Origin of the sequence: Limnohabitans sp. TEGF004, assembly GCF_027924965.1 — a bacterium.
Classification (GTDB): Bacteria; Pseudomonadota; Gammaproteobacteria; order Burkholderiales; family Burkholderiaceae_C; genus Limnohabitans.
Genome location: NZ_AP027056.1, coordinates 2,257,173 through 2,312,272, shown reverse-complemented (window position 1 = coordinate 2,312,272; position 55,100 = coordinate 2,257,173). Strand labels below are relative to the sequence as shown.

The 55,100-nt window shown below is 56.1% G+C and carries 63 protein-coding genes and 1 tRNA gene (2 of these 64 cut by a window edge); 53 read left to right on the top strand and 11 right to left on the bottom strand.

Annotation, left to right across the window (positions count from 1 at the left end):
- Nucleotides 1-418 carry the 5' end (the start) of a penicillin-binding protein 1A gene (locus LINBF2_RS11375; protein ID WP_236657730.1) on the bottom strand. It extends 1,892 nt beyond the left edge of the window, so 418 of the gene's 2,310 nt are visible here — the first part of the coding sequence; the start codon lies at nt 416-418; its stop codon lies off the left edge, out of view.
- Nucleotides 419-606: 188 nt separating this feature from the next.
- On the opposite strand from LINBF2_RS11375, the gene pilM reads away from it, so the two are divergent.
- From pilM to pdxA, 39 genes are all read left to right on the top strand, one after another.
- Nucleotides 607-1,806, top strand: coding sequence for a pilus assembly protein PilM (gene pilM, locus LINBF2_RS11370; protein ID WP_281888979.1), 1,200 nt, complete (start codon nt 607-609; stop codon nt 1,804-1,806).
- Nucleotides 1,806-2,795, top strand: coding sequence for a pilus assembly protein PilP (locus LINBF2_RS11365; protein ID WP_281888977.1), 990 nt, complete (start codon nt 1,806-1,808; stop codon nt 2,793-2,795). Before pilM ends, LINBF2_RS11365 begins: the two co-directional genes overlap by 1 nt.
- Entirely contained in the window at nt 2,792-4,351 is a 1,560-nt protein-coding gene (pilQ, locus tag LINBF2_RS11360) for a type IV pilus secretin PilQ (protein ID WP_348773707.1), read from the top strand. The genes LINBF2_RS11365 and pilQ overlap by 4 nt, the downstream gene beginning before the upstream one ends.
- 8 nt (nt 4,352-4,359) lie before the next feature.
- Nucleotides 4,360-4,935, top strand: coding sequence for a shikimate kinase (locus LINBF2_RS11355; RefSeq protein ID WP_281888976.1), 576 nt, complete (start codon nt 4,360-4,362; stop codon nt 4,933-4,935).
- Nucleotides 4,936-4,938: 3 nt separating this feature from the next.
- Nucleotides 4,939-6,039: a 3-dehydroquinate synthase gene (gene aroB / locus LINBF2_RS11350; RefSeq protein WP_104797024.1), complete on the top strand. Its 1,101-nt coding sequence runs from the start codon at nt 4,939-4,941 to the stop codon at nt 6,037-6,039.
- On the top strand, nt 6,036-7,169 hold the full coding sequence (locus tag LINBF2_RS11345; RefSeq protein ID WP_104797023.1) for a deoxyguanosinetriphosphate triphosphohydrolase: 1,134 nt from the start codon (nt 6,036-6,038) through the stop codon (nt 7,167-7,169). The genes aroB and LINBF2_RS11345 overlap by 4 nt, the downstream gene beginning before the upstream one ends.
- Nucleotides 7,170-7,190: 21 nt before the next feature.
- Entirely contained in the window at nt 7,191-8,408 is a 1,218-nt protein-coding gene (locus tag LINBF2_RS11340; protein WP_281888974.1) for an MFS transporter, read from the top strand.
- Entirely contained in the window at nt 8,401-8,976 is a 576-nt protein-coding gene (locus LINBF2_RS11335; RefSeq protein ID WP_281888972.1) for a DUF1415 domain-containing protein, read from the top strand. The genes LINBF2_RS11340 and LINBF2_RS11335 overlap by 8 nt, the downstream gene beginning before the upstream one ends.
- A gap of 3 nt (nt 8,977-8,979) precedes the next feature.
- Nucleotides 8,980-9,840: an SAM-dependent methyltransferase gene (locus tag LINBF2_RS11330; RefSeq protein WP_281888971.1), complete on the top strand. Its 861-nt coding sequence runs from the start codon at nt 8,980-8,982 to the stop codon at nt 9,838-9,840.
- A 34-nt stretch (nt 9,841-9,874) separates the two neighbouring features.
- The gene (locus LINBF2_RS11325; RefSeq protein WP_281888970.1) at nt 9,875-10,582 is read left to right on the top strand and encodes a transposase; all 708 of its coding nucleotides are present in this window, start codon (nt 9,875-9,877) and stop codon (nt 10,580-10,582) included.
- A 114-nt stretch (nt 10,583-10,696) separates the two neighbouring features.
- Entirely contained in the window at nt 10,697-15,412 is a 4,716-nt protein-coding gene (locus LINBF2_RS11320; RefSeq protein ID WP_281888968.1) for a glutamate synthase-related protein, read from the top strand.
- 29 nt (nt 15,413-15,441) lie between these two features.
- Nucleotides 15,442-16,923 carry a glutamate synthase subunit beta gene (locus LINBF2_RS11315; protein WP_281888967.1) on the top strand — a complete coding sequence of 494 codons (1,482 nt, stop codon included), beginning with the start codon at nt 15,442-15,444 and terminating at the stop codon, nt 16,921-16,923.
- 85 nt (nt 16,924-17,008) lie between these two features.
- Nucleotides 17,009-17,842, top strand: coding sequence for an ABC transporter ATP-binding protein (locus LINBF2_RS11310; protein ID WP_281888966.1), 834 nt, complete (start codon nt 17,009-17,011; stop codon nt 17,840-17,842).
- Nucleotides 17,839-18,615, top strand: a complete 777-nt coding sequence (gene mlaE, locus LINBF2_RS11305) for a lipid asymmetry maintenance ABC transporter permease subunit MlaE (protein WP_104797016.1) — start codon at nt 17,839-17,841, stop codon at nt 18,613-18,615. The genes LINBF2_RS11310 and mlaE overlap by 4 nt, the downstream gene beginning before the upstream one ends.
- A gap of 15 nt (nt 18,616-18,630) precedes the next feature.
- Nucleotides 18,631-19,110: an outer membrane lipid asymmetry maintenance protein MlaD gene (gene mlaD, locus LINBF2_RS11300; protein WP_281888964.1), complete on the top strand. Its 480-nt coding sequence runs from the start codon at nt 18,631-18,633 to the stop codon at nt 19,108-19,110.
- Complete coding sequence (locus tag LINBF2_RS11295; protein WP_281888962.1) at nt 19,107-19,865, top strand: VacJ family lipoprotein; 759 nt, start codon at nt 19,107-19,109, stop codon at nt 19,863-19,865. The genes mlaD and LINBF2_RS11295 overlap by 4 nt, the downstream gene beginning before the upstream one ends.
- Nucleotides 19,866-19,909: 44 nt before the next feature.
- The gene (locus tag LINBF2_RS11290; protein ID WP_281888960.1) at nt 19,910-20,551 is read left to right on the top strand and encodes an ABC transporter substrate-binding protein; all 642 of its coding nucleotides are present in this window, start codon (nt 19,910-19,912) and stop codon (nt 20,549-20,551) included.
- A 3-nt stretch (nt 20,552-20,554) separates the two neighbouring features.
- Nucleotides 20,555-20,842 carry an STAS domain-containing protein gene (locus LINBF2_RS11285; protein ID WP_281888958.1) on the top strand — a complete coding sequence of 96 codons (288 nt, stop codon included), beginning with the start codon at nt 20,555-20,557 and terminating at the stop codon, nt 20,840-20,842.
- 87 nt (nt 20,843-20,929) lie between these two features.
- Nucleotides 20,930-21,853 (top strand): ABC transporter ATP-binding protein, encoded by a 924-nt coding sequence (locus LINBF2_RS11280; protein ID WP_104797011.1) that lies wholly within the window; start codon nt 20,930-20,932, stop codon nt 21,851-21,853.
- Nucleotides 21,853-22,632, top strand: a complete 780-nt coding sequence (locus LINBF2_RS11275) for an ABC transporter permease (RefSeq protein ID WP_104797167.1) — start codon at nt 21,853-21,855, stop codon at nt 22,630-22,632. Before LINBF2_RS11280 ends, LINBF2_RS11275 begins: the two co-directional genes overlap by 1 nt.
- Nucleotides 22,633-22,642: 10 nt before the next feature.
- Entirely contained in the window at nt 22,643-22,888 is a 246-nt protein-coding gene (locus tag LINBF2_RS11270; RefSeq protein ID WP_104797010.1) for a BolA family protein, read from the top strand.
- 8 nt (nt 22,889-22,896) lie between these two features.
- Nucleotides 22,897-24,174: a UDP-N-acetylglucosamine 1-carboxyvinyltransferase gene (murA, locus tag LINBF2_RS11265; RefSeq protein ID WP_281888954.1), complete on the top strand. Its 1,278-nt coding sequence runs from the start codon at nt 22,897-22,899 to the stop codon at nt 24,172-24,174.
- A gap of 5 nt (nt 24,175-24,179) precedes the next feature.
- A complete protein-coding gene (hisG, locus tag LINBF2_RS11260) occupies nt 24,180-24,818 on the top strand; it encodes an ATP phosphoribosyltransferase (RefSeq protein WP_104797166.1) in 639 nt (212 codons plus the stop codon).
- Nucleotides 24,819-24,843: 25 nt separating this feature from the next.
- Nucleotides 24,844-26,157 carry a histidinol dehydrogenase gene (gene hisD, locus LINBF2_RS11255; protein WP_281888952.1) on the top strand — a complete coding sequence of 438 codons (1,314 nt, stop codon included), beginning with the start codon at nt 24,844-24,846 and terminating at the stop codon, nt 26,155-26,157.
- A gap of 6 nt (nt 26,158-26,163) precedes the next feature.
- On the top strand, nt 26,164-27,294 hold the full coding sequence (gene hisC / locus LINBF2_RS11250) for a histidinol-phosphate transaminase (RefSeq protein WP_281888950.1): 1,131 nt from the start codon (nt 26,164-26,166) through the stop codon (nt 27,292-27,294).
- Complete coding sequence (hisB, locus tag LINBF2_RS11245) at nt 27,291-27,896, top strand: imidazoleglycerol-phosphate dehydratase HisB (RefSeq protein ID WP_104797007.1); 606 nt, start codon at nt 27,291-27,293, stop codon at nt 27,894-27,896. The genes hisC and hisB overlap by 4 nt, the downstream gene beginning before the upstream one ends.
- Entirely contained in the window at nt 27,893-28,543 is a 651-nt protein-coding gene (hisH, locus tag LINBF2_RS11240; protein WP_281888947.1) for an imidazole glycerol phosphate synthase subunit HisH, read from the top strand. Before hisB ends, hisH begins: the two co-directional genes overlap by 4 nt.
- 14 nt (nt 28,544-28,557) lie before the next feature.
- Entirely contained in the window at nt 28,558-29,298 is a 741-nt protein-coding gene (hisA, locus tag LINBF2_RS11235) for a 1-(5-phosphoribosyl)-5-[(5-phosphoribosylamino)methylideneamino]imidazole-4-carboxamide isomerase (protein ID WP_281888945.1), read from the top strand.
- Nucleotides 29,291-30,166, top strand: coding sequence for a D-hexose-6-phosphate mutarotase (locus LINBF2_RS11230; RefSeq protein ID WP_281888943.1), 876 nt, complete (start codon nt 29,291-29,293; stop codon nt 30,164-30,166). Before hisA ends, LINBF2_RS11230 begins: the two co-directional genes overlap by 8 nt.
- A gap of 18 nt (nt 30,167-30,184) precedes the next feature.
- A complete protein-coding gene (gene hisF, locus LINBF2_RS11225; protein WP_104797003.1) occupies nt 30,185-30,985 on the top strand; it encodes an imidazole glycerol phosphate synthase subunit HisF in 801 nt (266 codons plus the stop codon).
- Nucleotides 30,986-31,000: 15 nt separating this feature from the next.
- Nucleotides 31,001-31,396, top strand: coding sequence for a phosphoribosyl-AMP cyclohydrolase (gene hisI / locus LINBF2_RS11220; RefSeq protein ID WP_281888941.1), 396 nt, complete (start codon nt 31,001-31,003; stop codon nt 31,394-31,396).
- Nucleotides 31,397-31,401: 5 nt separating this feature from the next.
- Nucleotides 31,402-31,770 carry a phosphoribosyl-ATP diphosphatase gene (locus LINBF2_RS11215; RefSeq protein WP_281888939.1) on the top strand — a complete coding sequence of 123 codons (369 nt, stop codon included), beginning with the start codon at nt 31,402-31,404 and terminating at the stop codon, nt 31,768-31,770.
- 7 nt (nt 31,771-31,777) lie between these two features.
- Nucleotides 31,778-32,134, top strand: a complete 357-nt coding sequence (locus LINBF2_RS11210) for a histidine triad nucleotide-binding protein (protein WP_281888937.1) — start codon at nt 31,778-31,780, stop codon at nt 32,132-32,134.
- Between the two features lie 33 nt (nt 32,135-32,167).
- On the top strand, nt 32,168-32,398 hold the full coding sequence (gene tatA / locus LINBF2_RS11205) for a Sec-independent protein translocase subunit TatA (RefSeq protein WP_104797001.1): 231 nt from the start codon (nt 32,168-32,170) through the stop codon (nt 32,396-32,398).
- A 19-nt stretch (nt 32,399-32,417) separates the two neighbouring features.
- Nucleotides 32,418-32,891 carry a Sec-independent protein translocase protein TatB gene (tatB, locus tag LINBF2_RS11200; RefSeq protein ID WP_104797000.1) on the top strand — a complete coding sequence of 158 codons (474 nt, stop codon included), beginning with the start codon at nt 32,418-32,420 and terminating at the stop codon, nt 32,889-32,891.
- Nucleotides 32,884-33,654 (top strand): twin-arginine translocase subunit TatC, encoded by a 771-nt coding sequence (tatC, locus tag LINBF2_RS11195; RefSeq protein ID WP_281888934.1) that lies wholly within the window; start codon nt 32,884-32,886, stop codon nt 33,652-33,654. Before tatB ends, tatC begins: the two co-directional genes overlap by 8 nt.
- 16 nt (nt 33,655-33,670) lie before the next feature.
- Nucleotides 33,671-34,822, top strand: coding sequence for a trypsin-like peptidase domain-containing protein (locus LINBF2_RS11190; RefSeq protein ID WP_281888932.1), 1,152 nt, complete (start codon nt 33,671-33,673; stop codon nt 34,820-34,822).
- A 10-nt stretch (nt 34,823-34,832) separates the two neighbouring features.
- Nucleotides 34,833-35,600, top strand: coding sequence for a Nif3-like dinuclear metal center hexameric protein (locus LINBF2_RS11185; RefSeq protein ID WP_281888930.1), 768 nt, complete (start codon nt 34,833-34,835; stop codon nt 35,598-35,600).
- On the top strand, nt 35,597-36,652 hold the full coding sequence (gene pdxA / locus LINBF2_RS11180; RefSeq protein ID WP_281888928.1) for a 4-hydroxythreonine-4-phosphate dehydrogenase PdxA: 1,056 nt from the start codon (nt 35,597-35,599) through the stop codon (nt 36,650-36,652). Before LINBF2_RS11185 ends, pdxA begins: the two co-directional genes overlap by 4 nt.
- Nucleotides 36,653-36,658: 6 nt before the next feature.
- Here pdxA and mscL read toward each other — a convergent pair whose 3' ends face one another.
- On the bottom strand, nt 36,659-37,072 hold the full coding sequence (gene mscL, locus LINBF2_RS11175; protein WP_281888926.1) for a large conductance mechanosensitive channel protein MscL: 414 nt from the start codon (nt 37,070-37,072) through the stop codon (nt 36,659-36,661).
- Nucleotides 37,073-37,217: 145 nt separating this feature from the next.
- Here mscL and petA point away from each other — a divergent pair, with 145 nt between their 5' ends.
- The 6 genes from petA to LINBF2_RS11145 all read left to right on the top strand — a co-directional run bounded on the left by petA (nt 37,218) and on the right by LINBF2_RS11145 (nt 41,317).
- On the top strand, nt 37,218-37,817 hold the full coding sequence (gene petA, locus LINBF2_RS11170; RefSeq protein ID WP_281888924.1) for a ubiquinol-cytochrome c reductase iron-sulfur subunit: 600 nt from the start codon (nt 37,218-37,220) through the stop codon (nt 37,815-37,817).
- Nucleotides 37,818-37,828: 11 nt separating this feature from the next.
- A complete protein-coding gene (locus LINBF2_RS11165; RefSeq protein WP_104796994.1) occupies nt 37,829-39,238 on the top strand; it encodes a cytochrome bc complex cytochrome b subunit in 1,410 nt (469 codons plus the stop codon).
- 20 nt (nt 39,239-39,258) lie between these two features.
- Nucleotides 39,259-40,017: a cytochrome c1 gene (locus LINBF2_RS11160; protein WP_104796993.1), complete on the top strand. Its 759-nt coding sequence runs from the start codon at nt 39,259-39,261 to the stop codon at nt 40,015-40,017.
- Nucleotides 40,018-40,113: 96 nt separating this feature from the next.
- Nucleotides 40,114-40,725, top strand: coding sequence for a glutathione S-transferase N-terminal domain-containing protein (locus LINBF2_RS11155; RefSeq protein ID WP_104796992.1), 612 nt, complete (start codon nt 40,114-40,116; stop codon nt 40,723-40,725).
- Between the two features lie 8 nt (nt 40,726-40,733).
- The gene (locus tag LINBF2_RS11150; RefSeq protein WP_281891331.1) at nt 40,734-41,210 is read left to right on the top strand and encodes a ClpXP protease specificity-enhancing factor; all 477 of its coding nucleotides are present in this window, start codon (nt 40,734-40,736) and stop codon (nt 41,208-41,210) included.
- A 31-nt stretch (nt 41,211-41,241) separates the two neighbouring features.
- Nucleotides 41,242-41,317, top strand: a tRNA-Thr gene (locus tag LINBF2_RS11145).
- A gap of 60 nt (nt 41,318-41,377) precedes the next feature.
- On the opposite strand, the gene LINBF2_RS11140 is transcribed toward LINBF2_RS11145, so the two are convergent.
- Complete coding sequence (locus LINBF2_RS11140) at nt 41,378-41,764, bottom strand: hypothetical protein (RefSeq protein ID WP_315262216.1); 387 nt, start codon at nt 41,762-41,764, stop codon at nt 41,378-41,380.
- A gap of 111 nt (nt 41,765-41,875) precedes the next feature.
- Here LINBF2_RS11140 and secA point away from each other — a divergent pair, with 111 nt between their 5' ends.
- Genes secA through LINBF2_RS11120 form a run of 4 tightly spaced genes read left to right on the top strand, consistent with a single transcriptional unit; the run spans nt 41,876 to nt 47,234 of the window.
- On the top strand, nt 41,876-44,620 hold the full coding sequence (gene secA, locus LINBF2_RS11135; protein WP_281888920.1) for a preprotein translocase subunit SecA: 2,745 nt from the start codon (nt 41,876-41,878) through the stop codon (nt 44,618-44,620).
- Between the two features lie 2 nt (nt 44,621-44,622).
- Complete coding sequence (gene argJ, locus LINBF2_RS11130) at nt 44,623-45,864, top strand: bifunctional glutamate N-acetyltransferase/amino-acid acetyltransferase ArgJ (protein ID WP_281888918.1); 1,242 nt, start codon at nt 44,623-44,625, stop codon at nt 45,862-45,864.
- Nucleotides 45,864-46,745, top strand: a complete 882-nt coding sequence (locus LINBF2_RS11125; protein ID WP_281888916.1) for an ATP-binding protein — start codon at nt 45,864-45,866, stop codon at nt 46,743-46,745. The genes argJ and LINBF2_RS11125 overlap by 1 nt, the downstream gene beginning before the upstream one ends.
- 18 nt (nt 46,746-46,763) lie before the next feature.
- Nucleotides 46,764-47,234 carry an NUDIX domain-containing protein gene (locus LINBF2_RS11120; protein WP_281888914.1) on the top strand — a complete coding sequence of 157 codons (471 nt, stop codon included), beginning with the start codon at nt 46,764-46,766 and terminating at the stop codon, nt 47,232-47,234.
- A gap of 53 nt (nt 47,235-47,287) precedes the next feature.
- Here LINBF2_RS11120 and LINBF2_RS11115 read toward each other — a convergent pair whose 3' ends face one another.
- The 6 genes from LINBF2_RS11115 to LINBF2_RS11090 form a co-directional block, all read right to left on the bottom strand.
- The gene (locus tag LINBF2_RS11115) at nt 47,288-47,488 is read right to left on the bottom strand and encodes a DNA gyrase inhibitor YacG (protein WP_281888913.1); all 201 of its coding nucleotides are present in this window, start codon (nt 47,486-47,488) and stop codon (nt 47,288-47,290) included.
- A gap of 3 nt (nt 47,489-47,491) precedes the next feature.
- On the bottom strand, nt 47,492-48,244 hold the full coding sequence (gene zapD / locus LINBF2_RS11110) for a cell division protein ZapD (RefSeq protein WP_281891330.1): 753 nt from the start codon (nt 48,242-48,244) through the stop codon (nt 47,492-47,494).
- Nucleotides 48,245-48,316: 72 nt separating this feature from the next.
- On the bottom strand, nt 48,317-48,937 hold the full coding sequence (gene coaE, locus LINBF2_RS11105; RefSeq protein ID WP_281888911.1) for a dephospho-CoA kinase: 621 nt from the start codon (nt 48,935-48,937) through the stop codon (nt 48,317-48,319).
- Nucleotides 48,938-48,959: 22 nt separating this feature from the next.
- A complete protein-coding gene (locus LINBF2_RS11100; protein WP_281888909.1) occupies nt 48,960-49,760 on the bottom strand; it encodes an A24 family peptidase in 801 nt (266 codons plus the stop codon).
- On the bottom strand, nt 49,757-50,971 hold the full coding sequence (locus LINBF2_RS11095; protein ID WP_281888907.1) for a type II secretion system F family protein: 1,215 nt from the start codon (nt 50,969-50,971) through the stop codon (nt 49,757-49,759). The genes LINBF2_RS11100 and LINBF2_RS11095 overlap by 4 nt, the downstream gene beginning before the upstream one ends.
- Nucleotides 50,964-52,160 carry an ATPase, T2SS/T4P/T4SS family gene (locus LINBF2_RS11090; RefSeq protein WP_281888905.1) on the bottom strand — a complete coding sequence of 399 codons (1,197 nt, stop codon included), beginning with the start codon at nt 52,158-52,160 and terminating at the stop codon, nt 50,964-50,966. The genes LINBF2_RS11095 and LINBF2_RS11090 overlap by 8 nt, the downstream gene beginning before the upstream one ends.
- A 199-nt stretch (nt 52,161-52,359) precedes the next feature.
- Between LINBF2_RS11090 and LINBF2_RS11085 the strand changes: the two genes are divergently transcribed.
- The 3 genes from LINBF2_RS11085 to LINBF2_RS11075 all read left to right on the top strand — a co-directional run bounded on the left by LINBF2_RS11085 (nt 52,360) and on the right by LINBF2_RS11075 (nt 53,470).
- A complete protein-coding gene (locus LINBF2_RS11085; RefSeq protein WP_104796980.1) occupies nt 52,360-52,632 on the top strand; it encodes an HU family DNA-binding protein in 273 nt (90 codons plus the stop codon).
- Between the two features lie 107 nt (nt 52,633-52,739).
- Nucleotides 52,740-53,120, top strand: a complete 381-nt coding sequence (locus tag LINBF2_RS11080; protein WP_104796979.1) for an H-NS histone family protein — start codon at nt 52,740-52,742, stop codon at nt 53,118-53,120.
- A 23-nt stretch (nt 53,121-53,143) separates the two neighbouring features.
- Nucleotides 53,144-53,470, top strand: a complete 327-nt coding sequence (locus LINBF2_RS11075) for a hypothetical protein (protein ID WP_104796978.1) — start codon at nt 53,144-53,146, stop codon at nt 53,468-53,470.
- Between the two features lie 19 nt (nt 53,471-53,489).
- On the opposite strand, the gene LINBF2_RS11070 is transcribed toward LINBF2_RS11075, so the two are convergent.
- Together LINBF2_RS11070 and LINBF2_RS11065 are read right to left on the bottom strand one after the other, a co-directional pair.
- Nucleotides 53,490-53,891, bottom strand: a complete 402-nt coding sequence (locus LINBF2_RS11070; protein ID WP_104796977.1) for a hypothetical protein — start codon at nt 53,889-53,891, stop codon at nt 53,490-53,492.
- Nucleotides 53,892-53,912: 21 nt separating this feature from the next.
- Nucleotides 53,913-54,842, bottom strand: coding sequence for a polyprenyl synthetase family protein (locus LINBF2_RS11065; protein ID WP_281891329.1), 930 nt, complete (start codon nt 54,840-54,842; stop codon nt 53,913-53,915).
- A 193-nt stretch (nt 54,843-55,035) separates the two neighbouring features.
- Here LINBF2_RS11065 and rplU point away from each other — a divergent pair, with 193 nt between their 5' ends.
- Nucleotides 55,036-55,100 carry the 5' end (the start) of a 50S ribosomal protein L21 gene (rplU, locus tag LINBF2_RS11060; RefSeq protein WP_104796975.1) on the top strand. Its footprint extends 247 nt past the window's final position, so the window shows 65 of its 312 coding nt (coding positions 1-65); the start codon lies at nt 55,036-55,038; the stop codon falls past the right edge of the window.

Sequence of the window (55,100 nt, the reverse complement as noted above, 5' to 3'; positions counted from 1 at the left end):
GGGTGAATGTTTTTTCTGACGACAGGTACACATTGCGTGCCACCTGCATGGTGATCGTTGAAGCGCCTTGGCTCTTGGCGCGACCCAAGTTAGCCAAGGCTGCACGCATCAGACCGATGTAGTCCACACCGTTGTGTTGGTAAAAGCGCGCGTCTTCAATGGCCAGCACCGCGTCTTTCATCACCTTGGGGATGTCTTTGAATGGGGTGAGGTTGCGGCGCTCTTCACCGAACTCGCCAATCTGTGTGCCCTCGACCGAATACACGCGCATCGAGAGCTTGGGGCGGTAATCGGCCAAGTCCGAGATGTCGGGCAATTGGGGGTAAGCCATGGCCAGCGCGACGGCGACCAAAAGGCCCACCACCAGCATGCCAGCAGCGGCAATCCCTATGGCCCACAGCAAAAGCCGGCTCGCCATGGAACGGGGGGCTGCAGGTGCAGCAGCGTGTTCTTTCGAACCTTCGGGGGTGTGGTTTGTCGCCATAAGTGGGGAGGATTATAAAAACACGCTTCCATCACAAAAGTCTCGAGTCAAACACCTCCGCAGCCACTTGTCAACGCGTTGAAATGCCAAGCACCCCGACCCTTTGCAAAAGGAAGTGTTTCATGCGTTGGACCTCATGGCTTTCCCTTTCACGCCCGCGCCGCCTCTGCGTGGTGGGGCTCGATGTGGGCCCTGATGCCTGCAGTTTGGTGGTGCTCAGCGGCTCACCCAGCCAACCCGATACCGTTTGTTGTGCTGAGCGTTTGGCGTTGCCCGAGGGGCTGGTGGCGCATGGCGAGGTGATGCAGTCGGTGGAGCTGGGCCTGTGGTTGCGCGCTTATTTGGAAGCAGGCGATTACCAACCCGAGCTGGCCTATCTTGGTTTGGACAGCGCTTGTGTGTCTAACCACCTTGTGACCTTGGCTGCGAGTTTGTCGCCTGAAGATGTGGCATTTCAGTTGCAGGCCGAGGTGCAATCGCTGCTGCCCGATTACGCATCCGAGGTGTGCATGGATTACAGCTTGGACACCGAGTCGGCACCTGCGGGTGAGCTGCTTTATTTGGTACAAGCTGCGCCGCGCTTGCGTGTTGAGGCCTTGCAGCGGGTCGCCCAGCTTGCCGGTTTGAACGCCGCTGTGGTTGAACCCCGTCAAGATGCTGTGCGTCGCACGGCGCTGAGTCACACTTTGGCCGCTTTGCCTCAGGCCAGTGCCGCCTTGGCGTTGCAGTGCGATGAAGCTTTTGGTTTGGCCTTGCGTGGTTGGATCGAGGAAGGTGCGAATTTTCTGCCCCACCGTGAGAACACGCAGCATGTGTTGCGCCGTGCATGGTTGCTGGGCGTCGCTGTGTGCGCCATGGGCGGCGCATTTTTGGCCTTGGGATTTGGCACGGTGATGGCTTCTGCCGCCGAAAGCAAACAGCCGCACGCCGGCGATGTGGTGGCGTCAGCACGCGCCTTTGACGAGGTGCAAAAAGCGCATGCACACACCAAAGCCTTGCATGAGCGCCGCGCAGAACAAAGCCGCTGGCTGAAGGCACGCCAAGATTTGCAGTCGCAAAGCTTGCAATGGAGCCGTGTGCTCAGCCAAGCCGCACAGGGCGTGTGGGTGGCCAGCGTCAAACAGCAAGGCACGCGCTGGACCATGCAAGGCGAGGCGTTGTCATCCAAGCACGCGCAGCAGTTGGTGCAACAACTCAAGGCCCTTGATATTTGGGCGCAAGCGCCAGAGCTGCCGCAATTGCAAGTGATGCCCGCCGTGTCCACCACCGGCTTGCCGGTGTGGCAATTTCGCATCGAAGCCGATTTGAAGGTGGGGGTGTGATGAAAGGTTTGACTTTCGCTCTGCCGCAGTTGGACTTGCGCCGTCCTTGGCTTTGGCCGCGCGCTTATCAATATGCTTTCTTCGTTAGCGCGGGCGTTTGTGGTGCGATGTTGCTCAGCCCGTGGTGGCTACACAGCTGGCAAGCGTGGGATGACGCCAGCGAGGCCAAGGCTAAATGGGTGGCAGAACAAGAATCAACGCAAGCTTTGCGCGCACAGACTGCACAGCTATTGCAAACTTCCAGTCAGCCGCAAGCCACATTTGCAGATGCGGCTGCGCTGACCCGGTTGGCAGAGCAACAGGGGTTGCAGCTGTCTCAACTCAGGATGGACAAACTACAACACAACCCTGCGCTGGGTGCACTGCACATGCAGACCTTGCCTGTGCATGTGAAGGTGCAAGGCTCTTGGGACAGTTGGCTCAATTGGTTGGCGCAGTGGTCCACCGCTGCCCCAGGCGTGACGGTGTCGTCGCTGGAGCTCAAGGCCGATCCACGTGGGGGCGTTTCTGCGCAAGTGTTGGCGTTGGCGCCGCAACCCACGGTGACTGATGCAGCATTCGAGTTGGCCAGTGTCAATTCAGAAGGGGCTGCGCCAGTTGACCCCTTCAGTGCGCAAGCTTGGGGCCGAACGCAACGCGCCCATGCCGAGCAACATCCCAGCTATGCCCGTTTGGTGGCGCCTGAGCTTTTGCGTGCGCGCGATGTGTTGGAAGCCTATCCGCGCGAACGCTTGCAGTACGTGGGGCAAATCGCTTCCGCGGATGAGATGGAGGCCTTGGTCAAAGTGCTGCCGCCAGTCGGAGACAAAAACAATATGCTTATGGTGAGTGTGCATCGCGTGCGTGCGGGCAGATATCTGGGACAAGACTTTGGGCGGGTGTTGGCGGTGGCGCCTGACCATTTGCTGATTCAAGAATTGGCGCTGAGCTCTTCGGGCGAATGGCACATCCGTGATGTGCGTTTGCCCTTGCATGAGGCTGCGCCATGAGCTGCAAGTTTTTTCGCGGTGAGTTGATGCGTCGCCGATGGGCGTACGCCGTGCGTTGTGCGTTCGTGTACAGCGGCATACTTTTTCTCTCAACGTTCGCGCTGCCACTGCAAAGTCAAGAAGCTAAACCTACCTACATCGGTGCACCGATGTCGATGAATTTTCAAAACATCGAGGTGCGCACCGCGCTGCAAATCGTGGCCGATTTCACGGGTCTCAACATCATCACGTCTGACAGCGTCACGGGCGCATTGACCTTGAAGCTGCATAAAGTGCCTTGGGACCAAGTGCTGGATATCATGGCCCAAGCCAAGGGCTTGAGTGTGCGCCGGCAAGGCAATGTCATTTGGGTGGCGCCACGCACGGAAGTGGCGGCGCGCGAAAAGCTCGAATATGAAAGCAAGCTCGCTGCGCAAAACCTAGAACCCATGCAAACGCGTGGCTTCGCACTCAATTACGCCAAAGCCGTGGATGTGCTCACGCAGATTCAAGGGGGCACGGTGTTGCCTGCGATGTCTACCGTTGGTGGCGGGTATGGCGCAGGCTATGGCGGTTTCGGTAGTGCAGGCCTGGGTTATGCGCCGCCCATTAACTCAGCCCCTTTCAGCCTGTCGTCGATGGGCGGCGGCTCACGCATCCTAAGCACACGCGGCAGCGCCATGGCCGAGTCGCGTACCAACCAACTCTTCGTCACCGACATTGCCGAGCGCCTTGACCAAGTGGCGCTAATGATTGCCAAGATCGACATCCCTTTGCGCCAAGTGATGATCGAAGCGCGCATCGTCCAAGCCAGTGACACCTTTGGCCAGACGTTGGGTGTGCGCTTGGGTGGGATGGGGCAGGGTGGTGCACAAAACGTGTGGGGGCCGACCAATACCAACGTCATCGCCAATGCCAACCCCACCGCGCAGCAAGGCACCAGCTTCAACATTGCCGACAAAGCGCTCGACACCTCCGGCAGCTTCGTTAACTTGCCCGCCGCCAGTCTCAATGGCTTTGCTTCAGCCAGTTTTGCAGTATCTATCTTCAACTCGGCCAAGAACCGTTTTCTCAACCTTGAACTTTCAGCGCTCGAAGCCGACGGCAAAGGCAAGGTTGTGTCTAGCCCGCGCGTGGTCACCGCAGACCAAGCCAAAGCCGTGATTGAGCAAGGCACAGAGTTGCCTTATCAAGTGGCCGCCGCCAGCGGAGCCTCCACCTTGGCGTTTCGCAAAGCCAACCTTAAGTTGGAGGTCACGCCACAAATCACGCCCGAGGGCGGCATCGTGTTAGACCTTGATATTTCCAAAGACAACGTGGGCCAAATCACCCCTGCGGGGTTTGCCATCGACACCAAGCACGTCAAGACCCAAGTGCTGGTGGAAAACGGCGGCACAGTCATGATTGGCGGCATTTACGAGACCAGCGAGCAAGAGGACGAGTACAAAGTCCCGTTCTTCGGCGACATCCCCGTGCTGGGGTATTTGTTCAAAAACCGCCGCACCGCCCAAGCCAAGCAAGAGTTGCTGGTCTTCATAACCCCTAAAATGCTTGATCACAGTGCCGTTGCACGTTAAGAAAGCATATGTTGTTGGTTTTGGTGGGTCTGCCGGGTTCCGGCAAAACGACTGTTGGGCGTCAACTCGCTCGGCGACTACACCTCCCCTTTGTTGATTCGGATCACGCGATTGAGCACCGCTTGGGTTGCTCGGTCCGCGAATATTTCGAACGCGAAGGGGAAGACCGCTTTCGCGACCTCGAATCTGAAGTGCTCGCCGATTTGTGCCACAACCACCACGGCGTGTTGTCCACTGGTGGCGGCTCGGTGTTGCGTCCCATCAACCGCGAACGTCTGCGCCAACACGGCCACGTGTTTTATTTGCGCTCCAGCCCCGAAGAAGTGTTTCGCCGTTTGCGCAATGACCAAAACCGCCCCTTGTTGCAAGTGGCCGATCCGCAAGCGCGCTTGCGCGAGCTGCTCGAAGTGCGTGACCCGCTGTACCGCGAAACCGCCCATTACGTCATCGAAACAGGTCGCCCCAATGTGGCAGGCTTGGTCAACATGATCGTGTCCCAGCTCGAACTTGCGGGCCACATCAAACCCGTCTCGCCCCCCGCGCCTGCCGACCGCCCACGCGTGTCGCCCCCACACAGAATTTGATTCATGTCGAACACACCACACCTCGAACGCGTTGCCATTGACTTGGGCGATCGCAGCTATCAAATTTTGATTGGCGAGCAGTTGCTCAACGCTGCCAGCACATGGGCCAACTTACCCAAAGCCTCGGCTGCTCTCATCGTCACCAACGACACCGTGGGCCCCATCTATGCCGAGCGTTTGCAAGCCGCTCTTGCACCGCTCTACAAACACGTGCACACCGTGGCCTTGCCCGATGGCGAGAGCCACAAAGATTGGCAAACGCTGAATCTGATTTTTGACGAGCTGCTGGGCAAAGGCGCCGACCGCAAAACCGTGTTGTTCGCCTTGGGCGGCGGCGTGGTGGGCGACATGACCGGTTTTGCCGCCGCTTGCTACATGCGGGGCGTGCCCTTTGTGCAAGTGCCCACCACCTTGCTGGCACAGGTCGACTCCTCGGTGGGCGGCAAAACGGCGATCAACCATCCCATCGGCAAAAACATGATTGGTGCGTTCTACCAACCGCAACGTGTGGTGTGCGACCTCGACACCTTGCAAACCTTGCCCCAGCGCGAGATGAGCGCGGGCTTGGCCGAAGTCATCAAATATGGCCCCATTGCCGACATGCAGTTTCTCGATTGGATCGATGCGAATCTCGACGCGCTCTTGGCGCGTGACCCGAAGGCTTTGGCACATGCTGTGAAGCGCAGCTGCGAAATCAAAGCCTGGGTGGTTGGCCAAGACGAACGCGAGGGCGGCATCCGCGCCATCCTCAACTTTGGCCACACATTCGGCCACGCTATCGAGGCGGGCTTGGGCTTTGGCGAATGGCTGCACGGCGAAGCTGTGGGCTGCGGCATGGTCATGGCCTCGCACCTGTCGCAACGTTTGGGTTTGGTGGACGAGGCGTTTGTGTCGCGCTTCACCGCCCTCATCGAACGTGCAGGCTTGCCCATCGTCGGCCCCAAACTTGGCGCGGACGTTTACCTGCACCACATGCGTGTGGACAAAAAAGCAGAAGCAGGCGAAATCAAATTCGTGCTCATCGACAAGCCCGGCACAGCCATTGTGCGCGGTGCGCCTGACGCTTTGGTGGCGCAAGTCATTGATGACTCCTGTTCCCAATGACGCAGCTAGCACCCTACGCCTGCCTGCCTGAACAGTCGCGTGGTCGCCGCCACGCAGAACCCTCACTTCCCGCCCACGCCTCCAGCGTGCGCAACCCGCATCAGCGCGACCGCGACCGCATCGTGCACTCCACCGCGTTTCGCCGCTTGGTTTACAAGACGCAAGTCTTCTTGAACCACGAAGGCGATTTGTTTCGCACGCGCATGACGCACTCGTTGGAAGTGGCGCAGCTCGGCCGCTCTATTGCGCGCGCGTTGAGTCTGAACGAAGACTTGGTGGAAGCCATTGCCTTGGCACACGACCTTGGCCACACGCCCTTCGGTCACGCCGGTCAAGACGCGCTGAACGAATGCATGGCCCCTTATGGCGGCTTCGAGCACAACCTGCAAAGCTTGCGCGTGGTGGATGAACTTGAAGAGCGTTACCCCGCGTTCAACGGCCTCAACCTGAGCTTTGAAACGCGCGAAGGCATCTTGAAGCACTGCGCGCGTCGCAACGCCGAACTCATCAACGCGCATGAGCCCAACGGCATCGCCGCCCGTTTTTTGAACGGCACACAGCCCAGCCTTGAAGCGCAACTGTGCAATTTGGCCGATGCCATTGCCTACAACGCGCACGACATTGACGACGGCGTACGTTCTGGCTTGCTCACGCTCGAACAACTGCAAGACGTGTCGTTGTTTGCTCGCTATCACGCGCAAACTTTGGCTGAGTATCCACAGCTTCAAGGCCGCCGCGTGTTGTACGAAACCATTCGCCGCATGTTGAGCGATCAGGTGTACGACGTGATCAACGCCACGCGCACAGCGCTGCAACAGCACGCGCCCACCAGTGCAAACGAAGCGCGCCAGTGCCCAGCCATCGTGCAGTTCAGTGCAGCGATGTACGAAGAGTCAAAAGCGCTCAAGTCGTTTTTGTTCCGCAATTTGTACCGTCACCCGCAGGTCATGCAAACCACAGACGGTGCGCGCGCCATGGTGCAAGAACTGTTCGCCGTCTACTTGGCCAAGCCCCAAGAAATGCCCGCCGCCTACGCCCAGCGCAGCGATGTGCCGCGTGCCGTGGCCGATTACTTGTCGGGTATGACTGATCGTTTCGCCACGCGTGAGCACGCACGCTTGACGGCATAAACCTAGCTGCATCTACGCCACATGAGCAAGCACCGCTTTGGCATCCACCCCTCGTGGGTCATTGTGTTTGCAGGCGTGTGCGCTGCGTTGCATGTGGGCAAGCTGCCGCCTGCGTTGCCGGTGCTGCAAGACGCACTGAATATCACTTTGGTGCAAGCCGGTTTCTTGCTGTCTGCGGTGCAAGTGGCCAGCATGACGCTCGGCCTTGCTGTTGGGCTCAGTGCTGATAGTTTGGGCCTGCGCCGCAGCATGTTGGTCGGCTTGGCACTGTTGTCAGTCGCCAGCATCAGTGGTGGCTTTGTGGCCGATGCCAGTGGCTTGTTGTTCTTACGCGCATTAGAAGGCTTGGGCTTTTTGCTGGTCGTCATGCCTGCGCCCGCGCTCATTCGCCGCACGGTGGATGCATCGCAGCTCAGCGGCCGCATGGGCTGGTGGGGTACGTACATGCCCACGGGCAGTGCGCTGGCGCTGCTGTTGGGTCCTTGGGTTATTGCGGGTTTGAACTGGTCCGCGTGGTGGTGGCTGCTGGGTGCAGTGGCCGCGTTGGCTTGGGTGGCCGTTTGGTTGTGCGTGCCCGATGTGCAGCAGCCAGCACCCACACACAACGCTGCCAATGACGCATGGCCCAAGCGATTGGCGCTCACCCTTCAAAGCCCCGGCCCTTGGTTGGTCGCACTCACGTTTGCGGTGTATTCATCGCAGTGGCTGGCCGTGGTGGGCTTTTTGCCCACGGTCTATGCCGAGTTAGGTTTAACGGCGGGCACGGCGGGCGTGTTGTCGGCTTGCGTGGCGTTGGCCAATGTGAGCGGCAACATCATGTCGGGCCGTTTGCTGCAACGCGGTTGGCCTGCGCAGCGTTTGCTCTCTATCGGTTTTGCTTGCATGACCTTGGGCGCTGTTGGCGCATATGCCGTGTGGCAGGGCGAAGGCTTGCCCACCTCGTTGCGCTTTGCGTGCGTGGTGATGTTCTCGGCCGTGGGCGGTTTGATTCCCGGCACTCTGTTTTCGTGCGCCTTGCGTTTGGCTCCCAGCGAAGGCACGGTCTCCACCACCGTGGGCTACATGCAACAGCTATCAGCGCTGGGCCAGTTTGCAGGCCCGCCCATGGTGGCTTGGGTGGCAGCCAGCGCAGGTGGCTGGCAGTGGACGTGGACCGTCACTGCCACGCTCAGTTTGGCGGGTGCGGTTTTGGCGCACTTCATTGGCCGTGCGTTGCACAAGAAAGAAAAACATGACTGACACATTTAATGCAGACCAAGAACGCATCGTCATCGAAGACACGCAAAAGTGGCTGTTAGAAGCCGTGGTGGGCTTGAACCTTTGCCCCTTCGCCAAAGCGGTGGTCGTCAAAGACATGGTGCGCTACCGTGTGTGCGCATCTGCCGAGCCCGCCGATGTGCTTGCCATGCTGCGCGAAGAATTGCAGCACTTGGCCGAGTCCGATCCAGACAAGCTAGACACCACGCTCCTGATAGCGCCCAACGCCTTGCCCGACTTTTTGGACTTCAACGATTTCTTGGCCGACTGCGACGAAGTGCTGATGGACCTAGAGCTAGACGGCGTGCTGCAAGTGGCTGACTTCCATCCGCTCTACCAATTTGGCGGCACGGAGGTGGAGGACATTGAGAACTTCACCAACCGCACGCCATACCCTACGCTGCACTTGTTGCGCGAAGCCAGCATTGACAAAGCTGTGGAGGCCTATCCCGATGCGTCGCTCATCTTTGAGCGCAACATTGAGGTGTTGAATAAGTTGGGGCATGAAGGCTGGAGCAAGCTGGGCATCGCTTCTCGACTGCACAATTAAGCTATGTCCAAACACAAACAAGCCGCAGCACCCAAATCTCTAGACCTCGACCTGCGCCCTGGCCAGTCCATCGAATTGCTCAAAGAGCTGCACATCCTCACCCGCGACGGCAAGCTGAACCAAGATTCACGCCGCAAGCTCAAGCAGGTGTATCACCTGTTTCAGTTCATCGAAAAGCTTTTGAAAGAACTGCCCGCCAGCGAGCAAGGCCACACCTTGGCCGACCACGGCGCGGGCAAGTCGTATTTAGGTTTCATCATTTACGACTTGTTTTTCAAAGCCTTGGGGCAGGGCAGTATTTACGGCATCGAGACGCGTAGCGAGTTGGTCGAATCGTCCAAAGCACTCGCGCAACGCTTGGGCTTTGAGCGCATGAAGTTTCTTAACCTCAGCGTGGCCGAGTCCGCACACAGCGATGCTTTGCCCGACCAAATTGATGTAGTCACCGCGCTGCATGCCTGCGACACGGCCACCGACGACGCGATTGCGTTTGGCTTGCAAAAGAAAGCTAAATACATGGTGCTCGTGCCGTGCTGCCAAGCTGAGTTGGCCCGCGCGCTCAACAAAAACAAAGCGCTCAACTTGCAGCGCACACCGCTGGCTGAGCTGTGGCGTCACCCGTTGCACACGCGTGAGATGGGCAGCCAGCTCACCAACGTGCTGCGCTGTCTGTACCTAGAAGCGATGGGCTACCAAGTGACCGTGACCGAGCTGGTGGGCTGGGAGCACAGCATGAAAAACGAACTCATCTTGGCCAAGTACACGGGGCAGAAAAAGCGTAGCTCGGCTGAACGGTTGGCAGCTTTGCTGGAAGAGTTTGGCTTGCAAGAGTTGGCTGAGACGCGATTCAAAGTTGGTGCTTAATTAATCGGGGTCAGGTTCGAATTACCATCAGCAGATGGCTCGCCTCCCTCGTCTCACCGTCACCGGCTACCCGCACCATGTCATCCTGCGGGGCAATAACCGACAAGACATTTTTCGCAGCACCGCTGATTACCAGCGCATGCTCGATTTGTTGTTCGAGCACAGTCGCGCGCACAAGGTCGACATTCACGCCTATGTCCTGATGGGCAACCACCTGCATTTGCTGCTCACGCCGCAAGAAGACCAGGGCCTGCCCAAAATGATGCAAGCCTTGGGCCGCAGCTATGTGCAGGTGTTCAACAAAGTGCACACCCGCACCGGCACATTGTGGGAAGGGCGCTACCGCTCCACGCTCATTCAGACTGATCGTTACTTGCTGGCCTGCATGGCCTACATCGACCTCAACCCCGTGCGCGCGCACATGGTGGCGCGGCCTGAGGATTACGTGTGGTCTAGCTACGGGCACTACGCAGGGCATCGCATCGACAGGCTCATCACGCCTCATGCGCTGGTTTGGGGCTTGGGCAACACGCCGTTCGCGCGTGAGGCGGCATACGCCGAATTGGTGCACGCAGGCATCAGCGCGGACCAGCAGGGTGCATTGACCGACGCCACGCTCAGTGGTTGGGCGCTGGGGGATGAGCGTTTTGTGGCCGATTTGCAGACGCAAACTGAAAGGCGTTTGGTCAAAACCAAGGCAGGACGACCATCCAGCAAGGTGAATAAACCTGTCCCCAATTAAATAATTACCAAAATTGAGATTCAATTAATTGGGTTCTGACCCCAATTAATTTTCTTGGCATAGATGCTGCAATGCAGTATTCTTCACGTCCCGCTGAATTTTTGAGGAATGCGCATGTCTACGGCTGCCGATAAAGCACAACTGCAATCTCAGGGTTTGTACGACCCATCTAACGAACACGACGCCTGTGGCGTGGGCTTTGTTGCTCACATCAAGGGTCAAAAGAGCCACGCCATCGTGGGTCAAGCGCTCAAAATTTTGGAAAACCTCGACCACCGTGGTGCTGTGGGTGCTGATGCACTCATGGGCGACGGCGCAGGTATCTTGATTCAACTGCCCGATGCTTTGTATCGCGAAGAGATGGCCAAGCAGGGCGTGACCTTGCCCCCGCTCGGCGAGTACGGCGTGGGTATGGTGTTCTTGCCTAAAGAAAGCGCGTCGCGCTTGGCTTGCGAGCAAGAGCTCGACCGTGCTGTCAAAGCCGAAGGTCAAGTGCTGTTGGGCTGGCGCGATGTGCCGGTCAACCTCGACATGCCCATGTCTCCACGCGTGCGTGAAAAAGAGCCGGTCATTCGCCAAATCTTCATCGGTCGCGGCAATGACGTGATCGTGCAAGACGCCCTCGAGCGCAAGCTGTACGTCATCCGTAAAACAGCCAGCGCCGCGATTCAGCACTTGAACTTGAAGCACAGCAAAGAGTATTACGTGCCTAGCATGTCTAGCCGCACCATCATTTACAAAGGCTTGTTGCTGGCCGACCAAGTCGGTACTTATTACCGCGACTTGACCGACGAGCGCTGCGTGTCTGCCCTCGGTTTGGTGCACCAACGCTTCTCAACCAACACTTTCCCTGAATGGCCATTGGCTCACCCTTACCGCTATGTGGCGCACAACGGCGAGATCAACACCGTCAAAGGCAACTACAACTGGATGAAGGCCCGCGAAGGCGTGATGTCTTCCCCCGTGTTGGGCGATGACTTGCAAAAGCTCTACCCCATCAGCTTCGCTGACCAATCCGACACCGCCACCTTTGACAACTGCCTCGAATTGATGACGATGGCTGGCTACCCCATCAGCCAAGCCGTGATGATGATGATTCCCGAGCCATGGGAAAACCACACGACCATGGACGAGCGCCGCAAGGCCTTCTACGAATACCACGCAGCAATGTTGGAGCCATGGGACGGCCCAGCTTCTATCGTGTTCACTGACGGTCGCCAAATCGGCGCGACGCTGGACCGTAACGGTTTGCGTCCTTCACGCTATTGCATCACCGACGACGACATGGTCATCATGGGTTCTGAGTCTGGCGTGTTGCCAGTGCCTGAGAGCAAGATTGTTCGCAAGTGGCGTCTGCAGCCCGGTAAGATGTTCTTGATCGACCTCGAACAGGGTCGCATGATCGACGACGAAGAACTCAAAGCTGGCCTGACCAACACCAAGCCCTACAAGCAATGGATTGAAAACGTACGCATCAAGCTCGATGACGTCAAAGGCCACGAAGGCGAAGCCGCCCAAGCCAGCGATGTGTCATTGCTCGACCGTCAACAAGCCTTTGGCTACAGCCAAGAAGACATCAAGTTCTTGATGGCGCCTATGGCCATCAACGGCGAAGAGGGCATTGGCTCGATGGGTAACGACAGCCCATTGGCTGTGTTGTCTAGCAAAAACAAACCGCTGTATAACTACTTCAAGCAGTTGTTCGCGCAAGTGACCAACCCACCGATCGACCCGATCCGTGAAGCCATCGTCATGTCCTTGGTGTCGTTTGTGGGCCCTAAGCCCAACTTGCTCGACATCAACCAAGTCAACCCGCCCATGCGTTTGGAAGTCAGCCAGCCCGTGCTGGACTTCGCCGACATGGCCAAGTTGCGTGACATCGAACAGTACACACACGGCAAGTTCAAGAGCGCCACGCTCGACATGACTTACCCATTGGCTTGGGGCCACGACGGCGTCGAAGCCAAGTTGGCGTCGTTGTGCGCTGAAGCTGTGGACGCGATCAAAGGCGGTCACAACATCCTCATCATCAGCGACCGCGCTGTGAGCGCCACTCAGGTGGCAATTCCTGCTGTGTTGGCCTTGTCTGCGATTCACCAACACTTGGTGCGCGAAGGCTTGCGTACCACGGCTGGTTTGGTGGTGGAAACTGGCAGCGCCCGCGAAGTGCATCACTTCGCCGTGTTGGCAGGCTACGGCGCAGAAGCCGTGCATCCCTACCTCGCGCTCGAAACATTGGCCAATCTGCACAAAGATTTGCCAGCTGATTTGTCGACCGACAAAGCCATTTACAACTACATCAAAGCCATCGGCAAAGGCCTGTCGAAGATCATGTCCAAGATGGGCGTGTCGACCTACATGTCTTACTGCGGCGCTCAGTTGTTTGAAGCCATCGGTATCAACACCGAAACTGTGCAAAAGTATTTCACCGGCACACCTAGCCGCGTGGAAGGTATCGGCATTTTCGAAATGGCCGAAGAAGGCATTCGCATGCACCATGATGCGTTTGGCGAAAAACCTGTGTTGGCCAATATGCTCGACGCTGGTGGCGAATACGCTTGGCGCGCCCGTGGCGAAGAGCACATGTGGACGCCTGATGCGATTGCCAAGTTGCAGCACAGCACACGCTCGAACAACTTCAGCACGTACAAAGAGTACGCACAAATCGTCAACGACCAAAACAAGCGTCACCTGACCTTGCGCGGTTTGTTCGATTTCAAGATTGACCCATCCAAAGCCATCTCGGTGGACGAGGTTGAGCCAGCCACTGAAATCGTCAAGCGTTTCGCCACAGGCGCGATGTCGCTCGGTTCTATCTCTACCGAAGCACACGCAACTTTGGCCGTGGCGATGAACCGCATTGGCGGCAAGTCCAACACGGGTGAGGGCGGTGAAGACCCAGCGCGTTACCGCAACGAACTCAAAGGCATCCCAATCAAACAAGGCGACACACTCAAAACCATCATCGGCAACGATGTGGTCGAAGTGGACATGCCTTTGCTGGCGGGTGATAGCCTGCGTTCACGCATCAAGCAAGTGGCTTCTGGCCGATTTGGTGTGACCGCTGAATACCTGTCTTCATCTGACCAAATTCAGATCAAGATGGCCCAAGGCGCGAAGCCTGGTGAAGGTGGTCAGTTGCCAGGCGCGAAAGTGTCTGAGTACATCGGTAAGCTGCGTTACAGCGTGCCAGGCGTGGGCTTGATTTCGCCTCCGCCACACCACGACATCTATTCGATCGAAGACTTGGCTCAGCTGATCCATGACTTGAAGAACGTTGCACCTCACGCTGACATCAGCGTGAAGTTGGTGGCTGAAATCGGCGTGGGCACGATTGCCGCAGGCGTTGCCAAGTGCAAGGCCGATCACGTGGTGATCGCTGGCCACGATGGCGGCACAGGCGCATCGCCTTGGTCTTCCATCAAACATTGCGGTTCACCTTGGGAAATCGGTTTGGCCGAAACCCAACAAACTTTGGTGTTGAACGGTTTGCGTGGCCGCGTGCGCGTGCAAGCCGATGGCCAAATGAAAACTGGCCGCGACGTGGCTGTGGGTGCTTTGCTCGGCGCTGACGAGTTTGGCTTTGCCACCGCACCGCTGGTGGTTGAGGGCTGCATCATGATGCGCAAGTGCCACTTGAACACGTGCCCTGTTGGCGTGGCCACACAAGACCCAGAGTTGCGCAAGAAGTTCACAGGCAAGCCTGAGCACGTCGTCAACTACTTCTTCTTCATCGCTGAAGAAGTGCGCCAAATCATGGCGCAACTCGGTATCAAGAAGTTTGACGACATGATTGGCCGCGCCGACTTGCTCGACATGCGCGCTGGCATCGAACACTGGAAAGCCTCTGGTCTCGACTTCGCTCGCTTGTTGGCTGTGCCTCAAGTGGGCCCAGAGATCCCTCGCTACCACGTGGACAAGCAAGACCACGGCTTGGAAAAAGCATTGGACCAAAAACTCATCGAGAAATCCAAGCCTGCCATTGAGCGCGGCGAGAAGGTGCAGTTCATGGAAGTGGCCCGCAACGTCAACCGTTCAGTCGGTGCGATGTTGTCAGGCGCTGTGACCAAGGTGCACCCAGAAGGTTTGCCAGATGACAGCATCCGCATCCAACTCGAAGGCACGGGCGGTCAATCGTTCGGCGCGTTCTTGTGCAACGGCATCACGCTGTACCTCATTGGTGACGCCAACGACTACACCGGCAAAGGCCTCTCAGGCGGTCGCGTGGTGGTTCGTCCTAGCATCGATTTCCGTGGCGACGCGGTCAACAACATCATCGTGGGTAACACCGTGATGATTGGCGCGACACGCGGTGAAGCGTTCTTCTCTGGCGTGGCTGGTGAGCGTTTTGCTGTGCGTTTGTCTGGCGCGACTGCCGTTGTCGAAGGCACAGGCGACCACGGTTGCGAATACATGACAGGCGGCACAGTCGCGGTGTTGGGTAAAACCGGCCGCAACTTCGCTGCGGGCATGAGCGGCGGTGTGGCGTACGTGTACGACGAAGACGGCCAGTTCGACAAGAAGTGCAACACCGCCATGGTCTCCATGGAAAAAGTGTTGACCGCTGCGCAGCAGGAAGAAACCTTGCCACGCGCCATTTGGCACCGTGACCAAACCGACGAAGCACAACTCAAGAAGTTGCTCGAAGACCACCACCGTTGGACGGGTTCCAAGCGCGCCCGCGAATTGCTGGACAACTGGGACACCGCACGTGCCAAGTTTGTCAAAGTGTTCCCCAACGAATACAAGCGTGCCTTGGGCGAGTTGAACGCAGCCAAGACTGCTAAGGCTCCAGCCGCATCGGCCAAAAAAGCCGTCGCTGCCAAGTAACGCAAAGCACAAGCAAAAGGATTTGAATCATGGGAAAAGTCACTGGCTTTATGGAAATTGAGCGCATCGAAGAGGGCTACAAGCCCGTCAAAGAGCGCTTGAAGAACTACGACGAATTTGTGATTGGTTTGGACGACAAACAAGCCAAAGACCAAGCTGCCCGTTGCATGGACTGCGGCACACCGTTTTGTAACAACGGCTGCCCTGTCAACAACATCATTCCGGACTTCAACGAGTTGGTGTACCAAAGCGATTGGAAAAACGCGATTGACGTGCTGCACAGCACCAATAACTTCCCCGAGTTCACCGGCCGCATCTGCCCCGCACCTTGCGAAGCTGCTTGCGTGGTGAACCTCAATGGCGACGCGGTGGGCATCAAGTCCATCGAGCACGCCATCATCGACAAAGCTTGGAATGAAGGCTGGGTGGTCGCTAAGCCCGCCAAGCATAAGACGGGCAAAAAGGTTGCCGTCGTGGGCTCAGGCCCTGCCGGCATGGCTGCTGCACAGCAGTTGGCTCGCGTCGGTCACGACGTGACCTTGTTCGAAAAGAACGACCGCATTGGTGGCTTGCTTCGCTACGGCATTCCAGACTTCAAGATGGAAAAGTCGCACATCGACCGCCGAGCCAAGCAGCTAGCAGCTGAAGGCGTGACCATCCGTACCAACGTGATGGTGGGCGAGTTGCCAAAGGGTTCTAAGGTCACCAACTGGGCCACAGAAACCATCAGCCCCGCACAACTGCAAAAAGACTTTGACGCTGTGTTGTTGACCGGTGGCTCTGAGCAGTCTCGCGACTTGCCAGCACCTGGCCGCGACTTGGCTGGCATTCACTTCGCGATGGAGTTCTTGCCACAGCAAAACAAGGTCAACGGCGGCGACAAGGTCAAAGACCAATTGCGCGCTGACGGCAAGCATGTGGTGGTCATCGGCGGTGGCGACACCGGCTCTGACTGCGTGGGCACCAGCACACGCCACGGCGCTGCCGGTGTGGTTCAGTTCGAAGTGATGCCTATGCCACCCGAGCATGAGAACAAACCGATGGTGTGGCCTTACTGGCCACTGAAGCTGCGCACCAGCTCTAGCCACGACGAGAGCTCTGAGAAGGGTTTGCTCAAGCGTGAATTCGCTATCTCTACCAAAGAGTTTGTCGGCGAAAACGGCAAAGTCACGGGCGTCAAGACCGTTCGCGTTGAATGGAAAGACGGCAAGATGGTCGAAGTGGCGGGCACTGAAGAAATCATCAAAGCCGACCTCGTGTTGCTGGCGATGGGTTTCGTGAACCCTGTAGCAACCATTTTGGACGGCTTCGGCGTTGAGAAAGACGCACGCGGCAATGCCAAAGCAACGACCGAGTTCACTGGCGGCTATGCCACTAACGTATCCAAAGTGTTTGCTGCGGGCGACATCCGCCGTGGTCAGTCTTTGGTCGTGTGGGCGATCCGCGAAGGCCGTCAGGCTGCGCGTTCGGTGGACGAGTTCTTGATGGGCGCAAGCGATCTGCCTCGCTAACTTCTCATCTTTACAAGCCTGTAATGGCTTGCATTTAGAATGACAAGGGCTGGTCTGTTTCATGAACAGGCCAGCTTTTTCTTCTATGAATACCACTTCCCCCTTAAATACAAACCCTGATGCGTTGGTGGCGCTGCGCGACATTCGCTTTGGCTACGGCGAGCGCCTCATCTTGGATGGCATCACGCTGACCGTGCCACGCGGCAAAGTCACGGCACTCATGGGTGCGTCGGGTGGTGGCAAAACCACGGTGCTGCGTTTGATCGGTGGCCAATACCGCGCGCAGTCGGGCAGTCTCACGTTTGATGGTCAAGAAGTGGCCCCACTCAACCCCACCGATTTGTACGCCGTGCGTCGTCGAATGGGCATGCTGTTTCAGTTTGGTGCTTTGTTCACCGACTTGAGTGTGTTTGACAACGTGGCTTTCCCGCTGCGCGAACACACCGACTTGAGCGAGCCCATGATTCGCGATATCGTGCTGATGAAGCTCGAAGCCGTAGGCTTGCGCGGCGCACGTGATTTGATGCCCAGCGAAGTCTCAGGTGGTATGGCCCGCCGTGTGGCCTTGGCGCGTGCCATGGCACTCGATCCAGAACTCATCATGTACGACGAACCCTTCGCTGGCTTGGACCCGATTTCTCTCGGTACTGCTGCGCGTTTGATTCGCCAGCTCAACGATACCTTGGGCCTCACCAGCGTCATCGTGTCGCACGATTTGGATGAAACCTTTCACATCGCCGACCAAGTGATCGTGTTGGCCAACGGCAAGATTGCCGCGCAAGGCACACCCGACGAAGTGCGTCACAGCAACGATCCTTTGGTGAAACAGTTTGTCACTGCAGCGCCTGACGGCCCTGTGCGTTTCCACTACCCAGGCCCATCCGTGGCGCAAGACTTTGGTGTGGAGGGTGAGCAATGAAGTTTGTGGAAAACCTAGGCTTTGCGGTTCGCAGTTACTTGGCTGGTCTGGGCTTGGGTGCCCGTTTGTTTGTGCGCCTGATTTCAGAGTTTGGCAGCAACATGCGCCGCTTTGGCTTGGTGCGTGACCAAGTGCATTTCTTGGGCAACTATTCGTTGGCCATCATTGCGGTGTCGGGCTTGTTTGTGGGCTTTGTGCTCAGCTTGCAGGGCTACTACACCTTGCAGCGTTATGGCTCGTCAGAAGCTTTGGGCCTGTTGGTGGCCTTGAGTTTGGTGCGCGAGCTTGGCCCCGTGGTGAGCGCCTTATTGTTTGCGGGCCGCGCCGGTACATCGCTCACTGCTGAAATTGGTTTGATGAAAGCGGGCGAGCAGCTCAGCGCCATGGACATGATGGCGGTCGACCCCGTGCGCCGCATCTTGGGCCCACGCTTTTGGGGTGGCATCATCGCTTTACCTTTGCTCTCGGCCGTGTTCAGCGCCGTGGGTATTTTGGGCGGTTGGATGGTGGGTGTGTTGATGATTGGCGTAGACGCCGGCTCGTTCTGGAGCCAGATGCAAGGCGGCGTTGACGTGTGGAAAGACGTGGGCAATGGCGTGGTCAAGAGCATCGTGTTCGGCGTGACCGTCACGTTTGTGGCGCTGCTGCAAGGCTATGAAGCCCAGCCCACGCCCGAAGGTGTTTCGCGCGCCACGACCAAAACGGTCGTGGTCGCTTCGTTGGCAGTGTTGGGGTTGGACTTCATCCTCACCGCCATGATGTTCAGTATTTGATGAATCGAGGAAGCTATGCAACGCTCCAAAAATGATGTGTGGGTGGGTCTGTTCGTGCTCTTGGGCGCAGCAGCTATTTTGTTTTTGGCTTTGAAGTCGGCCAATTTGCTGACTTTGAATTTTCAATCCAACTACACGGTCAGCGGCCGCTTTGACAACATTGGCGGCTTGAAGCGCCAAGCAGCCGTTAAGAGTGCAGGCGTGGTGGTGGGCCGTGTGGAAAACGTCACGTTTGACGACAAAACTTTCCAAGCCACGGTGACCATGAACATTGAGAGCCGTTACCAATTCCCCAAAGACAGCTCTTTGAAAATTCTCACCAGCGGATTGTTGGGCGAGCAATACATTGGCATTGAAGCTGGTTCTGAGGCTGACAACTTGGCCAATGGGGACCGCATCCAGGCCACGCAATCGGCGGTGGTGTTGGAAAACTTGATCAGTCAGTTCTTGTACAACAAGGCCGCAGAGCCAACGCCTGAAAAGGGTGGCAAATGATGCTTGCATCTTTGAAACGCGTCGGCTTGGGCGTGGCGTTGCTTGCGTTGGCTGTGGCCAGCACGGGTTGCGCGACAGGCCCGAATGCCAATCCGAAAGATCCGTTAGAGCCGATGAACCGTCAAGTGGCAAGGTTCAACGATGTTTTGGATGACAACGTGCTCAAGCCTGTTGCTACAGGCTATCGCGACTACACACCGCAGCCTGTGCAAACGGGCGTGAGCAACTTCTTTCGCAACTTGTCGGATGTTTGGTCGACGGCCAACAACGGCTTGCAACTCAAAGGTCGCGACACCGCAGAGTCATTGATGCGTGTGGTGGTAAATACCACTTTGGGTATTTATGGCCTTTTTGATGTGGCCACACAAATTGGTTTAGAGCGTCATCCAGAAGATTTCGGCCAAACCTTGGGCTATTGGGGTGTTCCGAGCGGTCCTTACGTCGTTTTGCCACTGTTGGGGCCCTCGACGGTACGTGATACCAGTGTGGTTCCTGTGGAGACCTCAGTTGACTTCGTGCGCCAATATGACGATGTGCCCGTTCGCAACGCCGCGATGGCGACTCGCATCGTGGACAGGCGTGCAAGCTTGCTGAAAACCACAGACTTGTTAACCGGGGCGGCCATCGATAAGTACAGCTTCACCCGCGATTCCTACTTGCAATTCCGACGCAACCAGGTGTACGACGGCAATCCACCCGATGAGGATGAGCTGGTGGACCCGAGTGCTGAGCCTGTGGCGCCGTCAGCCAAATAAGTGGCCCAAACGTTAAAGATACGTACCCATTGGAGTTTGAAACCATGAATCGCTTTTTGTCACGCCGTACTTTGACTGCTTGGGCCTTTTGTGCCGCTTCTGCACTAGGTATGGCCAGCGCTGTTTCTGCGGCTGAGGAGCCAGCTGATGTGTTCATCAAGCGCGTGTCATCGGACATCTTGGATGCCATCAAATCTGACAAATCTATCCACAACGGCGATGTGAACAAGATCATCGTGTTGGTGGACCAACGTGTTATGCCTAACGTGAACTTTTTGCGCATGACAGCTTCTGCAGTTGGCCCAGGCTGGCGTCAAGCCACACCCGAGCAGCAAAAGCGCTTGCAAGACGAGTTCAAAATTTTGCTGGTCCGTACGTACTCCGGTGCTTTGGGTCAGGTCAGTGACCAAACCATTGCTGTCAAACCCTTGCGTGCCGCTGCTGATGACAAAGAGGTATTGGTGCGTACCGAAGTGCGCGGCAAAGGTGACCCCATCCAGCTCGACTACCGTGTGGAAAAAACAGCAGACGGCGCATGGAAGGTTTACAACATGAACGTCATGGGCATTTGGTTGGTCGAGAACTACAAAACCCAGTTTGCACAAGAAATCAACGCCAAAGGTGTGGATGGTTTGATTGCCAGCTTGGCTGACCGCAACAAAACCAATGCCCGCGCATCCAAATAAGCCATGAGCACCTTGACCACCTCTATCGCTTTGCCTGCTGTCTTGATGCAGGCCCAAGCCCAGGCCGTGGCCGATGGTTTGGTCGCGTCTTTGACCGCTCAGCTGGCTCGTGGTGGTGAAGCGGTGTTGGATGCGTCGGCCCTGACCCAGTTTGACTCTTCGGCTTTGGCCGTGGTTTTGGCTTGTCGCCGTGCGGTGCAGGCCAAAGGCGCCCAGTTACGCGTCACAGGGCTGCCTGAGCGTGCCCAAGCCTTGGCCAAGGTCTATGGTTTGAGTGCATTGCTGCACTGAAATGTGTTTCAGGCGTCCCTGTGGGTGTCGCGAAGTCAGGGCAATCGCAGAGGGCATGCTGAAAGCCTTAAAATCAAAGGCTACTTTATGCCCGCTATTTCTTTCCAATCCGTCTCCAAAACTTTCCAAACCGCCCGAGGTCCGTTTCAGGCGCTCGATGGCGTGCGTTTTGATGTTCAAAAAGGCGAGTTCTTTGGGCTCTTAGGCCCCAACGGCGCGGGCAAGACCACCCTCATCAGCATCTTGGCCGGTTTGGCACAAGCCTCGTCTGGTTCGGTGTTGGTGCACGGCGTCAATGTGGCTACCCAATCCGCCCAGGCTCGCCGCATGTTGGGCGTGGTACCGCAAGAGCTGGTGTTCGACCCGTTCTTCAATGTGCGCGAAGCCTTGAAGTTTCAGTCGGGCTACTTTGGCGTCAAACACAACGATGACTGGATTGATGAGCTCTTGCACAGCCTTGGCCTCAGCGACAAAGCCCATCACAACATGCGCCAACTCTCAGGCGGCATGAAGCGCCGCATGTTGGTGGCGCAAGCCTTGGTGCACAAGCCGCCTGTCATCGTGCTTGATGAGCCAACCGCGGGTGTGGACGTGGAGCTGCGCCAAACCTTGTGGCAGTTCATTGCCAAGCTCAACCGCGAGGGCAGCACCGTGTTGCTGACCACGCATTACCTCGAAGAAGCCGAAGCTTTGTGCGGCCGCATTGCCATGTTGAAAAACGGCAAAGTGGTGGCGCTCGATAGCACCACCGAGTTACTCAAAGCTGCGTCTAGCAATGTGCTGCGCTTCAAGCTCGATGCCGAGCTGCCACCTGCTCTTGCTGCCAAGGCGCGGGTGACGGGCCGCATCGTTCAGTTCCCCGCCAATGACGCGTTGGAGATTGAGCGCTACCTCGCAGCCGTGCGTGAAGCTGGCTTGCAAGCGCAAGACGTCGAAATTCGCAAAGCCGATTTGGAAGATGTGTTCCTCGATGTGATGCACAAAAGCGAAGAAACAGGAGCACAAGCATGATGACCGGCTGGACCATGCTCTTCTACAAAGAGGTGTTGCGCTTTTGGAAAGTCAGTTTCCAAACGGTGGCCGCGCCCGTGCTCACGGCGGTGATGTACCTGATGATTTTTGGCCATGTGCTTGAAGCGCATGTGCAGGTGTACGAGGGTGTGAGCTACACCGCGTTTTTGATTCCGGGCCTCGTGATGATGAGCGTGCTGCAAAACGCGTTTGCCAATAGCTCCTCGTCCATGGTGCAAAGCAAGATCATGGGCAACTTGGTGTTCTTGTTGCTCACGCCACTCTCGCACTGGAGCTGGTTCTTTGCCTATGCACTGTCTGCCATGGTGCGCGGTTTGTTGGTGGGCGCGGGTGTGTTGTTGGCGGGCGTGCTGTTTGTGTGGCAGTCGTCGGTGCTCAATTTCTCGCTCATGCCTACGCAGCCTCTGTGGGTCATCACTTTTGCCGTGCTCGGCGCGCTCATGCTTGGCTCACTCGGTTTGATCGCGGGCTTGTGGGCCGATAAGTTTGACCAAATGGCCGCTTTCCAAAACTTCATCATCATGCCGATGACGTTTTTGAGCGGCGTGTTTTATTCCATCCACTCACTGCCAAGCTTTTGGCAAAACGTGAGCCACCTCAACCCGTTCTTCTACATGATCGACGGTTTCCGTTTTGGCTTCTTTGGCCAAAGCGATGTGTCGCCTTGGTTGAGCTTGGGCGTTGTAGGTGTGTGCTTGTTGGTGGTTTCTACCATCGCACTGCATTTGCTGCGCACAGGTTACAAAATCCGAGGCTAAAAGGTATTCCATGACAGCACAAGAGTTACAAGCCATCATCGCCGCAGGCCTGCCTTGCGAGCATTTGCACGTCGAGGGCGATGGCCGTCATTGGTATGCCACTTTGGTGTCCGCCGAGTTTGAAGGTAAGCGCCTCATCCAGCGCCACCAGCAGGTCTACGCCACCTTGGGCGAAAAAATCAAAACCGATGAAGTGCACGCTTTGTCCATGAAAACCTACACGCCTGCCGAATGGCAAGCTGCTCCTAAAGCTTAAGAACCCCTATGGATAAATTACTCGTTCGCGGCGGCCGCACCCTCAATGGCGAAGTGTTGATTTCTGGCGCTAAAAACGCGGCACTGCCCGAGCTGTGCGCAGCCTTGTTGACCGATCAGCCTGTCACGCTGCACAACGTGCCGCAGTTGCAAGACGTGGCCACCATGCTCAAGCTCATCCGCAACATGGGCGTGACGGCCGAGCGTGCAGACGACGGCACAGTCAGCCTAGACGCCGGTGGTTTGAACAACCCCGAAGCCCCCTACGAGCTGGTGAAAACCATGCGTGCTTCCGTGCTCGCACTTGGCCCCTTGTTGGCCCGCTTTGGTCACGCCAAGGTGTCGTTGCCGGGCGGCTGCGCTATTGGCTCGCGCCCTGTGGACCAGCACTTGAAGGGCTTGCAAGCCATGGGTGCAGAGATTGATGTGGACCACGGCTACATGGTCGCCAAATTAGGCGGCGGTCGCACACGCCTCAAAGGCGCACGCATTGCCACCGACATGGTGACAGTCACTGGCACAGAAAACTTCCTCATGGCTGCGGCTTTGGCCGATGGCGAAACCGTGTTGGAAAACGCCGCGCAAGAGCCAGAGATTCCAGACTTGGCCGAAATGCTCATTGCCATGGGCGCGAAGATTGAAGGCCACGGCACAAGCCGCATTCACATCCAAGGTGTGGAGCGTTTGCACGGTTGCACCCACAAAGTGGTGGCTGACCGTATTGAAGCCGGCACGTTTTTGTGCGCCGTGGCAGCGACCGGCGGCGACGTGTTCTTGCGTCACGCCCGTGCCGACCATTTGGACGCGGTCATCGATAAACTGCGTGATGCTGGTGCAACGGTCACTGCCAACGCAGAGGGCATTCGCATTCAAGGCACTGCACCTGCGTATGAACACCTCAAGGCACAAAACTTCCGCACCACCGAATACCCAGGCTTCCCCACCGACATGCAAGCGCAGTTCATGGTGTTGAACGCGATTGCCAAGGGCGCATCAAAGGTGACAGAAACGATTTTTGAAAACCGCTTCATGCACGTCAACGAGTTGGTGCGCTTGGGCGCACACATCCAAATCGACGGCAAAGTGGCCGTGCTTGAAGGCGTCCAAAAGCTCTCGGGTGCAACCGTCATGGCCACCGACTTGCGTGCTTCTGCCTCGCTGGTGATTGCTGGCTTGGTGGCCGACGGTGAAACCTTGGTGGACCGCATCTACCACTTGGACCGTGGCTACGACAAGATGGAAGCCAAGCTGCGCGCCATTGGCGCGGATATCGAAAGAGTGAAATGAACAACATGTTGACGCTGGCGCTCTCCAAGGGTCGCATTTTTGATGAAACCATGCCGCTTCTTAAAGCCGCAGGCATTGAGGTGCTCGAAGATCCAGAAAAATCTCGCAAGCTCATCTTGCCCACCAACCACGCCAATGTGCGCGTGGTGTTGGTGCGTGCGTCTGACGTGCCCACGTATGTGCAATACGGCGGTGCTGATTTGGGCGTGACGGGCCTCGACACATTGATCGAGCATGGCACAGATGGGCTCTATCAACCCCTCGATTTGCAAATCGCCAAATGCCGCATGAGCGTCGCCGTGCGTTCTGATTTCGACTACGCGGCGATGGTCAAGCAAGGCGCGCGTTTGAAAGTGGCGACCAAGTACACCACCATCGCGCGTGACTTCTTCGCCACCAAAGGTGTGCACGTCGACTTGGTCAAGCTCTATGGCTCCATGGAATTGGCCCCGCTCACCGGCTTGGCCGATGCCATCGTTGACTTGGTGTCCACCGGCAACACACTCAAAGCCAACCACTTGGTGGAAGTTGAGCGCATCATGGACATCAGCTCGCGCTTGGTGGTCAACCAAGCAGCACTCAAGATGAAGCAGGCCGACATTCGCCGCATCATTGATGCCTTCTCTGCCGCACTTGCCAAATAAACCTTTCACTACAAACGTACACAAGATGGCCAAACCGCTTCGTCTCTCGACCACCAGCCCCACCTTTGAAGCTGAGTTCAAAGCGCGTCTGCATTGGTCTGCCGACACCGACGCGGCCATCGAGCAACGCGTGGCCGACATCTTGGCCGACGTGCAAAAGCGTGGCGACGCTGCCGTGCTCGAATACACCGAGCGCTTTGACGGTCTGAAGGTCGACAGCATGGCCGCGTTAGAGCTGACGCAAAAAGAACTCAAAGCCGCGTTCGATGGTTTGCCTGCCGAGCAACGCGACGCCTTGCAAGCCGCCGCTGCACGCGTGCGCAGCTATCACGAGGCGCAAAAGAAAGCCAGCGGCGAAAGCTGGACTTACCGCGATGCCGATGGCACGTTGCTGGGTCAAAAAGTCACGCCGCTCGACCGCGTGGGCATCTATGTGCCCGGTGGCAAAGCCGCTTATCCATCTAGCGTGTTGATGAACGCCATTCCTGCGCACGTTGCAGGCGTGCAAGAGATCATCATGGTTGTGCCAACGCCCAAGGGCGAGAAGAACCCACTCGTCTTGGCCGCTGCCTATGTGGCCGGCGTGAGCCGTGCATTCACCATCGGTGGCGCACAGGCCGTGGCTGCGTTGGCCTACGGCACAGCCACTGTGCCAGCGGTAGACAAAATTACCGGCCCCGGCAACGCCTACGTAGCCGCTGCCAAGCGCCGCGTGTTTGGCACAGTGGGCATCGACATGATTGCAGGCCCCAGCGAAATTTTGGTGTTGGCCGATGGCTCCACGCCGGCCGATTGGGTGGCCATGGATTTGTTCAGCCAAGCCGAGCACGACGAGTTGGCGCAAAGCGTGTTGCTGTGCCAAGACGCTGCGTACATCGACCGTGTGCAAACCGAGATCGAGCGCTTGCTGCCGCAAATGCCGCGCAAAGACATCATCGAAAAGTCCCTCAACGGCCGTGGTGTGCTCATCCACACCCGCAGCATGGAAGAGGCGTGCGCCATCAGCAACCGCATTGCGCCCGAGCACTTGGAGGTGTCGAGCAACGAGCCACACAAGTGGGAGCCGCTGCTCAAGCACGCGGGTGCGATCTTCTTGGGCGCGTTCACCAGCGAAAGCTTGGGCGACTACTGCGCGGGCCCCAACCACGTGTTGCCCACCAGCGGCACGGCGCGTTTCAGCTCGCCCTTGGGCGTGTACGACTTCCAAAAGCGCAGCAGCTTGATCGAGGTGAGCGAGCAGGGCGCACAAACACTGGGCAAGATTGCCGCAGTGTTGGCCTATGGTGAAGGCTTGCAAGCCCACGCCATGGCGGCTGAGTTCCGTTTGAAGAAAGACTGATCAGATATGACGAATCAAACGGACAAGGCCCTGCGTTTCATTCGCCCCGACGTCCAAGCCATGCACGCCTATGCCGTGCAGCACTCGGTGGGCATGGTCAAGCTCGACGCGATGGAAAACCCATTCACCCTCTCGCCCGAATTGCAGGCCCAGCTGGGCGCGCGTTTGGGTGCGGTGGAAGTCAACCGTTATCCTGGCGCACGCATCGACGACTTGAAGAATGCGTTGGCGACGTATGTCGATTTGCCTGCAGGCTTAGGGCTCATGTTGGGCAACGGCTCTGACGAACTCATTTCTTTGTTGTCGATGGCCTGCGCTGTGCCGAATGCAAAAGTGGTGGCCCCAGAGCCCGGCTTTGTGATGTACGGCATGAGCGCGCAGTTGCAAGGTTTGCAATACATCGGCGTGCCCTTGAAGCCCGACTTTGAGCTGGACGAAGCCGCCATGTCTGACGCCATCACGCAGCACGAGCCCGCCATCGTTTACATCGCCTACCCCAACAACCCCACCGCCAATTTGTGGGACGCCGACACCATTCGCCGCCTCATCACACAGGTCAGCGCCTATGGTGGCTTGGTGGTGATGGACGAGGCGTATCAGCCTTTCTCCAGCAAAAGCTGGCTCGACGAAATTCGCCAACACCCAGCGACCAACGCCAATGTGCTGCTGATGCGCACCTTGTCTAAGTTCGGTTTGGCTGGCATTCGCTTGGGCTACATGATTGCCCCGCAGGCGCTCATCAACGAGGTCGACAAGCTGCGCCCACCGTACAACGTGAGCGTGCTCAACGCCGAATGCGCTTTGTTTGCACTGGAGCACACCGATGTGTTCGCCCAGCAAGCCGCCGTCATTCGTACCGAGCGTGAAGCCTTGTTCAAAGCCTTGCAGCATATGGCAGGCGTCACGCCCTATGCCAGCGAAGCCAACATGATGGTGTTGCGTTTCAATGGTGAAGCTGATGCCGCCAACCGCGCTTTTGAGGTGCTCAAGGCCCACAAAGTGCTGGTCAAGAACGTTTCTAAAATGCACCCATTGCTTGCCAACTGCTTGCGCTTGACCATCGGCACGCCCGAGGAAAACAAACAACTCTTGGCTGCCCTGCAAGCCGCTCTCTCTTCATCGAAAGTCACCGCATGACCGCTCAATCAGCAGTTCGCATCGCCGAAGTCAGCCGCAACACGGCCGAGACCCAAATCACCGTCAAGATCAACCTCGACGGCACGGGCCAATCCAAGCTCTCTACCGGCATTGGTTTCTTTGACCACATGCTCGACCAAATCGCGCGTCATGGTTTGATTGACCTCGACATTCAAGCCAAGGGTGACCTGCACATCGACGGCCACCACACCGTGGAAGACGTGGGCATCACCTTGGGCCAAGCGTTTGCCAAAGCCGTTGGCGACAAAAAAGGCATTCGCCGTTATGGACACGCCTATGTGCCGCTCGACGAAGCGCTCAGCCGCGTGGTGGTGGATTTCTCTGGCCGCCCAGGTCTGGTCATGCACGTGCCATTCAAGAGCGGCATGATTGGCGAGTTCGACAGCCAATTGGCGTTTGAATTCTTCCAAGGCTTTGTGAACCACGCCTTCGTGACCCTGCACATCGACAACCTGCGCGGCGAGAACGCGCATCACCAAGCTGAGACCGTGTTCAAAGCGTTTGCCCGCGCCTTGCGTGCTGCTTTGGAATTGGACCCACGCTCCGCCGGCATGATTCCCTCGACAAAGGGTTCACTTTGAGCAACAAAGTCGCAGTCGTTGATTACGGCATGGGCAACCTGCGCTCTGTGGCGCAGGCTGTGATGCATGCCGCTTCAGTGGTGGATCATGCGGAAGTCATCGTCACGTCTGACCCCCAAGTGGTGCGCGACGCGCACCGCGTGGTCTTGCCCGGCCAAGGCGCTATGCCTGACTGCATGCGCGAGTTGCGCGAGTCGGGCTTGCTTGAGGCCGTGTTGGACGCCGCCGATAAAAAGCCTTTGTTTGGCGTGTGCGTGGGCATGCAAATGATGCTCGACCACAGCGCCGAGGGTGACACACCCGGCTTAGGTTTGATCCCTGGCGAGGTGGTGAAGTTTGATTTGGCAGGCCGCACCCAAGCCGATGGCAGTCGCTTCAAAGTGCCGCAAATGGGCTGGAACCAAGTGTTGCAAGCTCAGCCGCATGTCCTGTGGCAAGGCATACCGGATGCCAGCTACTTTTACTTTGTGCACAGCTTTTACGCGCGCCCCACCAATTCAGCGCACAGCGCAGCACAAACCGACTACGGCAGCCTTTTTACATGTGCCGTGGCCCGCGACAATCTTTTTGCGACACAATTTCACCCAGAAAAAAGTGCGGCACATGGCTTGGCCTTGTTCCGCAATTTTCTGCACTGGAACCCTTGAACCTTTAAGCCATCATGCATTTAATTCCTGCCATTGACCTCAAAGACGGACACTGCGTGCGCCTCAAACAAGGCGACATGGAGCAATCCACCACCTTCGGTGAAGACCCCGCGCAAATGGCGCTCAACTGGGTGGCCAAAGGCGCCCGTCGCCTGCACTTGGTCGACTTGAACGGCGCTTTCGCCGGCACACCCCAAAACAAAGCGGCCATCAAAGCCATTTTGAAAGCCGTGGGTCACGACATTCCTGTGCAATTGGGTGGCGGCATTCGCGACCTCGACACGATTGAAAAATACATCGACGCTGGCTTGCGCTACGTCATCATCGGCACAGCCGCCGTGAAGAACCCCGGCTTCTTGCGCGATGCGTGCAGCGCCTTTGGCGGCCACATCATCGTTGGCCTCGATGCCAAAGACGGCAAAGTGGCTACCGACGGTTGGAGCAAGCTCACAGGCCACGACGTGGCTGACCTCGGCAAGAAGTTTGAAGACTACGGCGTCGAGTCCATCATCTACACCGACATCGGCCGCGATGGCATGCTGACCGGCATCAACATCGACGCCACCGTCAAGTTGGCACAAGCCGTTTCTATCCCAATCATCGCCTCAGGCGGTTTGTCCAACATGGCCGACATCGAACAGTTGTGCGCCGTAGAAGGCGAGGGCGTGGAAGGCGTGATCTGCGGTCGCGCCATTTACAGCGGCGATTTGGACTTTGAAAAAGCCCAAGCCCGCGCTGACGAACTCAATGGCTAATGCCACAGCCGCCGGTAGCGCGGCGTTTGTGGATTCTTACCAAGGTCAAGACTGCCAGCGCTTGACCTTGCCTTGCGGCGACACCGTGCTGGTGGCACTGCAAGGCGCGCATGTGTTGTCGTGGGTCAGCCAAGGTCGCGAGCGTTTGTTTTTAAGCACCGATAACCTGTGGGATGGCAAATCCGCCATCCGTGGCGGCGTGCCGGTCTGCTTCCCCCAGTTCAACCAACGCGGCACATTGCCCAAGCACGGCTTTGCACGCAACATGAACTGGACTTCGGGCCAGGCAGTGGCCAGCGGCGACGCTGCCCACATCGACTTCACCCTCAGCACCAACCCCGACACACTTGCCATTTGGCAACAAGCCTTTTTGGTCGAGCTGCGCGTGGCGATGGCCCCAGGCCAGCTGACCATCACACTGACCGTCAACAACACCGAAGCGCAAAATGAATTGCACTTCACCGGCGCACTGCACACTTACTTTGCGGTGGACGATATTGACCTGACCGAGCTGCGTGGCCTAGGCGGCCGCCCCGAGTGGGACGCCGTGGCCGACGTGCATGGCCTAGCCGACGAGGCGCTGTACTTTGATGGCGAGTTTGACCGCGTGTACTCATGGGGTGAAAGCGCATCGTCAAACCCACTGCACCTGCAAGACGGCACAAGCACCCTGCAAATTGAACAAAGCCCCTCATGGGCCAACTCGGTGGTGTGGAACCCGGGCGAAGGCAAATGCGCCGCACTGGCCGACATGCCCGCCCACGGCTTTGCGCGCATGGTGTGCGTGGAAGCCGCGCAGGTGTTTGACCCCATCTCGATTCCTGCTGGTGGCCAATGGGTTGGCTGGCAGCGTTTGACCGTTTCTTGAAGAACTCTTTGGACCTCTATGCTTGCTAAGCGCATCATTCCTTGCCTCGACGTGACCGGCGGTCGCGTCGTCAAAGGCGTCAACTTTGTCGAGCTGCGCGATGCAGGCGACCCTGTTGAAATCGCGGCACGCTACAACGACCAAGGTGCAGACGAGCTCACCTTCTTGGACATCACCGCCACCAGTGACGCACGCGATGTGATTCTTCACATCATCGAAGCCGTGGCCAGCCAAGTGTTCATCCCCCTCACCGTGGGCGGTGGTGTGCGCACCGTCGACGACGTGCGCCGCATGCTCAACGCAGGCGCTGACAAAGTGAGCTTTAACTCAGCCGCCATTGCCAACCCGCAAGTCATTCGCGACGCCTCGGCCAAATACGGTGCGCAGTGCATCGTGGTGGCCATCGACGCCAAACGCCGCACCGCAGAAGACGAACAACGCGCGGGCGCAAACGGCTTGCCCGTCGGCCCCGGCTGGGATGTGTTCAGCCACGGTGGCCGCAAAAACGTGGGGCTGGATGCCGTGGCGTGGGCCAAACAAATGGCCGACTACGGCGCAGGCGAAATCTTGCTCACCAGCATGGACCGCGACGGCACAAAAAGCGGCTTTGACTTATCACTCACCCGAGCTGTGTCCGACATCGTGCCCGTGCCCGTCATTGCTTCAGGCGGCGTGGGCAACCTAGACCACTTGGCCGACGGCGTGCAACAAGGCGGCGCTGACGCTGTGCTGGCTGCGAGCATCTTCCACTACGGCGAATACACCGTGCAGCAGGCGAAAGAGCGGATGCGGGAGCGCGGCATTCCCGTGCGTTTGTAAACCAGCGAGACGACCATGAGTAACAACTGGCTAGACGCCATCAAATGGGACGACAAGGGGCTAGTACCCGTGATCGCCCAAGAAAAAGACAGCGGCGACGTGCTGATGTTTGCGTGGATGAACCGCGAGGCGCTGCAAAAAACGGCTGAGCTCAAGCGTGCGGTGTATTTCAGCCGCTCACGCAACAAGCTGTGGTTCAAGGGCGAAGAGTCGGGTCATGTGCAAACGGTGCATGACATTCGCATCGACTGCGACAACGACGTGGTGTTGCTCAAGGTGACGCAAGAAGGGCACGAGCCCGGCATTGCCTGCCATACTGGGCGGCACAGCTGCTTCTACCAGCGCCTTGAAGGTGAAGCGTGGCACGCTTGCGAGCCTGTGTTGAAAGACCCCGAATCTATTTACAAGTGAACACCATGAGTTCAAACGATACCCTGCAACGTCTGGCCGACGTGATTGAAAGCCGCAAGCCCGCCAACGGTGGCGACCCCGAGAAGAGCTACGTCTCGCGCTTGCTGCACAAAGGCCCAGACGCCTTTTTGAAGAAGATTGGCGAAGAAGCCACCGAGACCGTGATGGCCGCCAAAGATGTGGACCACGGCGGTGACGCCTCTAAGCTGGTGTACGAAGTGGCCGATCTGTGGTTCCACAGCATGATTGCTTTGGCGCACTATGGCTTGAAGCCCTCTGATGTCGTTGAAGAGCTGGCGCGCCGCGAAGGCCTGAGCGGCTTGGAAGAAAAAGCGTTGCGCAAAGCGCAAGCGCGCGAAGCCGCAGGCGAGTGAGGGCAGCATGACAGACGACAACTGCATTTTTTGCAAAATCATCGCGGGCAAGATCCCCTCACGCAAGGTGTACGAGGACGACGAAATTTTCGCGTTCCACGACATCAACCCTTGGGCCCCAGTTCACTTTTTGATCATCCCCAAGCAGCACATTCTCTCGGTGGCGCACGCCACGCCTGAGCACGAGGGCTTGTTGGGTCGCATGATGTTGCTGGCCCCTAAGCTGGCTTTTCAAGAGGGCGCAAGACCTTACCCAGAAGGGGGCTTTCGCATCGTGACCAATACTGGGGCTGAGGGTGGCCAAGAAGTCCACCACATGCACTGGCATGTCATGGGTGGTCCACGCCCTTGGCTGCGCGGCTGATTAGAATTGACTTAAATAATTTAGGAGTTCCACATGGGTTCGTTTTCTATTTGGCATTGGCTGATCGTCTTGTTGATCGTCATCATGGTGTTCGGCACCAAGAAGCTGCGCAACCTCGGCGGCGATTTGGGCGGTGCGGTCAAAGGCTTCAAAGACGGCATGAAAGATGGCAGCGCACCTGCCGACGACAAAGCAGCTGCACCTGCTGCCGCTGTGTCTGCTGACAAAAACACCATTGACGTTGAAGTCAAAAACAAGTCTTAATTGCTGATGATCGCTCGCCTTGTTTGATCTTGATTTCTCCAAAATTGCGGTAGTCAGTGCGGTGGCCTTGGTGGTCATCGGGCCAGAAAAGTTGCCGGGCGTTGCCCGCACCATTGGCACGATGATTGGCAAAGCCAAACGCTATGTCTCGGATGTGAAAGCCGAGGTCAATCGCACGATGGAGCTCGACGAGCTCAAGAAGATGAAAGAGACGATGGAGTCTGCCGCCCGCGATGTGGAGCAATCGGTGCACACCGCCAGCAGCGACTTTGAAAAAGACTGGGCCGAGACCACGGCTGGTTTGTCGTCTGACCATTACGAGCCGCTGGCCCCACCGCCACCGACTTATGAAAATCCAGGCAAAAAATGGCGTCTCAAGCGCGGCTCAACGCCGCATTGGTACAAAGCCCGTCAAGGTGTGCGCACCAAGGCGCAATCTGGCGCTGCCCGTGTGGCGCGTTTTCGCCCTGTGAAGCGTTCTGAACATGTCTGATACCCCCTCAAAAGACGAATTGGCTGGCACCGAGCAGCCGTTTGTGCAGCATTTGATCGAGCTGCGTGACCGCTTGGTCAAGGCCACCATTGCCGTGATGGTGGCCGGCGCTGCGCTGGCCATTTACCCCGGCCCTGCTGAGTTGTATGACTTGTTGGCCGCACCCTTGGTGGCGCAGTTGCCTGCAGGCGCAACGCTGATCGCCACGTCTGTGATCTCCCCATTTTTGGTACCGCTCAAGATTTTGCTGATGACAGCGTTCTTGCTGGCGCTGCCTGTGGTGCTGTATCAAATGTGGGCGTTTGTCGCGCCAGGCTTGTACTCGCACGAGAAGAAACTGGTCATGCCTTTGGTGGTGTCTAGTACCGTGCTGTTCATGATTGGTGTGGCGTTTTGCTACTTCTTCGTGTTCGGTCAAGTGTTCAAGTTCATTCAAAGTTTTGCGCCCAAAAGCATCACGGCTGCACCTGACATCGAGGCTTATTTGAGCTTTGTCATCAGCATGTTCATCGCCTTTGGTTTGGCGTTTGAAGTGCCCATCGTGGTGATTGTGTTGGCCCGCATGAATGTGGTGACCATCGAGAAACTCAAAGACTTCCGCTCGTACTTCATTGTGTTGGCCTTCATCATTGCGGCCATCGTGACGCCGCCTGATGTGGTGTCCCAGCTGGCGCTGGCTATTCCCATGTGCATCTTGTACGAGATCGGCATTTGGGCGGCGCAACTCTTCATCAAACACACCCAAGCGCCTGACGCGCAATAAGTAGCGCAAACACACCATGAAACGTCAATGGTTGTTGTTCTCTCAAGTGGTCACCGTGTTGGTGGCCATTTGGTTTGTGGTGATGACCTTAAAGCCGGAGTGGATCCATCAGCGTGCATCAGTCGCCACCAACGGCGTGACGTTGATTGAGGCAGCGCCCAACACATCCGGCGCGCCCATGCCCGGCAGCTATAGCCCCGCCGCCAAACTGGCGTCGCCCGCCGTGGTGAGCATTGCCACCACGCAAGTCAATGCCCCCGCAAACCCCCTGCAAAATGACCCGTGGTTTCGCTTCTTTTACGGCGACCGTGAAGACGAAGCACCGCAGCAAGGCCTAGGCAGCGGCGTCATCGTTAGCCCCGAGGGCTACATCCTCACCAACAACCATGTGATTGAAGGTGCGGCAGAAATTCAAGTCACGCTCAGCGACAGCCGCCGCGCGATTGCGCAAGTCATTGGCGCTGACCCCGATACCGACCTCGCCATTTTGCGCATCGACCTTGAGCGCTTACCCGTCATCACGCTGGGCAACTCAGACACCGCCCAAGTGGGTGACCGAGTGTTGGCCATTGGCAATCCATTTGGCGTGGGCCAAACGGTAACCAGCGGTATCGTGTCCGCCTTGGGCCGCAACCAGCTGGGCATCAACACCTTTGAGAACTTCATCCAAACCGATGCGGCCATTAACCCCGGCAACTCGGGCGGCGCATTGGTGGATGTCAATGGCAACCTGATTGGCATCAACACGGCAATCTTTTCTCGCTCGGGCGGAAGCATGGGTATTGGCTTTGCCATTCCTGTGTCGACCGCACGCCAAGTGCTGGAAGGCATCGTACGCGATGGCCAAGTGGTACGCGGTTGGGTGGGCATTGAGCCGATGGAGCTCACGGCTGAATTGGCCGAGACATTTGGTTTGCCCAAGCAGTCCGAAGGCGTCATCGTCACGGGCGTGTTGCAAAACGGGCCAGCGGCGAATGCCGGTTTGCGCCCCGGCGATTTGCTGCGGAAAGTGGCGGGCCAGCCTGTGAAAAACGTGGGCGAGTTGTTGACGCAGATCGCTTCACTCACACCAGGTAAGCTTGCAAAGCTAGAGGTGATGCGCCGCAACCAAACCCTCACGCTAGACGTGACGCCCGCTCAGCGCCCCAAACCCAAACTTCAAAAGTAAGGCCGCCACGATGAGCCACACCGTCACCCGCCAAGCCTTGCTGAGTGCCTGCACCGAGCTGTTGCAACCCGCACGTTTCAAAGACTACGGGCCTAACGGCTTGCAGGTGGAAGGTGCAGAACACATTCGCCACATCGTGTCTGGCGTGACCGCCAGCCGCGCATTGATTGAAGCCGCGATTGACGCCAAGGCCGACGCCATCTTTGTGCACCACGGTTTATTCTGGCGCGGCCAAGACGGCACGGTGACGGGCTGGATGAAGCAACGCTTGCAGTTGCTGTTGGCGCACAACATCAATTTGCTGGCCTACCACTTGCCGCTGGACGCGCACCCCGAGTTGGGCAACAACGCGCAACTGGGCAAGCGTTTGGGCTTGCAAGTGCAAGGCACGTTTGGTGAGCAAGATTTAGGGCTGTGGGGTACGCGTGCCGATGGCCAAGTGTTTGCGAATGCGCAGGCTTTGGCATCCGTGGCGTCTACTGCCTTGCAACGCGAGCCCGTGGTGGTGCAAACGCTCGCCCGCGAAATTCGCAAAGTAGCGTGGTGCACGGGTGGTGCGCAAAGCTACTTCGAGGCGGCCATTGCGGCAGGTGTGGATGCGTTCATCACTGGCGAAATTTCAGAGCCACAAGCACACTTGGCTCGCGAAACTGGCGTGGCGTTTTTGGCCTGCGGCCATCACGCCACCGAGCGCTATGGTGCACCTGCGGCGGCGGCGTACGTAGCCGCGCAACTGGGCATCACGCACCAGTTCATCGAGATTGATAACCCCGCATGACATTCAAACCCATGGTCATCACGCAGGGCGATGCGGCGGGCATTGGCCCAGAAATCATCGTCAAAGCATTTCGTGATGCGCCCGAGCAGCTGCAAGGCTGCGTGGTGGTGGGCGATTTGGCGGTGATGCAACGCGCGGCATTGCTGGTGGCTCAGTGTGACTATCACGCGCCGCACATGCAGATTCAGCGGGTGCGTGATTTACACGAAGCAGAGCAAGTCAAAGCGCCATTCACCATTCCTGTGTTGCAAGTGACGCAACTTTTGACCACTGAGCAACTTCCCGTATGGGGGCAAATCAGCGCTACGGCTGGCAAGCTTGCTTCCGACTGCGTGGTGTGGGCTGCCAATGCCGCCCTGCGCGGCGAGGTGTCAGCGGTGGTCACTGCGCCTTTGCACAAAGAGGCTTTGTTTGCAGCGGGTGTGCCGTTTCCAGGCCACACCGAAATGCTGCAAGCGTGTGCCGCAGCTCACGCAGGCGTGGAGGTGGACGACATGCCCGTGCGCATGATGTTGGCCAACCCCGAACTTAAAACCGTGTTGGTCAGCATCCATGTGTCGCTGCGCAAAGCCATCGATGCGGTGACGGTGGACAACATTTTGCAAACCCTGCGCATCACTCACGCGGCAGAGTTGGTCGCGACAGGACGTGCACCGCACATGGCAGTGGCCGGCTTGAACCCACATGCGGGCGAGGGGGGCTTGATGGGTTGCGAAGAGCTGGACATCATCATTCCCGCCTTGCAGCAAGCGCGGGCTGAGGGTATGCAAGTGAGCGGGCCGTTCGCGCCAGACACCGTGTTCATGCGCGCACGCGCCAAGAACGGCAAAGCGGGTGAGTTTGATGTGGTGATTGCGATGTACCACGACCAAGGCTTGATTCCCGTGAAGTACCTCGGCGTAGAGCAGGGTGTCAACGTGACGCTGGGTTTGCCCCTTGTGCGTACCAGCCCGGACCACGGCACGGCCTTTGATGTGGCCGGTACAGCCAAGGCCGATGCGTCTAGCTTGTTGTCAGCCGTGGCGATGGCGCGGGCCATGTGCCACCATTAAAGCAGCTTACTTTTTCAGGCTGTCGCGGATATCGCGCAGCAACAGCACTTCTTCTTTGGGGGCGGCTGCTTCAGGCTCTGTGCTGTCTTTAAGCTTGTTGATCTGTTTGATCATCAAGAAAATGATGAACGCCAAAATCACGAAGTTCACAGCCACAGTGATGAAGTTGCCGTAGGCAAACACAGGCACGCCAGCTTTCTTCATGGCATCCAGCGTCATGGCAGTGCCATCAGGTGCTGCACCCAAGACGAGGAAGAAATTAGAAAAATCGAGATGGCCAATGAATGCCGCCACGATGGGCATGATCAGGTCATTGACAGCTGAATCGACTATTTTTCCGAAAGCGGCGCCGATGATCACGCCCACTGCTAAATCGATGACATTGCCTTTGACGGCAAACGCTTTGAACTCTTTCAACATATCGCTCCTTTGTATATAAAAGTATTCGAATTATGACTGGCTTACCCTTGCCTTTCAGTGAAAGCAATTCGTAAAAATAGGCAGTCTTGGCGGTCAGCTACAATGAATGGTTAGCCCAACCAGTGATGATTGTTTGAGGAATTCCATGAGTGACAACCCAGTAGACACCAATAAACGCACGTGGCTGATTGCCTCGACTTGCGCAGGTGCAGTCGGAGGCTTAGCAGTTGCTACGCCGTTCGTCAGCACGTTCCAGCCCTCTGAAAAAGCAAAAGCTGCAGGCGCCGCTGTCGAAGTCGACATCTCTGCACTCAAGCCAGGCGAGAAAATGACGGTTGAATGGCGCGGTAAGCCCGTTTGGATCGTTAAACGTACGCCTGAACAGCTCGAATCTTTGAACAAGACAGAGTCTCAATTGGCTGATCCCAAATCGGAACGCAAGCCAAGTGAGTTCACGCCCGTATACGCACGTAACCAAGCTCGCTCGATTAAGCCAGAAATTTTTGTCGCTGTTGGCATTTGCACCCATTTGGGTTGCTCGCCTTCGGACAAGTTCCAACCCGGCGCACAACCTTCGTTGCCCGATGATTGGAATGGTGGCTTCTTGTGCCCTTGCCACGGTTCAACGTTTGATATTGCTGGTCGCGTGTTCAAAAACAAGCCTGCACCAGACAATCTCGAAGTCCCGCCACACATGTACCTCTCCGACACAAAGTTGTTGATCGGTGAAGACAAGAAAGCCTGATAGGACACACCATGGCTGAATTTAAAGAAATCTCTGCAGACGCCAGCGCTGGCGCTAAATTGTTGAACTGGGTCGATAACCGCTTCCCAGCTTCAAAAATGTACAAAGAGCATCTCTCTGAGTACTACGCTCCCAAGAACTTCAACTTTTTCTACTTTTTCGGCTCATTGGCACTGCTGGTGTTGGTGATCCAAATCGTGACGGGTATCTTCTTGGTCATGCATTACAAGCCAGATGCCGCTTTGGCTTTTGGCTCTGTTGAATACATCATGCGTGATGTGCCATGGGGCTGGTTGATTCGTTACATGCATTCCACGGGTGCTTCTGCGTTCTTCATTGTGGTTTACATGCACATGTACCGCGGCTTGATCTACGGTTCATACCGCAAGCCACGTGAGTTGGTGTGGGTGTTTGGCTGCGCCATTTTCTTGTGCTTGATGGCTGAGGCTTTCATGGGTTACTTGTTGCCTTGGGGACAAATGTCCTATTGGGGCGCACAAGTGATCGTGAACTTGTTTGCTGCTGTGCCTTTCGTGGGCCCCGACTTGGCTTTGCTGATTCGTGGTGACTACGTGGTGGGCGATGCCACCTTGAACCGTTTCTTCAGCTTCCACGTTATCGCTGTGCCACTTGTCCTGTTGGGCTTGGTGGTCGCACACATCATCGCGTTGCACGAAGTGGGCTCTAACAACCCTGACGGTGTAGAAATCAAAGGCCCGAATGCACCGAAAGATGCCAACGGTCATCCACTCGATGGCGTGCCTTTCCACCCTTACTACACCGTGCATGACATCTTGGGCGTGAGCGGCTTCTTGTTGGTGTTCAGCGCTGTGATCTTCTTCGCACCTGAATTCGGTGGTTACTTCCTCGAATACAACAACTTCATTCCTGCAGATCCTTTGAAGACACCGTTGCACATTGCGCCAGTGTGGTACTTCACGCCCTTCTATTCGATGTTACGTGCGATCACCAGCGAAATGATGTACGTCTTGATCGCTTGCGTGTTGGCCGGTGCCTACTTCGGTGCCGCCAAAACCAACTTGCCTAAAGTGATCAAAGCGGGTGTGGTGGGCGCGGCTGTGTTCGTGTCCTTGCTCATGCTCTCCATCGACGCCAAATTCTGGGGCGTGGTTGTGATGGGCGGTGCTGTCGTGATCTTGTTCTTCTTGCCATGGTTGGATAACTGTGCCGTGAAATCGATCCGCTACCGTCCTGATTGGCACAAGTACATGTACGGTGTGTTCGTTGTGAACTTCATCGTGTTGGCTTATTTGGGTGTGCAACCGCCATCCGCCATTGGCGAGCGCGTGTCGCAAGCTGGTACCTTGTTCTATTTCGGCTTCTTTTTGTTGATGCCGATGTGGAGTCAAATGGGTGCCACCAAGCCAGTGCCTGACCGCGTGACTTTCACGCCTCACTGAGATTCACGGAGTACATAACCATGAAAAAAATCATTCTCAGCTTGGCATTGGCCCTCGGTGTGGCGGCTGGCGCGCAAGCGTCTGGCGGCGACACCATCGCATGGGACAAAGCGCCTAACAAAACCAACGATCTGGCTGCTTTGCAAAACGGCGCCAAGATTTTTGTCAACCACTGCTTGAATTGCCACTCGGCAGCCTTCATGCGCTACAACCGATTGAAAGACATCGGTTTGACAGAGCAGCAGATCAAAGACAACTTGTTGTTCACGACTGAAAAAGTCGGCGACACCATGAAGTCAAACATTGATCCTAAGCAGGCCAAAGAGTGGTTTGGCGCGTTGCCACCAGACTTGACCGTGATTGCACGTTCACGTGCTGGCCACGGCGGTACAGGTGCGGATTACCTCTACACCTACATGCGCACGTTCTACCGTGACGAAACCAAAGCCACAGGTTGGAACAACTTGGTGTTCCCTAACGTGGGCATGCCTCATGTGTTGTGGGAATTGCAAGGCGTGCGTCGTCCCATTTATGACACGCATGAAGAGCATGGCCACCAAGTCCAAACCTTCAAGGGTTGGGAACAAGTGACCCCAGGCAAGATGACTGCGTTGGAATACGACCAAGCCATGGGTGACCTCGTGGGTTACTTGCAATGGATGGCCGAGCCAGCTCAAAACACACGCGTTCGCATTGGCGTTTGGGTGTTGTTGTTCTTGGTTGGTTTCATGTTCATCGCATGGCGCTTGAATGCTTCCTTCTGGAAAGACATCAAGTAATTTGCGCAAATTCGGCAACAGGCCTTGTGCCTGTTGTCACCTCACGGAGTGACAGGTTAGCCTGCCACTCTTTTTGATTTTTAGGAGCCGCCCATCATGATGGTGCTTTATTCGGGAACTACGTGTCCCTACTCACATCGCTGCCGTTTTGTCTTGTTCGAAAAAGGCATGGACTTTGAAATTCGCGATGTTGATCTTTACAACAAGCCCGAAGACATCAATGTGATGAACCCATACGGTCAAGTGCCAATCTTGGTTGAGCGCGATTTGATTTTGTATGAATCAAACATCATCAACGAATACATCGACGAACGTTTCCCACATCCACAGCTGATGCCCGGCGACCCTGTCGAACGCGCTCGCGTGCGTTTGTTCTTGTTGAACTTCGAAAAAGAGTTGTTCACGCACGTGACCACCTTGGAGTCTCGCGCAGCCAAAGCCAATGACAAAGCGCTGGAGAAATCACGTGCTCACATCCGTGACCGTTTGACACAGTTGGCCCCCGTCTTCTTGAAGAACAAGTACATGTTGGGTGAAAACTTCTCCATGCTCGACGTGGCCATTGCACCTTTGTTGTGGCGCTTGGATCACTACGGCATTGACTTGTCGAAGAACGCTGCACCGTTGCTCAAGTACGCCGAGCGCATCTTCTCGCGCCCAGCCTACATCGAGGCATTGACGCCTTCTGAAAAGGTCATGCGCAAGTAATTCGTATGTTGAACGCTCCAGACGCAACCTCCACTCGTCCGTATCTGCTGCGTGCTATGCACGAGTGGTGCACGGACAGTGGTTTCACACCTTATGTGGCTGTCTTCGTTGACGAGACAGTGCAGGTGCCCATGGAGTACGTGAAGAACGGCGAGATTGTGTTGAACGTGGGCTATGACGCCACGGCGGGCATGACACTGGGCAATGAGTTCATCGAATTCAAAGCCCGCTTTGGTGGCGTGCCGCGTGAACTCATCATCCCAATCAACCGTGTGATGGCGATTTATGCGCGCGAGAACGGGCAAGGCATGTCTTTCCCCATGAGTGCAGCCTCTGCTGAAGTCGTGCCCGTACAAAAGAAATCAGCGCCTGCTCGTCCAGTGTTGAGTGCTGTTGAAACATTGCACACAGAAAGTGGTTCAGATGATGAGTCGCCTACGCCGACAACACCTTCGGGTCGTCCAGCACTCACGCGCGTGAAATAACGCGTCAAAGTTAGGTTAGAATTCTGCCTGCGCCGCTTTAGCTCAGTTGGTAGAGCACCCGCCTTGTAAGCGGTAGGTCGTCAGTTCGATTCCGACAAGCGGCACCAAAATAAAACCCGTTACGCCCTAGGCGTAGCGGGTTTTTCTTTGCCGTATCACTTTGCGATTTAACTAGGTGATTTGACTTTGACGCGAATGCTGTTCACATTCCAGCCCTTGGTCCGCAAATGGGCGCACAAAGCAGGCAATGTTTGGCGTAGTTTAGCGGCTGCGGCGCTATTGGGCACCAGCAAGCACCAAGCATCGTCATCCACGCCGCCCGATTGCACCAATGGCCGTAGCGAGGCGGGCAGCAGTGGGGCAATGGCTTTGAGTCTGTTTTGGGTGTCTCGTGCAACAGCTGAAAAATGGGCCAAAGACGGCGCAGAGTTCACCACTTGCTCTAACGTTTGAGATTTGCCACGTGAAAACACCTTGGCTTTGGGGGGCGTGCTGTAACCCAGCGCACGATATGCAGCAAGAGTGTCAGGATGAGGCGTAGAACGGGTGGCCATAGGGCAATTATGAGGCTGCAGACGGTTAAAATTCGCAGCTTCTAACAAGCCTTTCAAAAGGATTTAGCGACCCTTGTTTTCATGTGAAGACAAGACCCTCGCAGTGCGCGCATGGCTCTATCTTTCCTGACTCATATTTTCGGTAGCCGCAATGAGCGTCTACTCAAGCAATACCGTAAAACCGTCGCGCAAATTAATGCGTTAGAGCCTTTGTTGGAGAAGCTCAGCGACGAGGCGTTGCGTGCCAAAACCGATGAATTCAAATCACGCGTATCTAATGGTGAAAACTTAGATGCCCTGTTGCCCGAAGCTTACGCTGTAGTGCGTGAGGCATCGAAGCGAGTCATGAAAATGCGCCACTTCGATGTACAGATGCTGGGCGGTATTTCTTTGCACCATGGCAAGATTTCTGAAATGCGCACCGGTGAAGGTAAAACCCTCACTGCTACATTGCCGGTGTACCTCAATGCCCTCACTGGTAACGGTGTGCATGTGGTGACGGTGAACGATTACTTGGCCAGCCGCGATGCGAAGTGGATGGCCCGCTTGTACAACTGGCTCGGTTTGTCTGTGGGCATCAACTTGCCCAATATGCCCCGCGCTGAAAAACAAGCCGCCTACCGTGCCGACATCACCTACGGCACAAACAACGAATACGGCTTTGACTACTTGCGTGACAACATGGTCTACGAAGCGGCAGACCGTGTGCAACGCAAACTCAACTACGCCATCGTGGACGAGGTGGACTCCATCTTGATTGATGAGGCACGCACGCCACTCATCATCAGTGGTCAAGCCGAAGACCACACCGCACAGTACTTGGCTATCAACCGCATCGTGCCATCGTTGAAGCGCCAAATTGGTGAAGAAGATCCACGCACAGGCGAAGGCATCATCGAAGCCGGTGATTTCACGGTTGACGAAAAGTCGCACCAAGTGTTCATGACCGAGCAGGGCCATGAGAACGCAGAACGCATCCTCGCAGCCAATGGTTTGTTGCCCGAAGGCGCGTCCTTGTACGATCCTGCCAACATCAGTTTGATGCATCACCTGTACGCAGCCCTGCGTGCCAACCACCTGTATCACCGCGACCAGCACTATGTGGTGCAAAACGGTGAGATCACCATCGTGGACGAGTTCACTGGTCGTTTGATGTCAGGTCGTCGTTGGAGTGATGGCTTGCACCAAGCGGTGGAAGCCAAAGAAGGTGTGGAGATTCAAGCTGAGAACCAAACACTCGCTTCCATCACGTTCCAAAACTATTTCCGCTTGTACAACAAGCTCGGTGGCATGACCGGTACGGCCGATACCGAAGCCTACGAGTTCCAAGAGATTTACGGTTTGGAAACCGTGGTGATTCCACCCAACCGCATCAGCAAACGCGAAGATCAGTTGGACCGTGTCTACAAAACGACCGCAGAAAAATATGTCGCTGCGATTGACGATATTCGCGAATGCTACGAGCGCGGTCAGCCCGTGTTGGTGGGCACCACCTCGATTGAAAACTCAGAACTGATTGCAGAGATGTTGGACAAGGCCAAGTTGCCTCACCAAGTGCTCAACGCCAAACAGCACGCCAGCGAAGCCACCATCATTGCGCAAGCAGGTCGCGCCAAGATGATCACAATTGCCACGAACATGGCGGGTCGTGGCACCGACATTGTGTTGGGCGGTAACGTTGAGAAGGACATTGCGGAAGTAGAGGCCAATGAGTCATTGGATGCTGCTGAGAAGCAAAAGCAAATCGACGCCTTGCGCGTGCAGTGGACCAAAGACCACGACTACGTGAAGTCACTCGGTGGTTTGCGCATCATCGCGACCGAGCGTCACGAGTCGCGCCGCATTGACAACCAATTGCGTGGCCGTTCAGGCCGTCAAGGTGACCCAGGCTCTTCGCGTTTTTACTTGAGCTTGGATGACTCGCTCATGCGCATCTTTGCCGGTGAACGTGTCAAAGCCATCATGGATCGTTTGAAGATGCCTGAAGGCGAAGCCATTGAAGCGGGCATCGTCACACGCAGCATCGAGAGTGCGCAGCGCAAAGTCGAAGCGCGCAACTTTGACATCCGTAAGCAATTGCTGGAGTACGACGATGTGTCCAACGACCAACGTCGCGTGATTTACCAACAGCGCAATGACATCTTGGATGCGACTGATTTGACGGCTCAAATCGCCAACTTGCGCGAAGGTAGCTTCACAGACTTGGTGCGTCAATACGTACCAGAAGAATCTGTAGAAGAGCAGTGGGATATTGCTGGTTTGGAGCGTGCTCTGTTGAACGAGTGGCTCATTGAATTGCCATTGCAAGACACAGTGCAAAAAGCCTCTGCCATCACGGATGAAGAAATTCTTGAGCAAGTGGTTGAAGCGGCGCATGCAGCCTTCCAGATCAAGCTTGACCGCGTGGGTGTTGAGCAATTCACCCCGTTCATGCGCGTGGTCTTGCTGCAAAACATCGACAGCCATTGGCGCGAACATTTGGCGGCCTTGGATTATTTGCGCCAGGGCATTCACTTGCGCGGCTATGCGCAGAAGCAACCCAAGCAAGAGTACAAGCGTGAAGCGTTTGAGTTGTTTGGTCAGTTGCTCGATTTGGTTAAGAACGAAGTGACCCGCGTGTTGATGACGGTCAAGATTGAATCGAATGAGCAAATCGAACAAGCTGCGACTGAATTGGAAGACCGTGCAGAGAATTTACACAACGTCACCTACACCGCGCCCGATGAATCAGGCCAAGCGGTGACCACCGCCGATGAAGCCACCGTTGCGGCGCAAATGCCGCCTGTCGGCCGCAACGATCCCTGCCCATGTGGCAGCGGTAAGAAATACAAGCAATGCCACGGTAAGTTGGCTTAAACATGTCAGTTCATCTCACTCCTCCCAATCCCGCAGATTTGCACGCCATTGCAGGCGTGCGCATTGGTGTCACGCAAGCAGGTGTTCGCAAAGCTGGCCGCAAAGATTTGACTGTTGTCTTGATTGACGAAGGCGCATCGGTCAGTGGCGTGTTCACGCAAAACCGTTTTTGCGCAGCACCTGTACAAGTGTGTCGCGAGCATTTGGATTCAGGCCAGGGCATCCGTGCCATGGTGGTGAACACGGGCAATGCCAACGCGGGCACGGGCGAAGAAGGCCTCAAACGCGCACGCGAAACTTGCGTGGCTTTGGCGGAAGCTTTGCATATTTCGCCAAACCAAGTGTTGCCGTTTTCCACAGGCGTGATCATGGAGCCGTTGCCGCACGACCGCATCATTGCGGGGATGCCAGCGGCTATTGCAGCGGCAGGTAAAACTGGTTCTGCACAGCAGTGGGCCGATGCCGCCGAAGGCATCATGACCACCGACACCGTGCCCAAGGCGGCCAGCACGCAAGTGCAAATTGACGGCGCAACAGTGAGCGTCACGGGCATCAGTAAAGGCGCTGGCATGATTCGCCCCAACATGGCCACCATGTTGGGCTATGTGGCCAGCGACGCATGCGTGGCGCCGGTGTTAATGAAAGAGTTGTCGTTGGCCTTGGCTGAAGGTTCGTTCAACCGCATCACAGTAGACGGCGACACATCAACCAACGACTCGTTTGTGGTCATTGCCACCAACAAAGCCAACCACGCGCCCATCACCAGTTTGCAAAGCGCAGAAGGCCAAGCCTTGCTGCAAGCCATGTTGCAAGTGGCGCGTCAACTGGCGCAAGCCATCGTGCGCGATGGTGAAGGCGCTACCAAGTTCATCACGATTCGCGTGGAAGGTGGCAACACCAGCGCCGAGTGCCGTCAAGTGGCCTACGCCATCGCGCATTCACCTTTGGTGAAAACAGCCTTCTTTGCCAGCGATCCCAACTTGGGCCGCATCTTGGCGGCGGTGGGCTATGCGGGCATCACCGACCTCGACCAAACTGGCATCGATTTGTATTTGGACGATGTGCATGTGGCCATTCAAGGTGGCCGTCACCCTGAGTACCGTGAAGAAGAGGGGCAACGTGTGATGAAGCAATCCGAAATCACCGTGCGTGTGGTCTTAGGTCGTGGCACTGCCAGCGACACCGTGTGGACGTGTGATTTGAGCCACGACTACGTCAGCATCAACGCCGACTACCGCAGCTGATGACAGACGCACTCCACCCCCTTGAACGCTTGGTGCAACGCGCCGAGTTGTTGATGGCACGCATTGAGCAAGTGCTGCCGCAACCCATGGCAGAGCCTGACTGGTCGGCCAGTGTCGCCTTTCGCTACCGCAAGCGCAGCAGCGGTCGCGGGGGCTTAGAGCCCGTGCGCCATGTGGCCAAACTGGGCTTGGCCGACTTGCAAGAGATCGATGGCCAAAAAGAAAAAATTCAGCGCAACACCGAGCAGTTTGTCAAAGGTTTGCCTGCCAACAACGTGCTGCTCACTGGCGCGCGTGGCACGGGTAAGTCATCGCTGATCAAAGCCTGCTTGAACGAGTACGGCCCACAAGGTTTGCGCCTGATTGAGGTCGACAAAGATGACCTGACCGACTTGCCCGACATCATTGAGCTGGTGTCTGAGCGTCCTGAAAAGTTCATGATCTTTTGCGATGACTTGAGCTTTGAAGATGGCGAGCCCGGCTACAAAGCCCTCAAGTCGATCTTGGATGGATCGATTGCAGCAGCCACGCCCAATGTGTTGATTTACGCCACCAGCAACCGTCGCCATTTGTTGCCCGAGTACATGAAGGAAAACCTTACGTACACGCACACCGAAGATGGTGAAGTGCATCCGGGCGAAGGCGTGGAAGAAAAGATTTCTTTGTCCGAGCGTTTTGGTTTGTGGGTGAGTTTTTATCCCTTCAGCCAAGACGAGTACCTGACTATTGCAGCGCAATGGTTGGCCTCATTTGGTGTCAAACCTGCCGAGATTGAGGCTGCCAAGCCTGAGGCTTTGGTGTGGGCTTTGGAGCGTGCTTCACGCAGCGGCCGTGTGGCGTATCAGTTTGCACGCGACTACGCAGGCAAGCACGCTGCGTAAATCACGCACATCAACACGATGACCGAAACACTTGTGCGCGTGGTTGATGCAGACCAACCGCGTTCAGCCGACCGCAGTTTGGTGCAAGTGGCGGTGGGTGTGTTGGTGCGTGCAGACCATGCTTTTTTGCTCACCAGTCGCCCTGACGGCAAAGCGTATGCAGGTTACTGGGAATTTCCGGGCGGCAAGTTGGAAGTGGATGAAACCGTTGAGCAAGCGTTGCGCCGCGAGCTGCAAGAGGAAATTGGTCTCACCATTCAAGACTGCATCTTGTGGAAGACCGAGCGCATCGACTACCCCCATGCCTTGGTGCAGCTGAATTTTTGCAAAGTCACGCAATGGACGGGTGAGTTGCAAATGCTGGAATCACAGTCGTTTGCTTGGCAGCAGCTGCCGGTTGAGGTCAAGCCTGTGTTGCCGGGGACACTGCCTGTGTTGCAGTGGTTTGCACAAGAGCGTGGGTTTGTGGGTGACACACACAACAACTAAGCCTGAGCATGAATTGGTAGCCATTCAAAAAGCGCCGTTGAGTAGGCGCTTTTTTATTGCAAAGTTGTGTTTTCGAAGTCCGCGTCGTCTTGCGGTGTTTGATCGGGCAAGCGGTGTTCTTCGCTGGCCCAAGCGCCTAGGTCAATGTTGCGGCAGCGCTCACCGCAAAAAGGGCGATACACATTTGCCGCTTCGTAGCGGCTAGGACCGCCACACTGCGGGCACACAACGATGCGAACCTCAGTGTCACCCATGGCTTAAACGCAAAGAGCCATTTCAAAAGGCACGTCGTCGGTGCTGTGCTGCAAACGGCCATCGCCGTCTTGACGCATCATGCGCACCCAAATCATCAAGCGATTGCCGCTGATTTCTGGGACGAAACCCAGTGCGGGGTCAATGGCCACGCGCATGAGTTGGAACTTGCCCTGTGCCAACGACTGTTGGAATTGGCCGCCCATAGCCATCATTTTTTGAGTGGTGCCGGTGTCGCGCATCAGCGAAAGCAAGAGGTTCACCGAATCTTTCATGGGCTGGAACACTTCAAACCAACGCAAGATATCCGTGCGACGCACATCCGGACTTTGTTGTTGCCATGCGTGGTAGGCAGGCAAATCAAAACAGCAGGTGCCGCCAGGAATGGCCACGCGGTTACGCAAGGCAGAGAGCCATTCATTTTCTGTGATGTTTTGCCCAATCTTGCCCACAGCACCGTTGAGCCCGCCGTAGCAATGGTCGATGTTGTCGAGCAACTGTTGCAGCGCCGTTTCAGACACCGAGGGGTTGCCACGCAATGAGTTGAACTGTTGTTTGTGACGCTCTAAGTCTTTGAGCACATCGGACTTGAGGTCTGTGCGTCCACCGGCTTCGACCAACTCAAACAACGTGGTGAGCGCAAAGTGGTTGTCCACCGGATGATCGCGCTGGGTGAGTTCTTCAAAACGCTGAAACAGGTGTTCCAAGCGCAGGTAAGTGCGCACACGTTCGTTGAAGGGATGTTCGTACAGAATCACGCGAAAAAAGCTCAGTGTTGGACTGTTGTAAGTGTGAGGATCATACCCGTTCACAGGGTGTTTCCTTTTGATCTAAGTCGTAGGAATCGGTAGGTTTCCCACGTCAATGCGCAGCGTTTCAAGGCTGATGGTGTCGTTGTTAATCACCCAATCGGCTGCTGCTAATTTCTGAGCGCGCGAGGCTTGTGCCGCAATGATGCTTTGAACGGTTTCGCGGCTCAAACCGTTTCGAGTCATGACCCGTTGGATTTGGGTTGCTTCTGTGCAGTCCACGACCAAAACCCGGTCCACCTGCATGCGCCAACGTGCGCCTGATTCAACCAACAGAGGTACGTCAAACACCAAAGTGTTGTGGCCTTTGGCCAGGGCTTCTTGCGCTTGCCGTTGGGTTTCTTGCGCAACCAAGGGATGGATGATGGCTTCCAGTGCTTGCTTGGCTTGGGGTTGGCTGAAGAACACATGGGCACGCATGCGTTCGCGGTCCAGTGCGCCGTCTGAGGTGATGAAGTTAGGTCCAAAGGTGCGTGCAATGGCAGGCATGGCCGCACCGTGGGCGGCGGTCACGTGGCGTGCAATGACATCGGCGTCAATCAGAGCCGCGCCACGGGCTTGCAGCATTTGACCGACCGTGCTTTTGCCGCTGCCAATGCCGCCAGTTAAGCCAATGCGAAGTGGAGTGGGCCTAGATGTCATGGTGCTGAGTCTATGCAAAAAATCACCAACCCATCCAGCGTGCAATCACATCAATTCCGATGACGGCAACCGCCAAGCCAGCCATCGCTAAGAAAGGTCCGAAGGGCACATACCCATCGCTGCGCAGCCGATGGGTAAATTTCAAAATCAAGCCCACACTGGCACCGCTGAGGCTGGCCAGCATGACCACGGGCAGCAACGCCAGAGGACCCAACCAAGCACCTAGGCCCGCAAGAAGTTTGAAGTCGCCAGCCCCCATGCCTTGCTTGCCTGTGAGGCGTTCAAACACCGTTGCGATGGACCACAGCGAGGTATACCCAATCACCGCGCCCCAGACGGACTCAGAGAGCCGCAATGGCAACCAACCCAAGGCGCAGGCCATCAGTCCCCCCCACACCAAGGCTTGCGTGAGGTCATCTGGCAACAAGGTGGTTTGCCAGTCAATCACAGACAGTGCCAACAGCGTGGTGATAAAACCAGCCCAGCAAAAGCCTGTGGCGTTGAATCCCCAGTACCAAATACTACTGAGCCAAATCAAAGCGGTGGTGAGTTCGATGACTGGGTATTGCGCGCTGATGTTGTGTCTACAAAAACTGCAGCGGCCTTTGAGCCACACGTAGCTAAGCACTGGGATGTTGTGCCACACCTTGAGTGGTGATTGGCATTGCGGGCAATGCGAGGCGGGCCAGCACAGGTTGTAGGGCTGTGCGTCGCTGACATGGGCGTCGCCCATGATCATGCGTGGCAATCGATGGATCAACACATTGACAAAGCTACCCACAACCAAGCCCAGCCCAAAGGCGAGAGTCAGGTCCCACGTCATACCACTTGCCCCAGTTGAAAAATCGGAAGATACAAAGCCATGACCAAGCCGCCAATCAATACACCCAGCACCACCATGATGAAAGGCTCTAAGAGTGTAGACAGTCGCGAGACGGTGCTCTCGACTTCACGTTCGTAGTGCTCTGCGGTCTTTTCAAGCATGTGATCAAGTGCCCCAGACTCTTCGCCAATCGCGCACATTTGCACCACCATGGTCGGAAACAAACCGTGGGTGCTTTCAAGCGCTTGCGACAAAGCACGGCCTTGAATGAGCTGCGCTTGAATCGCTTGCGTGGCGTCTTGAAACAACAGATGACCCGTCACGCCTTGAACTGCTTCCAGTGCTTCAGTGAGTGGTACGCCAGACGCAAACAAGGTGGCCAAGGTGCGGGTCCAACGTGCTGTGCACGCGTGGCGGGTGAGTGGGCCTGCAATCGGGATGTGCAGCAGCAAACTGTGTAAATGACGCTGCCAGTGAATGCGTTGTTTTATCAGTTGTCTCAGCCGCCATGTGCCGATGAACAAGATCAGTATGAGCCACAGTCCGTAGCGCTGAATGCCGTCACTCAGCGCAATTACCCAACGCGTGAGCCACGGCAGTTCGGCACCGAAAGAAGCAAAGATGTTTTGAAAAGCAGGCACCACAAATGCCAAAATCAAAACCAGCACGATGCTGGCAATGCCCAGCACCGCACTGGGATAGACCAACGCGGAGCGAATGGTGGTGCGCAAGGTCTCTGACTTTTCAAGGTGATGGGCCAAGCGCTCCAGCATGTCGTCGAGCATGCCTGCCAACTCCCCCACGGCGACGAGGTTGCAGTACAGCGCATCAAATTCAGTATGCTGCCTCAAGGCTTGGTTGAGTGCCATGCCCCCTTCGATGTTCGCTTGCAGTTTACGAATGATTGTCTTTAACACCACCTTGTTTTCCCCGCGATCCAGAATGCCGAAGGCTTGTAGCAATGGCACACCTGCGTGCAGCAGCGTTGCCAATTGGCGTGTGAATTGGGTGATGTCGCGTGCCGATGCGCGCGGCTTGGTTTGGTGTTGCAACCATGTAGGCAGTGCGTACTGACGCTGGATATGTGTGGCCCGAATGCGCTGTTCGCGCAGCAGCGCAGCCACTTCATCTTTGCCAGCGGCATGCGTTTCGCCGTTGACGACTTGGCCTTGGCGGTCAACACCGCGCCATGCGTAACGTTGCTTAGCCATGGTGGGTCAACGCCAAAACTTCTTCTGTCGATGTGACGCCTTGTAAAACCTTGAGCCATCCAGCTTGACGCAATGTGCGCACCCCTTCTAGCGCGGCCTGCGCAGCCAGTGCTTGGGCATCGCTGTCGCGCATGATGAGCGCTTGCATCGCATCGCTGATGGGCATGACTTGGTACACACCGGTGCGTCCTTTGTAGCCCTTGTCACATGCCTCACAGCCAACCGCTTTGTAGAGTTCGGGCTGTGTTCGTATGTGCGGTGGAATGGCTTGGTTGTCTCGTTCGTTGAGTTGGCTGAAGAAAAAATCGATTTGCGCTGTATTCAACGGCTGTTTGCAGTGTTCGCATAACCGTCGCACCAAACGCTGCGCGGTAATCAGGCTCACGCTGGCGGCCACATTGAACGCAGCCACCCCCATGTGACGCAAGCGAGCCAAAGTGCCAGGCGCATCGTTCGTGTGCAGGGTGGACAACACCAAGTGACCGGTTTGTGCGGCTTGAATGGCAATTTCTGCTGTTTCTAAATCGCGAATTTCCCCCACCATGATGACGTCTGGGTCTTGCCTCAACAATGCACGCAGCGTGGTGGCAAAGGTCAAACCTGCGCGGTCATTGATATTGACCTGATTGGCGCCGGGCAGGTGAATTTCCGAAGGGTCTTCGACCGTCGAGATATTCACCTCGGTGCGGTTTAGCAACTCAAGGCAGCTGTACAACGAGAGAGTTTTGCCCGAGCCGGTTGGGCCGGTCATCAAAATCAAACCATGGGGTTGACCTAGGGCTTGCACCAGTTTGGCGCGGTCATCTGGTTCATATCCCAGGGCAGCCAAGCCTGGGCGCTCACGGCTGAAATTCAAAATGCGAATCACGATTTTTTCGCCATGCAGCGTTGGTAGTGAGCTCACGCGTAAATCAATGAGTTGTTCAACGTGCGGGTATTGAATGCGTCCGTCTTGTGGCAGGCGTTTTTCGGCAATGTCCATGCGTGCCAACACCTTGATGCGCGACATCACAGAATCCCGCAAAGACAGTGCGGGCGTTGCAGCGATACGCAGCAAACCATCTATGCGAAATCGTGCACGAAAAAAGTCTTCGCCGCTTTCAAAGTGCACATCGGATGCGCCTTGGGCTAAGGCTTGGCGCAGCAAATCATCCAGTGTGTTGGTCGCTGTGTCGGGAGGCGTGGCCATGCAATTCCTCATTTTTTGAATGAGAATTTTTGCCGCTTTACCTTGGTGAAGGGAGGGTCGCCATTACAAAAAGATGGTTGTCTATATATCGCTGCCGATTAGCCAAATACGCCAAATGGCGTATTTTCCAAAGAGATAAATTTAAGTAAACTGCCCAAATCAGCATTGCTGATAAAAATCAACAATAGGAACAACTAACGTGAACAAGACCGAACTCATTGAACACATCGCAGGTAAATCTGATATTTCAAAAGCTGCCGCTACACGCGCACTCGCTTCTATCATTGATGCTGTCAAAAAGACACTCAAAAAAGGCGACACCGTGACTTTGGTTGGTTTTGGTACTTTCAGCGTCAGCAAGCGTGCTGCGCGTACAGGCCGTAACCCACGCACAGGCGCTGCTTTGAAAATCAAAGCTGCTAAGGTGCCACGTTTCAAACCTGGTAAAGGTTTGAAAGATGCTTTGAATTAATATTCAAATCAAATTCATAAAAGCCCGCTTTGTGCGGGCTTTTTAATTTCCGGAAGTTATGTTTAAAATAACTGCTTCATTTAAAACATATTGAACAGGAATATCTCATGGCACGTACCACGGTTGCAAATCAACTCGCCGCTATCCGTAAACAGCGCGAAATCTTGGACAAAAAAGAGCAGGCTTTGAAATCCAAGTCACATGACAAAGTGCTCGCAACAATTGTTGCGTTGGCGAAAGAAGCTGGTTTAACCGCTGCCGATATCACCAAAGCATTGAGCGCTGGCAAGCCTGCCAAGGCAGGCAAAGCTCCTAAAGCCGCCAAAAAAGGTGCGTTGGCGGGTAAGAAAGTGGCTCCTAAATATCGCAACCCAGCCAATCCTGAACAAACTTGGACTGGCCGTGGTGTGTCGCCAACTTGGGTTCAAGCATTGAAAGCTGCTGGCATATTAGATTCAGCGTTGATTGCACAGCCCACTGCTGTTTAATTTATATATGCCGATACTGAATCATGAATCGCTTTAAACACTTGGTTTATGCCTTAGCGCTGGTTGGTTTTGCTGCTTCAGCCAAACCAATTGGCAACTATCCCTCGATTCATTTGAGTGAGTTGCCAGATCCTTTGCGGTCTGTATGGAAAGAACTCAAGCCTGAAATGAATGAAATGAGCCACTGCGCGACTGCCTTTGATAGTCACTCCGATGGCGAAAAAATGGCATTTCGCTGCTCAATTCATATCAAGATGTCGGCCGAGGGTGAGCGCCGTGCCATGCGTTATTGCGAGGAAAAGCGAGCAGAAAAGGGCATCAAAATGCCCTGTAAATTGGTCGAAGAGTAATTAATTTGATGCGCAGTGTTTAACGCACCAAATTCAACTTTTGCATGATTTGCTGCGTAGCTTGAATAATGGGGGCTGCACAAGCCGCCAGCTTGTCAGGCGCGATCGATTGATGTGCCCACTGATCAGCGCGATCTAGGATTAAATAAAAATCGGTCATGCTGCCGATTTCAAAAGCCTCGTCTTTGGCCTTCATGATTTCCAGCAGCGTCAAATAGCCTAAGAAATACAAGGCGAACATCAAAGAAATGGAAGCATTTTGCGACAACTCGTGGTCATCCACGAGTTCCGCAAACATTTCACGAATCGTATCAATCGTGACAATTTCATTCGGGTCGAATTTAAATTCTGCTTTGAAACAATCGCAGGCAATGTCCCATTGCTGAATGCTATCGGTGTAGGGTTTGTCTAAATCGTGCATTCGATGGGCTTTATGAAAAGATTAATTGCGGCGATCAAGCAGCTGTGCCGCCAAAGCATGCATGGCATCGCGATAAGCGCTGGCTGGCAAGATATTCAAAGCGGCAATGGCGCGTTCGGCTTCAGCGCTGGCTGCGGCGCGGGTGGCCTCCAGTGCGCCTGTGCTGCGGACAATGTCTACGATTTCGGCCAAGGCATCCATTTCGCCATTTTCAATGGCGCTTTGAATAGTTTGGCGTTGTGCAGGCGTGCCGCGCTGCATGGCGATGATCAGCGGCAAGGTGTTTTTACCTTCACGCAAATCGTCGCCTAGGTTTTTGCCCAGTTCTTTGGCGTCGCCGTCATAGTCAAGCACATCGTCAATGACTTGAAAAGCTGTGCCCAAGGCTTGCCCATAGTCAGCACAGGCAGCTTCTACTTCGGGTGAGCATTTCGCCAGAATGGCAGCCAAGCGTGTGCTGGCTTCAAAGAGTTTGGCCGTTTTAGAGCGGATCACACGCAAATAGCCGGCTTCGTCCAGCGAGGCGTCGTGCATATTCATGAGTTGCAGTACTTCGCCTTCGGCAATCACGTTGGTGGCTTCGGCCAGCACTTCCATGACGCGCATTTCGCCCGAGTCCACCATCATTTGGAAGGCGCGTGAATACAAGAAGTCGCCCACCAACACGCTGGCGGGGTTGCCAAACGATTCGTTGGCCGTGGGGCGGCCACGGCGCAGGGTGGATTCGTCCACCACATCGTCGTGCAGCAAGGTGGCGGTGTGGATGAACTCCACCACAGCGGCCAAATTGTGGCGCTGGCCGTCGGTGTAGCCCAAGGCACCGGCCATGAGCAAGAGCAGGGCGGGGCGAATGCGCTTGCCACCTGCAGAGATGATGTACTGAGACACGGTGCTCACCAGCGGCACGCCCGAATCCAAGCGTTGCGCGATGACGCGGTCAACTTCTGCCATATCGGCAGCAATCAGGGCTAAGGGGTTGGCGGGTGTAGTGGACAAAGCGTGACTAGGAAAAATGGGACGAAACGCGTCGAAACGCTGCTAGATTATAGGGATTGGCCAAGCAAGCCCTTTCACTGCTATAATTTCGGGCTCTGCGGAAATCCGTCCGTAGATATCCACATAGATTCTTATCTAGAGGTCTCACATGTACGCGGTCATAAAAACCGGTGGCAAACAGTATCGTGTTGCTGCTGGTGAAAAAATTAAAGT

Coding starts and splice junctions, on each gene's coding strand:
- pilM (WP_281888979.1), top strand. CDS start 607: ATGCGTTGGACCTCATGGCTTTCCCTTTCACGCCCGCGCCGCCTCTGC.
- LINBF2_RS11365 (WP_281888977.1), top strand. CDS start 1,806: ATGAAAGGTTTGACTTTCGCTCTGCCGCAGTTGGACTTGCGCCGTCCT.
- pilQ (WP_348773707.1), top strand. CDS start 2,792: ATGAGCTGCAAGTTTTTTCGCGGTGAGTTGATGCGTCGCCGATGGGCG.
- LINBF2_RS11355 (WP_281888976.1), top strand. CDS start 4,360: ATGTTGTTGGTTTTGGTGGGTCTGCCGGGTTCCGGCAAAACGACTGTT.
- aroB (WP_104797024.1), top strand. CDS start 4,939: ATGTCGAACACACCACACCTCGAACGCGTTGCCATTGACTTGGGCGAT.
- LINBF2_RS11345 (WP_104797023.1), top strand. CDS start 6,036: ATGACGCAGCTAGCACCCTACGCCTGCCTGCCTGAACAGTCGCGTGGT.
- LINBF2_RS11340 (WP_281888974.1), top strand. CDS start 7,191: ATGAGCAAGCACCGCTTTGGCATCCACCCCTCGTGGGTCATTGTGTTT.
- LINBF2_RS11335 (WP_281888972.1), top strand. CDS start 8,401: ATGACTGACACATTTAATGCAGACCAAGAACGCATCGTCATCGAAGAC.
- LINBF2_RS11330 (WP_281888971.1), top strand. CDS start 8,980: ATGTCCAAACACAAACAAGCCGCAGCACCCAAATCTCTAGACCTCGAC.
- LINBF2_RS11325 (WP_281888970.1), top strand. CDS start 9,875: ATGGCTCGCCTCCCTCGTCTCACCGTCACCGGCTACCCGCACCATGTC.
- LINBF2_RS11320 (WP_281888968.1), top strand. CDS start 10,697: ATGTCTACGGCTGCCGATAAAGCACAACTGCAATCTCAGGGTTTGTAC.
- LINBF2_RS11315 (WP_281888967.1), top strand. CDS start 15,442: ATGGGAAAAGTCACTGGCTTTATGGAAATTGAGCGCATCGAAGAGGGC.
- LINBF2_RS11310 (WP_281888966.1), top strand. CDS start 17,009: ATGAATACCACTTCCCCCTTAAATACAAACCCTGATGCGTTGGTGGCG.
- mlaE (WP_104797016.1), top strand. CDS start 17,839: ATGAAGTTTGTGGAAAACCTAGGCTTTGCGGTTCGCAGTTACTTGGCT.
- mlaD (WP_281888964.1), top strand. CDS start 18,631: ATGCAACGCTCCAAAAATGATGTGTGGGTGGGTCTGTTCGTGCTCTTG.
- LINBF2_RS11295 (WP_281888962.1), top strand. CDS start 19,107: ATGATGCTTGCATCTTTGAAACGCGTCGGCTTGGGCGTGGCGTTGCTT.
- LINBF2_RS11290 (WP_281888960.1), top strand. CDS start 19,910: ATGAATCGCTTTTTGTCACGCCGTACTTTGACTGCTTGGGCCTTTTGT.
- LINBF2_RS11285 (WP_281888958.1), top strand. CDS start 20,555: ATGAGCACCTTGACCACCTCTATCGCTTTGCCTGCTGTCTTGATGCAG.
- LINBF2_RS11280 (WP_104797011.1), top strand. CDS start 20,930: ATGCCCGCTATTTCTTTCCAATCCGTCTCCAAAACTTTCCAAACCGCC.
- LINBF2_RS11275 (WP_104797167.1), top strand. CDS start 21,853: ATGACCGGCTGGACCATGCTCTTCTACAAAGAGGTGTTGCGCTTTTGG.
- LINBF2_RS11270 (WP_104797010.1), top strand. CDS start 22,643: ATGACAGCACAAGAGTTACAAGCCATCATCGCCGCAGGCCTGCCTTGC.
- murA (WP_281888954.1), top strand. CDS start 22,897: ATGGATAAATTACTCGTTCGCGGCGGCCGCACCCTCAATGGCGAAGTG.
- hisG (WP_104797166.1), top strand. CDS start 24,180: ATGTTGACGCTGGCGCTCTCCAAGGGTCGCATTTTTGATGAAACCATG.
- hisD (WP_281888952.1), top strand. CDS start 24,844: ATGGCCAAACCGCTTCGTCTCTCGACCACCAGCCCCACCTTTGAAGCT.
- hisC (WP_281888950.1), top strand. CDS start 26,164: ATGACGAATCAAACGGACAAGGCCCTGCGTTTCATTCGCCCCGACGTC.
- hisB (WP_104797007.1), top strand. CDS start 27,291: ATGACCGCTCAATCAGCAGTTCGCATCGCCGAAGTCAGCCGCAACACG.
- hisA (WP_281888945.1), top strand. CDS start 28,558: ATGCATTTAATTCCTGCCATTGACCTCAAAGACGGACACTGCGTGCGC.
- LINBF2_RS11230 (WP_281888943.1), top strand. CDS start 29,291: ATGGCTAATGCCACAGCCGCCGGTAGCGCGGCGTTTGTGGATTCTTAC.
- hisF (WP_104797003.1), top strand. CDS start 30,185: ATGCTTGCTAAGCGCATCATTCCTTGCCTCGACGTGACCGGCGGTCGC.
- hisI (WP_281888941.1), top strand. CDS start 31,001: ATGAGTAACAACTGGCTAGACGCCATCAAATGGGACGACAAGGGGCTA.
- LINBF2_RS11215 (WP_281888939.1), top strand. CDS start 31,402: ATGAGTTCAAACGATACCCTGCAACGTCTGGCCGACGTGATTGAAAGC.
- LINBF2_RS11210 (WP_281888937.1), top strand. CDS start 31,778: ATGACAGACGACAACTGCATTTTTTGCAAAATCATCGCGGGCAAGATC.
- tatA (WP_104797001.1), top strand. CDS start 32,168: ATGGGTTCGTTTTCTATTTGGCATTGGCTGATCGTCTTGTTGATCGTC.
- tatC (WP_281888934.1), top strand. CDS start 32,884: ATGTCTGATACCCCCTCAAAAGACGAATTGGCTGGCACCGAGCAGCCG.
- LINBF2_RS11190 (WP_281888932.1), top strand. CDS start 33,671: ATGAAACGTCAATGGTTGTTGTTCTCTCAAGTGGTCACCGTGTTGGTG.
- LINBF2_RS11185 (WP_281888930.1), top strand. CDS start 34,833: ATGAGCCACACCGTCACCCGCCAAGCCTTGCTGAGTGCCTGCACCGAG.
- pdxA (WP_281888928.1), top strand. CDS start 35,597: ATGACATTCAAACCCATGGTCATCACGCAGGGCGATGCGGCGGGCATT.
- mscL (WP_281888926.1), bottom strand. CDS start 37,072: ATGTTGAAAGAGTTCAAAGCGTTTGCCGTCAAAGGCAATGTCATCGAT.
- petA (WP_281888924.1), top strand. CDS start 37,218: ATGAGTGACAACCCAGTAGACACCAATAAACGCACGTGGCTGATTGCC.
- LINBF2_RS11165 (WP_104796994.1), top strand. CDS start 37,829: ATGGCTGAATTTAAAGAAATCTCTGCAGACGCCAGCGCTGGCGCTAAA.
- LINBF2_RS11160 (WP_104796993.1), top strand. CDS start 39,259: ATGAAAAAAATCATTCTCAGCTTGGCATTGGCCCTCGGTGTGGCGGCT.
- LINBF2_RS11155 (WP_104796992.1), top strand. CDS start 40,114: ATGATGGTGCTTTATTCGGGAACTACGTGTCCCTACTCACATCGCTGC.
- LINBF2_RS11140 (WP_315262216.1), bottom strand. CDS start 41,764: ATGGCCACCCGTTCTACGCCTCATCCTGACACTCTTGCTGCATATCGT.
- secA (WP_281888920.1), top strand. CDS start 41,876: ATGGCTCTATCTTTCCTGACTCATATTTTCGGTAGCCGCAATGAGCGT.
- argJ (WP_281888918.1), top strand. CDS start 44,623: ATGTCAGTTCATCTCACTCCTCCCAATCCCGCAGATTTGCACGCCATT.
- LINBF2_RS11125 (WP_281888916.1), top strand. CDS start 45,864: ATGACAGACGCACTCCACCCCCTTGAACGCTTGGTGCAACGCGCCGAG.
- LINBF2_RS11120 (WP_281888914.1), top strand. CDS start 46,764: ATGACCGAAACACTTGTGCGCGTGGTTGATGCAGACCAACCGCGTTCA.
- LINBF2_RS11115 (WP_281888913.1), bottom strand. CDS start 47,488: ATGGGTGACACTGAGGTTCGCATCGTTGTGTGCCCGCAGTGTGGCGGT.
- coaE (WP_281888911.1), bottom strand. CDS start 48,937: ATGACATCTAGGCCCACTCCACTTCGCATTGGCTTAACTGGCGGCATT.
- LINBF2_RS11100 (WP_281888909.1), bottom strand. CDS start 49,760: ATGACGTGGGACCTGACTCTCGCCTTTGGGCTGGGCTTGGTTGTGGGT.
- LINBF2_RS11095 (WP_281888907.1), bottom strand. CDS start 50,971: ATGGCTAAGCAACGTTACGCATGGCGCGGTGTTGACCGCCAAGGCCAA.
- LINBF2_RS11090 (WP_281888905.1), bottom strand. CDS start 52,160: ATGGCCACGCCTCCCGACACAGCGACCAACACACTGGATGATTTGCTG.
- LINBF2_RS11080 (WP_104796979.1), top strand. CDS start 52,740: ATGGCACGTACCACGGTTGCAAATCAACTCGCCGCTATCCGTAAACAG.
- LINBF2_RS11075 (WP_104796978.1), top strand. CDS start 53,144: ATGAATCGCTTTAAACACTTGGTTTATGCCTTAGCGCTGGTTGGTTTT.
- LINBF2_RS11070 (WP_104796977.1), bottom strand. CDS start 53,891: ATGCACGATTTAGACAAACCCTACACCGATAGCATTCAGCAATGGGAC.
- LINBF2_RS11065 (WP_281891329.1), bottom strand. CDS start 54,842: ATGGCAGAAGTTGACCGCGTCATCGCGCAACGCTTGGATTCGGGCGTG.